Source organism: Alteromonas antoniana, from assembly GCF_019249295.1.
GTDB lineage: Bacteria > Pseudomonadota > Gammaproteobacteria > Enterobacterales > Alteromonadaceae > Alteromonas > Alteromonas antoniana.
This window is the reverse complement of sequence record NZ_JAESDH010000020.1, coordinates 57,672-103,073: the sequence shown is the minus strand read 5'-3', so window position 1 is coordinate 103,073 and position 45,402 is coordinate 57,672. Positions and strand designations below refer to the sequence as shown.

The following is a 45,402-nucleotide window of genomic DNA, read 5'->3' as shown; positions in this document are numbered from 1 at the left end:
GCCATGTCCGCACGATTACCGCCGACAACGGGGCGGAATTCTGTGCTCATACACAGGTCGCGGATAAGCTGAAAACGGATATCTACTTCGCTAACCCATACTCATCATGGGAGCGCGGACTGAACGAAAACTTCAACGGACTGCTGAGACAGTACATCCGAAAAGGGACAGACCTGCGGACGGTGACGGACAAACAGGTTGCTGATGTTGAGCGTGCGCTGAATGCGAGACCGAGAAAATGCCTTGGGTTTAAACAACCATCGGTGGTCTTCAATGAATTACGAAGAACAGCTTAATTTAGCGAGTGGTGCACTTCGGAGTTGAATCCGCGGCTTCATCTGTTGCCAGTGTTGAAAAAAGAGATTCGTATTTTTCAAAAGAGTCCAAGAAGAATTCAAGAATTTCCTGGCGTTTTAACTCAACGGTGCCCTCCCTTAGCAATGGGCTGTGCGGCTGCGACATTGTTTACTCCTGAGGGGAACGTTACTGATTTCGTCTGTCACATAACATATTGCCGGCTCGTGGCTGGTCGATTTATTCAAGTGATAATACAAAGACGATGTTGTTTCTTTTTACACTGACTTTTTGTAGCGAGATCACCATAAAGCGCCCTATGCGTTCTCTCAAGCATAGTAATAAAGCGCGACAAACAGACTAAACCAGACGTTTTCTAAGGTGAGCAAAACGGCCTTTGATATTTTTACTTCTGCTTCTTAACCAACGTAACAAGGGTTTCTCTACATAATAGTATATTGCGATCCCCGTCATTATGCTTATAACAAGCGCAATAATGAGCTTTCCGCCAAACTGCAGCCAGCCAGTAATTGGGACTTTTGACCATACAACATTAGAAATAACCAAAGCGATGCCATGTGTAAGATATATAGAGTAGCTTGCATTCCCTATCTCATGGAAAAGTTTACTGAAACCCAGACGGCTTCCGACACTAACAGTCCCAAACACAATTAACGCGCTGGAAACGATTCGCCCGGCCATTACCACTGTAGCATCCTCTGAGTAGCCAAATGCAGGCAAACTCATCAAACCTGCAAAACCAACAAGTGCCAAGCCCCCAAGCTTTGGGCTCAGCGTTTTAGCTACATACAAGCTTGCGATAAGCATACCCGCAATGAATTCTAGGATTATGGGCTGTGTGTAGGCGGTAAGGAGCGCGCTGTCAGAAGTTAACCATACGCCTGCAAATGCAAGACAGATTATAGACACTAACGAGACAGCTAACGTTTGTCGAAACAGTAATCCTAAAGCAAATATGCAGTAAAACAGCATTTCGTAGTTCAATGTCCAGCCAAGTATTAAGAAAGGCCATATACGGTCCGGCACGGTTGGGCTGTAATGTGGGATAAAGAATAAGGATTGCAACACATGTATGAGGGTGTTCTGGTCAAGCGTCCAAATTTTAAATTGGACACTTAATAGTAAGAGAAACAATGTCGTTGCCCAATAGAGAGGTACGATTCGGATTATTCTTTTTTCCAAAAAAGTGAGAGGGTTATCGTTTCTGGCTACCAGATACATAATAAAGCCGCTGATAACAAAGAATATATCTACCCCCCACGCGAACGCCTGATAGTGTTCTAAAGGGTTGTACAACCAGGGTTTGGGGTTTCGAGCGTGGTGCACTACTACCATAAGTGCAGCTATTCCACGTAAATACTGTATAGCGATAATTTGAGAACGGTCAGGTTGCATATCCATTTGCTAGGTCTCCGACATGGTTACTTTTTATACTACGCACCTCGTAAATTAAATAAAGTAAAATTAAAAATAGAAGACTAACTGTTTAGCGTTGGTAATTATTAGCAGGGTTAAGCAGCTAAAATTTATACTTAATTAGCAACTTTGATTGTCAAGACTAAGCTTTCACTACTAGTGAAGGATGGGTATTATTAAGAAAACCTTAATAGTGTGTATAAAATTAATATTCAAAACACTTACCGGGATCAGCTGGAAGGAAAATAAGCAAGTGGTAATAATTGAGAGACTTCATTTCCCTTGTCCTTCGGACGCATGGCGTGCAAACCAGCTATGCTGCTGGTTTGTCGAACCTGCGGTTTCTCACCCTCACGGTAAAATAACTCAGTTTTCTTCAGACATTAAAAAACCCGCAACAGGTGCGGGCTTTTTTGGAATATGGCGGAGAGTGAGGGATTCGCTCGGGGCATCCCTTCCCCTCACCCTTCGGGCGCACATGCGTGCAAACCGGCTGTCCTGCCGGTTTGTCGAACCTACGGGGCTTCTTACCCTCACAGGAAAGTGAGTCAGTTTTCTTCAGGTATTAAAAAACCCGCAACAAGTGCGGGCTTTTTTGGGATATGGCGGAGAGTGAGGGATTCACTCGGGGCATCCCTGCCCCTCGCCCTTCGGGCGCACAAGCGTGCAAACCGGCTATCCTGCCGGTTTGTCGAACCTGCGGGGCTTCTCACCCTCACAGGAAAGTGAGTCAGTTTTCTTCAGGTATTAAAAAACCCGCAACAAGTGCGGGCTTTTTTGGAATATGGCGGAGAGTGAGGGATTCGAACCCCCGGAAGGTTTGACCCTTCGCCTGATTTCAAGTCAGGTGCATTCAACCGGACTCTGCCAACTCTCCGAGAAGTGCTGCGTATCTTAATGAAATTTTTTTGGCTGTAAAGCAATAATTTTCAATACGGATTTAAATGATGAATTGATAAACAAAATAGCTTTAAAAGCTCACTTTTTGCCCGTTTGTTACGTTTTTTCAGAAGGGATAAATAAGGTAGGAAGCATTTCTGTTAGTTGATTCAGGAGTGAAATCAGAAAAGTATTCAGTCTGGTGCGAGCGTATCCCATAGTTTTTCAAGGAATGATTCGAAGGATAGTAATCTCGTGAGCCAGCTACGGATTCATTTTGTTGAACCAGCGGAGGGCTCACGTTCACCGGAAAATAAGTCAGTTTTCTTCAGGCATTAAAAAACCCGCAACAAGTGCGGGCTTTTTTGGAATATGGCGGAGAGTGAGCGATTCACTCGGGGCATCCCTGCCCCTCGCCCTTCGGGCGCACATGCGTGCAAACCGGCTATCCTGCCGGTTTGTCGAACCTGCGGGGTTTCTCACCCTCACGGTAAAATAACTCAGTTTCTTTCAGGTAATAAAAAACCCGCAACAAGTGCGGGCTTTTTGGAATGTGGCGGAGAGTGAGGGATTCACTCGGGGCATCCCTGCCCCTCGCCCTTCGGGCGCACATGCGTGCAAACCGGCTGTCCTGCCGGTTTGTCGAGCCTGCGGGGCTTCTCACCCTCACAGGAAAGTGAGTCAGTTTTCTTCAGGCAATAAAAAACCCGCAACAAGTGCGGGCTTTTTTGGAATGTGGCGGAGAGTGAGGGATTCGAACCCCCGGAAGGTTTGACCCTTCGCCTGATTTCAAGTCAGGTGCATTCAACCGGACTCTGCCAACTCTCCGAGAAGTGCTGCGTATCTTAATGAATTTTTTATGACTGTAAAGCCTTAATTAAAAAAACACTGGCTAAGTGCTTGCCAAATAAACAAAAGGCGATGAAACCGTCATACTCGTCTATGAATTGCACGCTTGATGATTATTTTGATCGAAACCGCTTGAAATTGGGAACTAAAACCCATACAAAGACACTAAATAATAGTTTACCATTTTGGTCAATTACTAAGTCCTGTTGGAGGAAATAATGGAACAGCGTTCGGTGTATTCTAGTGCATCTCAATCGTCTGTGCTGCAAACAAACAAGGTGTTACGTAACACCTACATGTTGCTGGCAATGACACTGGCATTTAGTGCCGTGTGTGCGGGCATCGCAATGGCAGTAGGTATCTCGCCTATCATGTCGTTGGTGATGACTATCGGCGCATTTATTACTCTTTTCGTCATTCAACGTAAGGCAGAAACAGCGTCTGGAATTTACTGGGTATTCCTTTTCACGGGTCTGATGGGCGCGTCACTTGGCTACACCCTTAATTTTTATCTCGGCGTTGCTGGTCCGGGCCTTATTATGGAAGCGCTGGGTGCGACTGCACTGGTATTCTTTGCACTATCAGGTTATGCGCTGACAACCAAGAAAGATTTCTCTTTCATGGGAGGCTTCCTGGTCGTTGGTCTTGTTGTGGTACTGGTTGCAGCTATCGCAAACATATTCTTTGCGGTTCCGGCGGTAAGTCTGGCAATAAGTGCAGCCATCGTGTTCATCATGTCTGGTTTCATCCTGTATGATACCAGCCGAATCATCCACGGTGGTGAAACCAACTATATCCGCGCTACTGTGTCGCTGTACCTGAACATCTACAACCTGTTCACCGCTATCCTGCATCTGCTGGGTGCGTTTGGCGGCGACGATTAATCGCGAAAGTTAAGGAAAAACACCCCGGATTCGGGGTGTTTTTGTTTTTATGGCATCGTATTCAATTCTTATCACCTCTGCCCCGTCTACTTCTGACAGTGCTTATCAGGCTACGGAGTTTTGCCGTGAACTTATTCAGACGAATCACACTGTCGATCAAATCTTCTTTTATCAGGATGGTGTTTATCATGCGAACTGCCTGATGACATCACCATCTGATGAACGCAATTCATATCAGGCCTGGACAAAGCTCGCAGAAGATTTTGCGGTACCGCTAATTGTCTGCGCTACTGCAGCAATCCGCAGAGGAATATTAAGTAAGCAGGAGGCGGCGTCGTTGGATGAAAGCAGTTATAACTTAAAAGCGCCCTTTACTGACACAGGACTTGGTGAATTTTTCACGTTGCTTCATCAAAGCGATAATTTGGTGCAGTTCTGATGGCCAAAATAACCGTATGTATGACAACTGCCCCCTATAATGGCGTACTAGCCCAGGATGCGCTGGATTTCGCGATGGGGGCAACAAACTATGGACACGATGTCAGCTTGCTGTTTATGGAAGACGGAGTTTTTCAGCTATTGGCAAAGCAGCAACCGGTTGAAGGCATAAAAAATCACGAAAAGCGGCTTAAATCGCTGCCTTTTTTTGATATAGAAACGTTACTCTGCTGCAAATCGAGCCTTGTTAAACGTAACATTAGCCCGGCTGAAATCGAACACGACATTACACTGTGTGATACGGATACAATGTCCGACATGCTTTGTCAAAGCGATCACGTTGTGAGGTTTTAATGAATATCGTGTTAACCCAGTCTCACTACGGTGAAAACATGTGGGCGCTGTTATCCAATATGCCTGACACTACCCGGTTTCTGTTACGTGGTAATGGCCTTTACCTGACTCAGACAGAAGCAGAAAAACTGGCATTGCTGAATAATGTATACGTTGTTGTTACCGAATCTCAGCAGCTTGGCGTGACGCTGGGCTCTCTTGTTACTCCCTGCTCGCTTTCAGACTGGATAGAGGGCGCTACAAATTCAACATGGGCGACGTTTTAATGGAAGAGGCTAATTACAGCTTTACTTTTGAAGGGCAATCTATCGCTACAGATAAGGCCGGGTATCTGCTGGATCATAAGCAATGGTCTGAGGCGATGGTACCGGTACTGGCTGACGCGGAAAATATCGAACTAACCGACGCGCATTGGGAAGTGATTCGTTTCGTGCGGGAATTTTATCTGGAATACGACACCAGCCCCGCCATCCGCGCATTAGTGAAAGCCATGGCGGCGAAATACGGGCCGGAAAAAGGCAATAGCCGCTACCTACATCGCTTGTTTAAGAAGGGCCCAGCGAAACAGGCAACCAAGCTGGCAGGGCTTCCCAAACCAGCCAAGTGCCTGTAATAACATAATATTTGGTCCTCAACCTTTCCATTAGGTCTGAATCTTCCCAACGTGAGTTTTGCCAGACTCTTTTGTGAATTCTACGTAATCATTTCTGTTAAACAAAAAAAGAGGCGTCAATCGCCTCTTTTTATACTTCCTTGGTATCCTTATAACCTACGCAGGCCGGATAACATCAACTCCGCCCATATACGGACGCAACACTTCAGGAATAATCACACTACCATCAGCCTGCTGGAAGTTTTCAAGCACGGCAACTAATGTTCTGCCCACTGCCAGGCCGGAACCGTTAAGCGTATGCAGTAACTCAGGTTTGTTGGTTTCCGGATTGCGATAACGCGCCTGCATTCTGCGAGCCTGGAAGTCCAGCATGTTTGAGCATGATGAAATTTCCCGATATGTATTCTGGGCCGGCAGCCAGACTTCCAGATCGTAGGTTTTCGCGGCACCGAATCCCATATCGCCAGTGCACAGCAGCACTTTTCGATATGGCAGATTCAGCTTCTGCAAAATACTTTCGGCATGCGATGTCATTTCTTCTAACGCATTAAAGCTATCTTCCGGCTTCACTAGCTGTACCATTTCGACTTTATCAAACTGATGCTGGCGGATTAAGCCTCGGGTGTCGCGCCCATACGAGCCCGCTTCTGAACGAAAACACGGAGTATGCGCCGTCATCTTAAGTGGCAACAGTTTCTCGTCCAGAATTTCATCTCTGGCAATATTTGTCAGTGGTACTTCAGACGTCGGTATCAGAGACAGCCCCTGGCCTTCTTCTGTGGCCGGTTTGGTGTGGAAAAGATCTTCACCAAACTTCGGTAGTTGTCCGGTACCGTACAAGCTGTCGTGATTTACCAAGTAAGGAACATACATTTCCTGATAACCATTTTCACCGGTCTGAACGTCCAGCATAAATTGAGCAATAGCTCGATTAAGACGGGCGACGTGCCCGCGCATCACAACAAAGCGACTACCGGTAAGCTTGGTCGCAACTTCAAAATCCAGACCTTTGTTCAGTCCCTCACCAAGATCCACATGGTCTTTGATTTCAAAATCAAATTCTCTTGGCGAGCCCCAGCGGCTTACTTCGACATTATCTTCTTCGTCTTTTCCTGCTGGTACAGAGGGGTCCGGTAAATTAGGGATCCCTTGTGTGAAGCTGGTGATTTCTTCAAGAACAATCTGAAGCTCAGACTTTGCAGCATCCAGTTCATCACCCAGTTTGCCCACTTCAGCAAGTAACGGAGCAATATCTTCACCCTGTGCTTTTGCTTTACCAATGGATTTACTTCTTACATTACGCTCATTCTGCAGATCCTGCGTTTTAATCTGCAAAGACTTGCGTTTCTCTTCCATCTTATTGAACGCATCAACATCCAGAGTAAAGCCCCGGCTCGCCAATCGCTCTGCAGTGGTATCAATATCGGTACGTAAACACTTCGGATCTAACATGTGTTTCTTCTTATCCTTTCATTAATTCAATGGCCAGCCAGCCTGCCAGGAGGCAAGCGCTGACGTTCAGAAAAATATTGGCAATGGCTTTTATCCAGAGCCCGTTTTCCAGTAACGTGAGGGTTTCGATGGAAAACGTTGAAAACGTTGTAAAAGCTCCCAGCAGACCAACGCCAAGCAGTGCCCGAAACGGTGAGTCAGCCAGTTCGTGACGTTCAATAAACCCATACAACAAAGCCAGGCTGAATGAGCCAAGCACGTTGACGGTAAGTGTACCAAAGGGGATATGTTTTCCAAACCACGAATCGATACCAGTAGTGATGAAATATCGAAGACAGGCCCCTATCGCCCCCCCGATGGCAATATAGCAATACACTAAAACACCCTGTGACATGTCCTTATCGTTTCCTGTTGCTATGTTGATTCAGTGAGTCGAGGTAATCGCGCTTGGCTTTAAGTGCTTTTTCCAGTCCCCTTTCATTCGGCTCGTAAAACCGCGTGCCAGACAGACTTTCAGGGAAATAACACTCGCCAGCAGCAAATGCGTTAGGTTCATTGTGCGCATAACGATAATCTTCGCCGTGCCCCATTTCCTTCATGAGTTTCGTCGGTGCATTACGAAGGTGATTAGGAACACCAAGATCGCCTGTTTGTTTTGCCAGCGCCTTTGCGGCACTAAACGCGCTGTATACTGCATTGCTTTTCGCGGCCAGCGCGCAATAAACGGTCGCTTGCGCAATCGCGCGCTCGCCTTCAGCAGGGCCAACCCGATGAAATGTATCCCAGGCGTTTATTGCCAGTTGCATTGCGCGCGGATCCGCATTACCAATGTCTTCTGACACGATAGCCAGCAATCGCCGGGCAACATAAAGCGCGTCGCCTCCGCCGTGCAAAATCCGCGCATACCAATAGAGTGCAGCGTCCGGATCAGACCCTCTGACAGACTTATGAAATGCGGAAATCAAATCGTAAAAGGTATCACCTTTATTGTCATAGGCGGCAATCTTTTCACCCACGGCCTGCTCGATGTCTTTCAGGGTGATGGTATTTTCGGAAGTAAAATCCGATGCCAGCTCCAGATAGGTCAGCAGACGTCTTGCATCACCTGCGCATAGGTCAAGCAATGCTGCTCTGGCATCGGATTCAATAGACAGGTTTCTGTCACCAAGGCCCCGCTCATTGTCTGCCAGCGCACGTTCCAGTACCCCGTTCAGCGCTTCCGTATCCAAAGCCTGCAGAACATAAACGCGTACACGGCTTAACAAGGCATTATTCAGCTCAAAGGAAGGGTTTTCCGTGGTCGCGCCAACAAACGTGACCGTGCCGGATTCTACAAACGGCAGGAAGGCGTCCTGCTGGCTTTTATTAAAACGATGGACCTCATCAATAAATAATAGTGTTCGCTGCTGATACCGCGCATCGGCTTCGGCCTTCTCCATGGCAGCGCGAACCTCTTTTACCCCCGAGGTTACTGCTGATAACCGGATAACATTGGCATCGGTGTAATGCGCAATTAGTTCGGCTAGTGTGGTCTTGCCAGTTCCGGGCGGCCCCCACAGAACCATTGAATGGCAGTGACCGGACTCAAGCATTTTGCGAAGCGGCTTTCCCTCTCCCAGTAAATGCTGTTGTCCGGCATAGTCATCAATGGCAGTCGGCCGCATGCGCGCTGCCAGCGGTGCATAGAGATCGTTCTGCGCCATTACCGCTGATCGTCAATCATGTAGGTATCAGGTATTGAGACAGTAAATAATGAACTGTCAGGCTCATCGGTTACGTTAACAGAGGAAAACACCAGATTGCTGGTCTGTGACTGCGCATCGAGCATTGTCAGCGAGGCCAGCGTCTGGTTGTCAAAGTGCATGGTCAGTGACTGGATCTGACCATCATCTTTCTTTGGCCTCACCGTGTATTTACCCTCAGCACCTTCGGTGACAGTAAAATCATCCCAGATTGCCGGGTCATTGCTGGTCAGTAAGATTACCGGGTTGTCAGCAATTGCCTGTGACTGATCGATAATAGTCACCTGCTCAACGAAGGTATCAATATTCCAGACCACATCGCCGTCAGCAATAAGTAAGGTCTCATCGGGAAACGCCGTTTCCCAGCGCAGTTTATCCGGGCGTGTCATCGTCAGTGTGCCAGTGGCTTCATGAACAACGTCGCCGGCCTCATCAGATACGGTTTGCTGAAAACTCGCGGCGTAATGTGTCATGTCAGATAACAGGCGCTTCAATGCCACTTCTGACTGTTCATCAGCCTGTATACTTACTGAGCTCAGCAGCAGTGGGCTGAGCATGACAAAAATCGCTTTTTTCATAGTAATTAATCTCTTGGTGCAGGGGGCGCTAAAACTTCCCGGTTACCGTTGTGTCCTTGTGGACTTACGACACCACTGGCTTCCATTTGTTCGACCAGTCTGGCTGCACGGTTATAACCGATACGGAATTTACGCTGAACGCTGGAGACGCTGGCCCGGCGACTTTCTGTAACAAACGCAACAGCTTCGTCGTAGAACGCATCTAATTCCTGATCGCCGCCTTCAGGTTGTTCACCCGGCAGAAGGACTTCTGCTGTGGCTTCACCATTGAGGATCTCATCAATATATTCAGGCTCACCACGCTTTTTCCAGTCAGCGACGACGGCATGCACTTCATGGTCATCTACAAACGCGCCATGAACACGCGTAGGTACCGGACTACCCGGTGGCAAATACAACATGTCACCCATTCCCAGCAATGCCTCAGCGCCCTGCTGGTCAAGAATGGTACGGGAATCCACTTTACTCGACACCTGAAATGCAATCCGTGTGGGTATATTCGCCTTTATCAGGCCGGTAATAACATCCACTGAAGGACGCTGTGTTGCCAGAACCAGGTGTATACCGGCAGCTCGGGCTTTTTGCGCGATCCGGGCAATCAGTTCTTCAACCTTTTTGCCAACAATCATCATCATGTCAGCAAATTCGTCAACCACCACTACGATACTGGGCAATTTACCAAGATCAGGTGCTTCAGGATCCATACTCTCTTCAGACTTCCAGAGTGGATCTTTAATCGGCTCACCGTCCTGAATCGCTTTCATGACTTTGGTGTTGTAGCCCTTAAGGTTTCGCACACCCAGGGCACTCATCAAGCGGTAACGTCGCTCCATTTCGCCAACACACCAGCGCAGTGCATTAGCCGCTTCTTTCATATCAGTAACCACTTCTGCAAGCAGATGGGGTATTCCCTCATAGACCGACAACTCAAGCATTTTCGGGTCAATCATGATCATGCGCACATCTTCCGGCGTGCTTTTGTAAAGCAGGCTTAAGATCATGACATTAACGCCTACTGACTTACCCGAACCGGTAGTACCGGCAACCAACAAATGCGGCATCTTCGCAAGATCAACCACAACCGGCTTTCCGGAGATATCAGAGCCAAGCACCATGGTCAGTGCTGATGGATTCGACTGGAAGGTATCGCAACTGATGACTTCACTTAGCCTTACCATTTCACGTTTTTTATTCGGCAGCTCCAATCCGATAACAGATTTACCCGGAATAACCTCAACAACACGTACTGAGATCGCTGACATGGCACGCGCCAGATCCTTAGACAGGCTTGTAATTTTGCTCACCTTCACGCCGGGAGCAAGGTCAAGTTCGAAACGGGTGATTACCGGGCCAGGATAAACGCCCACAACCGTTGCTTCGATATTGAAGTCAGCCAGTTTCTCTTCAACCAAGCGTGAGACGATATCCAGCTCTTCCTGCGAAATCGGATTTTCATGTTTATCTGCGCGCTCTAACAAATCAAAAGATGGCATAGGGCCATCCGGCGCCTCTTCCGTCACAGCTGTAGGTTTGGACGGTGGCGGTGTCTTGGTAGCCGGTGTTGGCTGAGATTCCGTTGCCGGAGCACTACTTGCCGCCCGCATCTTTTCTTTGACGCCAGAAAACAGTGACGATTTTTCTTTTGGTGCAGGTTTATCGTCTTCGACGACAAACGGTGGCTCATCGCCATCATCGAATATTTCATCAGGAATACCAAAGCTGGGTTCTTCCCTCTGTGGCTGCGGCCTGGGTACTTTTGTCTCTTCGGAAGGGGGCTCTGCGCGCATACTGGTGATATCAATATCTGACTCGTTCTCACTTCCCTGCTCTCGTGAAGGTAGCGCCAGCCGGGGCATTTCTATGCCCATTAATTGCTGAGGTATCCCTACGGCCTTTCGCCCGGTCCACAGTGTCGCACTTCCAATACTGTCGATGATGGTCAGCCAGCTGATACCTGTCAGCAGGGTAAAGCCGGTACAGAAAAAACAGAGCAGCAACAGGATAGTGCCAGCAGTATTAAAATAAGGGATCAGCGCAGAGCTGATGACATCACCTACGAAACCGCCAGCTGAGAAGTTATAGATATCGTTGAAGTTGATACTGGCAATGCCGGTAGCGCCGAGAGCCAGCAACAGCCCGCCAATGATTCGAAGCCCGATTGTCAGATAATCAAACTCGTCCAGTTGTTTGATGTGCTGAAACAAAAACCAACCTAAAAATGCACAGCAAAAAGGTAGCGCCCACGCCAGATAACCAAAGCTGAACAGCAGAAGATCCGCTATCCACGCGCCACTCGCGCCCACCCAATTGTGAACGTCCAATTGTAAACCCGCCTGACTCCAGCCTGGGTCACCGGGATGAAAAGATGCTAATGCCAGCAACAGAAAAAATGCAAAAACGCAGGCTATCATCATGCCTGCTTCCCACAAACGCTGGATTCCGGAAAGTCGCGCCATACCTAAATAAATCACTATATTTTAGTACTACAGTAAGCAATTCATACACCAGTCTGTATCAGACAGCCTGAATGCAACCTGAAACATTGCTTCTGCTACTTCATTTTTTATTGTCAAAGCCTACCACAAAGGGGGTTGGCAAGCCTATGCCAAATTACTTCAGATTAATACGAAGTGCAGTTGTGCTTTTGACCTCTTCCATGACCACATAGGTGCGTGATTCGCTCACACCTGGCAATCGTAGTAAGGTATCACCAAGCAGTCGACGATAACTCGACATATCAGCCACGCGGGCTTTAAGTAAAAAATCAAAGTCACCGGACACCAGGTGGCACTCCTGAATATCGTCATGTTGTTTCACTGCAGCAGAAAATTCTGCAAAGATATCAACCGACGTTTTGGTCAGTGTGATTTCCACAAAAACCAGCATGGCCGCGCCTAGTTTTTCAGGATTGACGACTGCGTGGTATCCCGTAATGTAGCCTTGTGCCTCCAGACGCTTAACCCTTTCCAGACAAGGGCTTGCACTTAATCCAACCTCTTTTGCCAGATCAACATTGGAGATACGTCCATCTTTCTGCAACACTGTAAGTATGTTGCGATCGATGCGGTCAAGGTGTTTGGGTGTTTTCACCAACATACAAAAACCCGTAAATTTTTCTGAATGCCAAATAATACACTGCACTTTCCCAACTTTCAGCAGATACTTTGGTTTTTGTTTCAGTATACTGCGCAGCTTATTCGCATATCATCCTACACTTTTAAGAGGGCAATCTATGCTAGTCGGTGTACCAAAAGAAATAAAAAACCACGAATACCGTATCGGTCTGACGCCTGCCGCAGTGAAAGAATTCGTTAGCCATGGCCATCAGGTAATGGTGGAAAGCAACGCAGGTGAAGCCATAGGGTTTACCAATGAGATGTACACCGAAGCCGGTGCGTCAATTGCCTCTTCTGCAGAAAAAGTGTTTGCCGAAGCAGAAATGATTGTCAAAGTGAAAGAGCCTCAGCCTGACGAATGTAAGCAGCTAAGCAAAGGACAGACCCTGTACACATACCTGCACCTTGCGCCGGACCCGTTGCAGACTGAGTTGTTGGTCGCCTCAGGCGCAACCTGTATTGCTTATGAGACCGTGACAGATGAACGTGGTGGCCTGCCACTGCTCGCACCAATGAGTGAAGTGGCCGGCCGCATGTCAGTGCAGGCTGGTGCGCACTACCTGGAAAAGGCGCATGGCGGTAGCGGTACGTTGCTGGGCGGTGTGCCAGGCGTAGCGCCAGGTAAAGTGCTGGTGATTGGCGGCGGTGTTGTGGGTACAAATGCAGCAAAAATGGCACTGGGACTGGGTGCTGATGTCACCATCCTTGACCGTTCGCTTCCACGCCTTCGTCAAATTGATGATATTTTCAATGGTCAGGTTAAGACCGTATATTCTACTGTTGATGCCATTGAGCATTACTCTTCAAAAGCGGATCTGGTTGTCGGCGCTGTACTCATCCCTGGCGCGGCGGCACCGAAACTCTTAAACCGTGAACACATCCGTGCCATGAAGCCCGGTTCTGTTCTGGTCGATGTTGCTATCGATCAGGGTGGCTGTTTTGAAACTTCAAGAGCCACTACGCATCAGGACCCTGTCTATGTCATAGATGACGTCGTACATTATTGCGTAGCCAACATGCCTGGCGGCGTGGCGCGGACCTCAACGATGGCGCTTAACAACGCTACACTGCCATTTGGTCTGGCACTCGCCAACAAAGGGCCAGCGCAGGCAATGCTGGATGATCGTCACTTACTGGCCGGTCTTAACGTGCATGAAGGCAAAGTCACTTATAAAGCGGTTGTGGATGCACTTGGTAAGCAACTGGGGCTGACTTACACCCCTGCTGAAGAAGCCTTGCGTTAATATTTGACAGCATGTAATGAACTCGAAAGCCCCGTAAGGGGCTTTTTTATTGCCTGAAGACAGGGCATGATAGATGTAGCTTTGCTGTAATCTGTCTTGCGAAAATGAATAAGACTGTCAGCACTGCTCATTTTGTTACTGCTTTAAAAGGAATTTAAAATGAAGTCCGTTAAATGGCTTACCAGTAGCGTTTTTGTATTAATTTTATCCGCCTGTGCCAGCACTCCCCAGCTCACTCAAAAGCCTGTCGATATCCCTCTTCATGACATTGCGAAGTACTGGCTTCCGGAAGTATCCGGCTTTTCATATGGCAGTCCGCCCAAGCAGCCGGGCACTGTCATCGTCAGCTATCTGGTAGATTCTGAGGGTGATATTTACGACGTAGAAATTATAAAGTCTACGCCAGAGGGATTATGGGACGGTGTCGTCAAAAAATCATTGAGAAATACCACATTCACACCATCCCCTTACAATAAGGCCCGGGTGCCAGTGAGAGTGACCGCACAATATGATTTCTCAGGATAGCCGTAGTGTGAACATTAACGGTTGCCAAAGTAACACATGTTATCAGTGACAATTGACAGTGAGGTAACAGGTCCCTCACTGTCGCAGTAACCGTTACAAGCCTTTGATACTGTCGTTGACCGATTGCAGCACCTGTTGTGGAGAGCTTGCCTGGGTAATTGGACGCCCCATCACCAGATAACTCACACCATGGCGAACGGCATCTTCTGGCGTCATAACACGCTTCTGATCACCAGCGTCGCTTCCTGCCGGACGGATACCCGGTGTAACCAGCAAAAAGTCATCAGCCATATGCTCTCGTAACGCCGTTGCTTCTCTGGCAGAGCAAACAATGCCGTCAAGCCCGGCGCGAGCAGTCAGTCTGGCAAGTTTCAGAACCTGCTGTTCAGGCGTTACTCCAGAGACAACATCAGCAAGCTGCGCGTCATCCATACTGGTTAACACAGTAACCGCAATCAGTTTAGTCTGTGGATGTGAACTACCGGCGATGGCAGCCTTTGCTGCTTCCATCATTGGCAAGCCGCCAGAGGCGTGGACATTTACCATCCAGACACCAAGCTCAGCAGCAGCTTTACACGCTTTCGCTACCGTATTGGGAATGTCATGAAATTTTAGGTCGAGAAAAACATCGAACCCTTTCTCTACCAGCGACTTCACAAAATCCGGTCCGAATAAAGTGAACATCTCTTTGCCCACTTTTAACTTACATTGGGTAGGATCCAATCCATCAACAAATGCCAGGGCTTTCGCTTTGTCATCGTAATCCAGTGCGATAATCACGCGCGCTTCTTGTTGCATTACCTTATTCCCCATCAAGACCTTTAATTGGTTTCACCACTCCCCACTTTTTGCAGGAGGGACACAACCAATACAGCTTTCTACCGGAAAAACCACAGCTCTGGCAGCGGTATTTGGGACGCTGCATCATTTGCTTTTCAACTAACTCTTCAAGCAACTCGAGGCTTTCCGTAGAGGCTTTGTCTTCAATTTGATCGATATACAACCCCATCAGGGTTTTGAAACCACGCATTGTAGGGCGATTTCGCAGTTGTTCAAGCAGATATTCCGCCGCTTTATTATGCTCACCCTGTGCCAGCAGTACATCTACCATCGCCAGATAGGAGGTAGCACATTGTTGCCAGTGAGCTTCCAGGTTCTCAGCAAACTCGCTCCAGTTACCCGTTTTTTCAGCGATGGACTCCAGTAACGGTACCGCTTCGCTAAACCAACTAATATCTCGTTCTGCGACCTGCAGCAGGTAGGAAGATGCATCCGTAAACCGCTCCTGCTCCAAAGCGATTTCACCAAGCATCAACCAGGGACGAACTGCGTGCTCATCGGCGTTAACCGCCTTTTGCAGTAAGGTCAATGCTTTACCCTGCTCACCGGCTTTCAGTTCAAGGCTGGCCTGCTCACAATAGAAGTGCGCCAGACGTCCGCTGACATCGTCATTGTCGCCGTGACAATCAACCATCCGCTCTGCCAGTTCGATGGCCCGACCCCATTCTTTGGTAGTCTGATAAATGCTGAATAGTTGTTGCTGAGCAACCAGATAGTGTTTTTCACTGTTCAACAGTTGAAGAAAGGCGTTTTCAGCACGTTCAAGAAATCCGGCCTGTGTGTAGTCCTTCCCCAGCTCCTTGAGTGCATTTTCGCGCTGACTTGGCTGAATTTCGTCACGGCTTACCAGGTTTTGATGTACTCTGATTGCGCGATCGATTTCTCCGCGGTGGCGGAAGAAATTTCCCATGGCGATATGCGTCTCAACCGTGTCTGAGTTGAGATTTATCATTTTGATAAGTGTGTCTACAGCCTTATCTGGCTGGTCGGAGAGGAGGAAGTTCAGGCCTTTATAATAATGTCTGGAAAGTATGCTTGATTGTTTACGCTGTGCCTGACGAACGCTGTTGCGACCCATTATCCAGCCATATCCAGCCGCAACCGGCAGGAGAAGAAACAACAATTCAAGCATATTAGTGGTCTTTGTTTAACTTTCGAAGCTTACTGCGCGAAGCGATCAGTTTTACTCTTAAGCTCAGCCAGCTTGCCATCATTATCAATATGCCAATAACCACCCCTACCGACAACGTAACAGCAATAAGCGTAGACACTCTGAGTTCTGCGCGAGCAATCAGGTAGTTCACAGATATCAACGCATCATTTTGCGAACCAATTGCAAATGCCAGTGACAGCAGTACCAAAACCACAATGATGAAGAGGATCCCTTTCAACGCCAAAGCCCTTGTTACTCAATAATTTGAAGAGCATAGCAAATTGCGGGGAAACATAACATCGTAATGTGGCGATTAGCGATCAAAGATTGAATCAGGCTGCACCTGACTCTGTAAGCGCTTCGTCAGCAGGCGGAATGGGCCGTAGCCTTGCTGAGACGAGGTCGTTTTGCAGCATGGAAAGGTTCGTCAGATAAATAACGTGGGTATACCCCTCCTGCATTTTCAACAGTTGGTCATACGCTCCCTTATCGACTTTGGAAAGCTGTGCAAGACGCTTACGGGTCAACGGGGTTGAATGGCTTTGAGAACGAATGCAGCAAATATCGGTAACGCATAACTGGATTTTCTGATCCTGCAATTTTTGCGCTATCTGCTGTCGCATACTGCCGTAAAGGAAATCATCATTTTTGATGAAAACCAGTTTGCTGTCTGATTTGCGAACACAGTGCACCACAGTGGTAGTCTGACATGTGCCCTGAAACAACGACTCCAGCATCTTGGACTTTGGTTTTGTGGCATTTCTGTCAGCAAAGAAACCATGCAGCGGCGTAATATTTTTTGCCTGAGAGAACGGATAAATATCATCACAGGTATCACCCTGATAAACCGTTTTCAGTCTGTCTAAAAGGTGCCTGTTCAGTACACACAGAACTGCCAGAGACGGCATATGTCGGATTGCCAGTTCCCAGATAAACCGGTGTGTGGCGCGCTGCAGTCTCGCGACGTCACGCATTTTATAAAATGCGGTATTATCTTCCACCATTGCATCCACACTGGCACCGGTTTTACTGGATTTTGCCAAATCCAGCAGACAAAGTCGCAACACGCCGCTTTCGGGGTCAAAATGCACCACACGATACCGTTCATTCTTTATTTTAAGATCGGGAACCGTAACCCTTACCTCTTCGCCAATGGCCTGCGATTTGTCACTGATAGTCAGTTGCAGGCCCTTTGAAGACAGGTCATTAACTTTTGCCTCGACACTGGATAGTAAGCCGGTTTTTATACTTGCCGGTTTGTCTACCACGTACCGGGTTTCAGAACGCCGATCGAGGTCTTCTTCCATCACATAGTCGATACGCCAGCAGTCATCGGTGACCAGAAAGGATTTTGGAATGGGTTTAAAGTCACAGCGAGTACCAAGGGTCAGCTTGCTGACTTTATCAGTGACGTCACGGCAAAAAATAATCCGGTTTAATGAGGATAAAGATGTAAATTGCTTCGGATCGATATCATGGATAGAAAAGCTTTTATGTTTATCCTCATCGGAAATCTCTTCTATACGGCAATGTGTACACGACAGGTCGCCAGACTTGGATAACAGATAAACATAAGCGCTTAACTGATCAATCTCCAACAATTGGCGATGTGTCATCGCTACCTCAACCATGCCTCGCTTCGTTTTTATACTACCGTGGAACACAAAGGCTTCACCATACTTACTCACTTCCCGGCCAAGGTGGCTGAAAAGTGCCTGGCCGGAAAGTTTTTTAAGGACCGAAAAAGCATTGCTGTGCTTTATATTGGATTTAGTAAGTAAGGCGATGACGGGGCTGATTTCACGTTTGGTCACTGAAACAAATATGGGAACCCAGGGACTACTTTCCAGGATCCTGTCGCGCTCTAAATCCTGCATCGCTCTTTCGATTTCAAGATCGCGCTTAAGAGGCTGATTATAAGCCGTCGCCTGAATATATTTTTTTATTGCTTCGTAAACATAGGGCTCAACGTCATCATGAAGACTAAAATTGGACTCGTACTTTCCGGAATGCTTATTAAACTTTACTGAGTCAAGAACGAATTTGACCTCTTGGTCGGGCAAGTGGAGCCCCATCACGTCAGGGAACGTAAACGTAATTTCATCGCCGGTCTTACTGTTGGGTGGCCGTTTCGTTTCTACGGCCATCGTATCGAAAGCCAGCGAACTGACGTTGCAGTGCCTGCCCTTTTCAAACTCCAGCGAGGACACCGGGAAATTTGGAGATAGCGCGATGTCATCGCCAAAATCGATGTCGTTGAGTGACTGCGTTTCAACCGCAAAGGCATCTACAATTTTCTTGTACTGGTCTTTTTTTATCTGCGCCTGATAGACGTCAGAATTCATTACCGATTCAAAGACACCAACCGTATAGCGGTTCTGGTAAAGTGACGTTTCGTCTTTGAGGATCCTGGCACCGACTTTGTCCAGACGCATCTGGACACCAAAGTGCTTAAATTTCATGACGGGGAATTGGGCAAATGCTGAATTGTCGGCAGGGGCGTCCGTCAGAGAGGTGAGTCTGATTACTTCTTCTTTTACTACCCTTCGTACGCTACTGGGTAACCGCTTGGAAAATTTATTGAGGCCTTCCAGCAGACGGTTATCTTGCTCGTATGGAATTAATGCGCGTATGAGTGGCTGATACTGCTTTATAATTTTTTCTTCTTCGCCCACTGACATGTCTGTCTAGCATAATTATGTCATCATCAGCCCTACTATAAAGGGCGTGCAAAGAGAATTGCAACTAATTATTTTTTGAACAACACAATTTAATGAAGCGACCAGTGGTTTGCCTTTCGCGATAGATAACACGAAGGATAAAGAATTATGTTTATTGGTAGTAGAAAACTGTGCAATTTTTCATAAAGGCTAACGGGCTCACTCGTTCGGACACAAAAAAGGCCGCAAAATGCGACCTTTTATATTACTGAATTGACGCGTTCACGCGTTCCCGTAATTCCTTGCCCGGTTTGAAGTGAGGGACGTACTTTCCGTCTAGTTTCACTGTCTCACCCGTTTTAGGATTTCTCCCAACGCGGGGGGCACGGTAATGCAATGAGAAACTACCAAAACCCCTGATTTCAATGCGCTCGCCCTTCTGTAGGGTTTGCGCCATCTGCTCAAGGATTTCTTTAATTGCAAGCTCGAGTTCCTTCGCAGGAATGTGGCGCGCCTGATCCGCGAGCTGCTCAATTAGTTCTGACTTGGTCATGAAAACCTCATTGTCACAAATTAATCCAAACAGCTACTGCGGAATGGGAGCATAATATTACGCCCCCATTAAAGCATTACTCGCCTTTAGCTGCTTTAAATGCTTCAGCCATTGCGTTAGCAAAGCCACCGTCGTCTTGCTGGTTAACTTTATCGATAGCTTCTTTCTCGTCTGCCTGATCTTTCGCTTTAACAGACAAGTTCACAGTGCGGTTCTTACGATCCACGCCCATGAATTTCGCTTCGATGCTGTCACCCACGCTAGCTTCTTCAGAAGCGTCTTCTATACGGTCAACAGACAAGTCTGCAACGCGGATATAGCCGTCAACTTCTTCAGCCAGGTTCACAGTAACGCCTTTGGCATCAACTGCAGTAACTGTACCTGTAACGATAGCACCTTTCTTGTTCTCTGTCAGATACTTATTGAAAGGATCTTCTTCGATTTGCTTCACGCCAAGAGAGATACGCTCACGCTCTGGGTCGACTTGCAGTACAACAGCAGAGATTTCGTCGCCTTTCTTATAGTCGCGAACCGCGTCTTCACCAGATTTGTTCCAGCTGATGTCAGAAAGGTGAACCAGACCGTCGATGCCGCCGTCAAGGCCGATGAAGATACCAAAGTCAGTGATTGACTTGATCTTACCAGACACTTTGTCACCTTTTTCGTGTGACTTAGCGAACTCTTCCCATGGGTTAGCAATGCACTGCTTAAGACCCAGAGAAATACGACGACGCTCTTCGTCAATTTCAAGAACCATAACTTCAACAGTATCACCCAGGTTAACAACCTTAGACGGGTGGATGTTTTTGTTAGTCCAATCCATTTCAGAAACGTGTACCAGACCTTCAACGCCATCTTCGATTTCTACGAAGCAGCCGTAATCAGTCAGGTTAGTTACCTGACCAGAGATCTTAGTACCTTCTGGGTAACGCTGTGCAATTTCTTGCCATGGATCGTTGCCCATCTGCTTCATACCAAGAGAAACACGCTGCTTCTCTTTGTCGAACTTCAGAACTTTAACATTGATTTCGTCACCAACATTCACGATTTCACTTGGGTGCTTAACGCGCTTCCAAGCCATGTCAGTGATGTGCAGAAGGCCGTCAACACCGCCTAAGTCTACGAATGCACCGTAGTCAGTCAGGTTCTTAACGATACCTTTGATTTCGTGGCCTTCTTCCAGGTTCGCCAGAAGTTGCTCACGTTCTGCACTGTTTTCAGCTTCAATAACAGCACGACGAGAAACCACAACGTTGTTGCGCTTCGCGTCCAGTTTGATAACTTTGAATTCAAGCTCTTTGCCTTCCAGGTGAGTGGTGTCGCGTACTGGACGTACGTCAACCAGAGAACCTGGCAGGAATGCGCGTACACTGTTAACTTCAACAGTGAAACCGCCTTTCACTTTACCGTTGATAACGCCTTTGATTGTGGCTTTATCATCGTAAGCTTTTTCCAGCTCAACCCACGCTTCGTGACGCTTCGCTTTTTCGCGAGACAGAATAGTTTCACCGAAGCCGTCTTCTACTGCATCAAGGGCTACGTCTACTTCGTCACCAATAGCGATTTCTAGTTCGCCTTCGGCGTTTTTGAATTGGTCAGCTGGGATAGCACTTTCTGATTTCAGGCCTGCGTCAACAAGAACGATGTCTTTGTCGATAGAAACTACGGTACCTTTAACAATTGAACCAGGGCGAGTTTCTAGTTCCTGTAGGCTTTCTTCAAAAAGTTGTGCAAAATTTTCAGTCATAAGGTTTAAAATTCAGTTTAAGTTTAATCCACGCTACAATCCGGTTACCGTGGGGTTATTAATAAAAGCCGCTACATCCTGTTGCAGCATTGGCGATGATTTATCTCACCTCATTCAAGCGTGAGTTAATAACATCTATTGCTTTTTCAAAGACTTGGTTGATATCCAGGTCTGTTGAATCGATAATTACAGCATCTTCTGCCGGTACCAGTGGAGCTACCGCGCGCTGTGTATCGCGCTCGTCTCTGGCCTGGATATCGGTTAAAAGGCGCGCAATATTAACATCCATGCCCTTCTCTTTCAACTGGCCGTAACGACGCTCTGCCCTAGCTTGGGCGCTGGCTGTAAGGAATATTTTTACCACGGCATCGGGGAAAACCACTGTGCCCATATCACGGCCATCAGCGACGAGGCCAGGTTCGTGCTGAAACGCACGTTGACGACGCAGCAGCGCTTCTCTAACGCGAGGGAGTGCAGCAACCTTTGATGCTACGGCCCCAACCTGCTCGGTACGGATGTCGTCGGTGACATCTTCACCTTCAAGGATAATGCGAGTGCCCTCTCCCTCTGTTTCAAAGCTGACGTCCAGGCCAGTGGCAAGAGGCACGATCGATTCTTCGTCATCACAAGGCAAATCGTGATGAAGTGTAGCAACTGCCAGCACGCGGTAAATTGCGCCGCTATCGAGAAAATGCCAACCTAACTTTGATGCCAGTAAGCTACTTAACGTACCTTTACCAGCGCCACTTGGACCGTCAACCGTGACGACGGGTGATGGATGCATACCTGCTCCAGAATATTATAAAAAGGTTAAAAAAACGCGCGCAATTATACGCGTTCAGAAACGATTGGCAATGCTGTAGCCCGAACTACAGCATTAACCTTTCGACAGTAGCAGGAAATGATCAACCTGGTTGGCAGATAGTTTTGAAACGTTCAAAGTAGTCTGGAAACGTTTTCGCAGTGCAGCCCGGATCGTTAATAGTGACGGGGGTATCACTCAATGCTATCAGGGAAAAGCACATCGCAATACGATGATCATTGTAAGTATCGATCTCAGCGTGCTGCAACATGTCCGTTGGCCACACTGTAATATAATCGTTACCCTCTTCAACGCTTGCCCCCAGCTTTTTCAGTTCTGTTGCCATGGCGTGCAGGCGATCGGTCTCTTTAACCCGCCAGTTGTAGATGTTACGAATACTTGTTGGTCCTTCAGCGAACAAGGCTGTGGTGGCGATAGTCATGGCCGCGTCGGGGATATGGTTCATGTCCATATCCACGCCTTTAAGCGGCGCACCTGTCACACTGACCGACTCATCTTCCCAGTGAACCGTAGCGCCCATGGCTTCCAATACGTCGGCAAATCGCACATCGCCCTGGATGCTTTTTTTACCAATGCCGGTGACTTTCACCGTACCACCTTTGATTGCGCCGGCGGCAAGGAAATAAGAAGCTGACGACGCGTCCCCTTCAACCAGAAACCGACCGGGTGAACGGTACTTCTGCCCGGACGCGATGACAAATGAGCGGTAGGCGTTATTCGTAACAGATACGCCAAACTTCGCCATGGTATCCAGGGTAATATCAATATACGGCTTGGAAACCAGTTCCCCTTTTATGGTGATAGTAAGATCACCTGTAAATAACGGGGCGGCCATCAGCACTGCGGTTAAAAACTGGCTTGAAACACTGCCGTCAACTTCAACGGTACCGCCCTCAAGCGAGCGTCCGGCAATTTTCAGCGGCGGGTAGCCATCATTTTTCAGATAGGTAATGTCTGCACCGGCCTGACGCAACGTATCAACTAAATCGCCAATAGGTCGCTCTTCCATACGGGGCTCGCCGGTAAGCGTTACATTCACATCGCTGGCGGCAAGAGCCGCGCACAATGGACGCATCGCCGTACCGGCATTACCCAGAAATAACTCCAGCGCCTCAGGTTGTTCGAAACGGCCACCTATTCCTTTAACTTCGCATCGCGTATTACTATTGCTGAGCGAATACTCAACGCCTAATGCAGTGAGTGCATTGAGCATATGTCTGATATCGTCGCTATCCAGCAAGTTAGTTAAAACGGTAGTGCCTTCAGCCAACGCAGCAAGAAGTAATGCCCGGTTTGAGAGGCTTTTAGAGCCTGGTACGTTAACTTCACCGGAGACGCTACTGATAGGCTCCAGCGTCAGTTGTGTTTCTATCATCCGTGGGTCCTCTCAAATTCCTGCATGAATTCTACCAATGCCACCACGCCTTCAACTGGCATGGCGTTGTAGATACTTGCACGCATGCCACCCACCGAGCGGTGTCCTTTCAGTGCGACCAGGCCTGCGTCGTCAGCTTTTTTCAGAAATTCAGCATCCAGCTCCGGCATGGCTAACTGGAACGGCACATTCATTCTTGAGCGATTATCCGGGTGTACCTGTGACTGATAAAAGTCGGAGTTGTCGATTTCTGCATACAGCAGGTTAGCTTTCTCGTCATTTCGTTTGTCAATAACCTCAAGCCCCCCCTGCGCTTTCAGCCATTTAAACACCAGTCCGGCTAAGTACCAGGAAAAGGTCGGTGGCGTGTTGTACATAGAGTCCGAGCCCGCCAGCAAGTCATAATCAAAAATGGACGGCGTGGCCTGACGCGCATTTCCTACCAGATCTTTTCTGACTATCACCACGGATAAACCGGAGGGGCCGATATTTTTCTGTGCGCCCGCATAAATCACACCGTATTTAGACACATCCAGCGGGCGAGACAGTATCGTTGAGGACATATCCGCAACCAGCGGGACATCGCCAGATTCAGGCAACCAGCTAAACTCAATCCCATCTACGGTTTCATTTGGGCAAAAATGATAATACGCAGCGTCTGACCAGGACGAATCGAACACAGGTTTTTCAACGTAATGTTTACCGTCTTTCTGGCTGACATTTCCAACCACTACCGGCTGATTATATTTTTGCGCTTCGCTGACTGCCCCCTTAGACCAGGAGCCACTCACCAGATGTAAACTTGTCTGCTGTTCTGTTGACAAATTTAACGGTACCGCCGCGAATTGACCGCGACCACCGCCGTGGGTAAACAGTACGTGATAGTTATCAGGCACATTCAGCAAATCGCGAAGATCTTGCTCAGCCTGAGCCGCGACATCAATAAAATCTTTACCGCGATGGCTTACCTCCATGACAGAGCAGCCGGAGTCACGCCAGTTCACAAATTCATCTTTAGCCTGTGCCATGACTTCATAGGGGAGCATGGCCGGGCCAGCACTAAAATTAAACACGTTTTTCATTGCGCTTTTTCAACACCTGTAAACACAACAAGCGGCATATGCCGCTTGTTACCAAAGAACCTGCATGAAGCCGATACCTAAACGGTACCGGCACACTCATGCGCTACTCTTCTGTCGCTGGCTTATCTTCACCGTTATCGGTGTCAGCAGATTCAGCCACCGCGGCGTTTTCTTCACCGTCTTCTAATAGTGCTTCGTCTAATACATCTTCAACTTCTTCAATTCGCTGAAGACCAACAACATGCTCGTTTTCACCGGTACGGATAAGTCGAACACCCTGCGTATTACGGCCGACAACAGACACTTCGGATACGCGAGTACGAACCAGCGTTCCCATGTCACTAATCAGCATAATCTCATTGTTATCATCAACCTGAACAGCGCCAATCACTTTCCCGTTTCTCTCGGAAACTTTGATCGATACAACGCCCTGGGTTGCGCGGCTCTTCGCCGGATAGTCGTCCAACGGCGTGCGCTTACCAAATCCGTTCACGGTGGTAGTCAGAATCGCGCCATCACCGCGCGGAACAATCAGTGATACCACTTTCTGATCATCCTGCAATTTGATACCGCGTACACCTGTTGCCGTACGGCCCATTGGGCGCAGCGCCATCATCTCTTCGCCCGTTTCAGGATCCAGCTTCACTGCGCCGGTTTCTGCATCGCGAAGCTTCTCGTTAAAGCGAACCACTTTACCGGCGTCAGAGAACAACATGATGTCATCATCACCATGGGTAATTGCTACACCAATCAGCTCATCACCGTCATTCAGATTCACCGCGATAATACCGCTTGAACGTGGACGCGAGTAAAGACTCAGGTCAGTCTTCTTAACTACGCCGTTAGCTGTCGCCATAAGTACGAACTTACCTTCTTCGAATTCTTTAATCGGAAGAATAGCGGTAATGCGCTCGTCCTGTTCCAGCGGCAGAATATTTACAATTGGACGTCCTCGGGCATTTCGGCTTGCGAACGGCAATTGATATACCTTCAGCCAGTATAAGCGGCCACGGGTTGAGAAGCAGAGAATATGATCGTGCGTGTTGGCGACCAGCAAGCGCTCGATGATATCTTCATCTTTCATCTTCGTGGCCGATTTGCCTTTACCACCACGGCGCTGTGCTTCGTAATCAGACAGTTTCTGATACTTCACATAGCCCTCACGTGAAAGCGTGACAACAACGTCTTCCTGTTCAATCAGATCTTCAATATCAATATCGTGGCTTGCCGCAGTGATTTCAGTACGACGTTCGTCACCAAATTCATCACGGATCAGCTCCAGCTCTTCTCTGATCACTTCCATCAGACGCTCAGGGCTGTTCAGAATATGCAGCAGCTCAGCAATTTGCTCAAGCAACGCTTTATATTCATCAAGGATCTTTTCATGCTCCAGACCGGTCAGCTTGTGCAGACGTAAGTCCAGGATAGCCTGAGCCTGTTGCTCAGTCAGATAATACTTGCCATCACGAATACCAAATTCAGGCATCAGCCAGTCTGGACGGGCAGCATCATTTCCGGCACGCTCCAGCATTTCTGAGACGTCGCCCAGGTTCCAGCCCTGACCGACCAGCGATTTCTTCGCATCTGCCGGACTCTGTGACGCTTTAATCACTTCGATAATCGGATCGATGTTTGCCAGCGCAATTGCCAGGCCTTCAAGAATGTGTGCACGGTCGCGCGCTTTACGCAGTTCAAATACGGTGCGGCGTGTCACTACCTCGCGGCGATGCAGAATAAAGCATTCAAGCGTTTCTTTCAGGTTAAATACTTTGGGCTGGCCATTATCCAGCGCCACCATATTAATACCGAATACTGTTTGCAGCTGTGTATTGGCATACAGGTGATTAAGCAGAACTTCTGCGGACTCTGACCGCTTCACTTCGATTACAATCCGCATACCTTCTTTATCGGATTCATCGCGAAGTGCAGAAATACCTTCAATGCGCTTCTCTTTAACCAGCTCAGCAATCTTTTCGATAAGTCGCGCTTTGTTAACCTGATACGGAATTTCATTAACGATAATGGTTTCTTTACCGTTATCTTCCGTCTCTATTTCAGCTTTCGCGCGCAGATAGATTTTGCCCCGACCTGTGCGATAAGCATCTTCTATTCCTTTACGTCCACTGATCATCGCCGCTGTCGGGAAGTCAGGGCCTGGAATATGAGTCATCAAATCATCGATAGTAATGCTGGGATCTTCGATCAAAGCAATACAGCCGTTGATGACTTCAGTCAGGTTATGCGGCGGAATGTTTGTGGCCATACCAACTGCAATACCTGATGAACCATTTACCAGCAGGTTCGGGACTTTAGTTGGCAGCACTTCAGGAATAAATTCGGTACCGTCATAGTTCGGTACGAAATCCACTGTCTCTTTATCCAGATCAGCCAGCAATTCGTGGGCGATTTTCGCCATACGTACTTCGGTATAACGCATTGCAGCAGCAGAGTCGCCGTCTACAGAACCGAAGTTACCCTGTCCGTCTACCAGCATATAGCGCAATGAGAAAGGCTGTGCCATACGGACAATGGTGTCATATACCGCTGAGTCACCATGGGGGTGATATTTACCGATAACGTCACCCACTACACGGGCAGACTTTTTATACGGTTTGTTGAAGTCGTTTTTGAGTTCGTTCATGGCGAAAAGTACGCGGCGGTGTACCGGCTTCAGGCCATCTCTTACATCGGGCAATGCACGCCCAACAATAACGCTCATCGCGTAATCAAGGTAGGAGTTCTTCAACTCTTCCTCAATATTTACGGGGAGGATTTCTTTAGCGTTATCAGTCATAAACTGCTTAGTCCCTTGTTATCGGTTCATTTGCGCTACCGGCAGGTCATCTGAGCTTCCCCTCTGATACCCGGCGCACAATTTATTATGGGGGTGTTAATTCATACCGAGTGTACCACCGGTAAGTCAAATAATGTAGCGCTGAATGATCGCTTAATCAGCCTCAGCGCACTGACCGTTTATTTTTCATTCAACCAGCAATGTCGCCGCATATTTTCAATCCCATTATTTACCAATTTACGCTATGTTAGCCCGATAACTCAAACAGACCTTACGTTGGTCTGCTTATTTCTACTGGATTTCGATATGGCGAACGTTGATCAACAGGAAATTGATAAATTTGGGGAACTGGCTTCCCGCTGGTGGGACCCTGAAGGTGAATTTAAACCTCTGCACGCGATTAATCCTCTCAGGCTGGATTTTATTCAGCAACATACAGACGGGCTGTTTGGTAAAACGGTGGTTGATGTTGGCTGCGGTGGCGGCATTCTCGCGGAGAGCATGGCCCGGGCCGGTGCTACAGTAACCGGCATTGATATGGCTGAAGCTTCGTTAGAGGTGGCAAAGCTTCACGGTCTGGAATCGGGTATCAGTGTCACTTACAAAAAGATTACTGCGGAAGAGTTTGCTGCTGACAATGCCGGCACGTTTGACGTTGTCACTTGTATGGAGATGCTGGAGCACGTGCCGGAACCCGCTTCGGTAGTTGCAGCATGCGCGAAACTGGTGAAACCGGGCGGCCATGTCTTCTTTTCCACACTTAACCGGAATATCAAGTCGTATCTGCTTGGCATTGTTGGCGCAGAGTATGTGTTAAACCTGGTGCCAAAAGGAACGCATCAGCATGGTCGGTTTATCAAACCATCAGAGCTGATGGCGATGACCGATCATGCGTCGCTGTTTAATCGTCATATCACTGGCTTACACATGGATCCGCTCACGCAGTCTTTTTATTTGTCGGATCGCAATGTGGATGTGAATTACCTACTACATACTGTGGCTGACCAATAGGTCAAATACTATATCTTGTGCTCACATTTTGGGCACATCACTATATATCGTGTTTTTATAAAAAAAACGATTTAGGAATAATTTGTTTTAATAAAAAAATATGATCAGTAAAATGCTTGCATTTGCGATAATTAACGCTTGTTCAACGCTTTTAGGTGAGTCACTACTAACCTGAAAATCACTTGTGCCTGACTGCTGGAATAACCACCAGATATTGGGTTGCATTAAAACCAAAACCTCACTATCTTGTGTTTAATCCAAAGCGAACGCGTAAGCGAAGAAGAATTAAAAACAGCAACGCTGCCGCTTGGGATCGTGTCAGATCATTCTTTCGCAGTATATTGATCGCACGAGATCCGGGGTTGAGTCCCGGATGCTCAGAAACAATAAAAATCGGGTGCAAAAACCTTCGCTTCACGCGCTAACAAATAAACGGCCAGTACCAATGAACAATAATCTATACGTCACCAAACGAAACGGTGAAAAAGAGCCCATCGATCTGGAAAAAATTCACAAGGTCATCACATGGGCAGCCAAAGGGCTAAACAATGTTTCTGTCTCCCAGGTAGAGATCAAAGCACAAATTCAGTTTTATGACGGTATTAATACCAGCGAAATTCATGAAACGTTGATCAAATCTGCAGCAGATTTAATTTCAACCGATGCACCAGACTATCAGTATCTGGCAGCGCGCCTGGCCATTTTCCATCTGCGCAAAAAAGCGTACGGTGAATTCGAGCCACCTGCCCTGTTTGACCACGTCGCCAAGATGGTAGACATGGGCAAATATGATGAGCACTTGCTAAAAGACTACACTGCTGAAGAGTTTGCCGAAATGGACAGCTATATTGACCATTGGCGCGATATGAACTTCAGTTATGCCGCGGTCAAACAGCTTGAAGGTAAATACCTGGTACAAAACCGTGTTACCGGTGAAATTTACGAAAGTGCACAGTTCCTTTATATCTTGGTAGCCGCCTGCCTGTTTGCTAATTATCCTAAAGACACACGGTTGAGCTATATTCGTCGCTTTTATGATGCGGCGTCTACTTTCAAGCTGTCTTTGCCTACACCAATTATGTCTGGTGTGCGTACGCCGACACGGCAGTTCAGCTCATGTGTTCTGATTGAGACAGGTGATAGTCTGGACTCTATTAACGCTACAGCCAGTGCTATCGTTAAGTATGTCAGTCAGCGTGCTGGCATTGGCGTAAATGCCGGTCGCATTCGCGCACTGGGCAGTCCTATTCGTGGTGGTGAAGCCTTCCACACTGGTTGTATTCCGTTTTATAAATACTTCCAGACAGCAGTTAAAAGCTGTTCTCAGGGCGGCGTTCGCGGCGGTGCGGCTACGTTGTTCTATCCACTTTGGCACATGGAAGTCGAATCGCTGCTGGTTCTGAAAAATAACCGTGGTGTAGAAGAAAACCGTGTTCGTCATCTTGATTATGGTGTGCAGTTTAACAAGCTGATGTATCAGCGCATGATGAAAGATGGCTATATCACGCTGTTCAGTCCGTCAGACGTTCCTGGACTGTACGATGCTTTCTTTGCTGATCAAGCCAAGTTTGAAGAGCTATACGTCAAATACGAGAACGATGACAGCATTCGCAAGAAGCAAATTAAAGCAATGGAGCTGTTCAGCTTGTTTATGCAGGAGCGTGCAAGCACTGGCCGTATTTACCTGCAAAACGTTGACCACTGTAATACGCATAGCCCGTTTAATCCGGAAGTAGCGCCGGTACGTCAAAGTAACCTGTGCCTTGAAATTGCGCTGCCGACGAAGCCCCTTGAACATGTTAACGACGAAAACGGTGAAATTGCACTGTGTACACTATCGGCGTTTAACTTAGGTGCTATTAAGTCGCTGGATGAGTTTGAAGAGTTGTCAGATTTGGCGGTACGTGCGCTGGACAGTTTGCTGGACTATCAGGATTATCCGGTCCCGGCAGCCTATAACGCCACGATGGGCCGTCGCACACTGGGTATTGGCGTAATCAATTTCGCTTACTACCTTGCTAAAAATGGCGTGAAATATTCAGATTTCAGCGCTAACGGTCTTGTGCATCGTACGTTTGAAGCCATGCAGTATCATCTGCTTAAAGCATCAAACAACCTGGCAAAAGAAAAAGGGGCTTGCCCGAAATTTAACGAGACAACCTACTCGCAAGGTATTCTTCCAATCGATTCTTACAAGAAAGATCTGGACAGTGTGTGTAAAGAGCCTCTGCAAATGGACTGGGAGACCCTACGCGCCGACATTAAGGAGCATGGCTTACGCAACTCTACGTTGTCTGCGCTGATGCCGTCAGAAACGTCTTCACAGATTTCTAACGCCACCAATGGTATTGAACCACCACGTGGCCACATCAGCATTAAGTCCAGTAAAGATGGTGTGCTGAAGCAGGTCGTGCCCGATTACGAAAACCTTAAAGATCAATACGAGTTATTATGGGATATTCCCTCTAACGATGGCTATCTGCAACTCGTTGGTATCATGCAGAAGTTTATCGATCAGACTATCTCAGCAAATACCAATTACGACCCGGGTAAGTATGATGGTGGCAAGGTACCGATGAAGCTGTTGCTGAAAGACCTGCTTACCACTTATAAACTGGGCGTGAAAACATTGTACTATCACAACACCCGTGACGGTGCCTCCGACTCCAGCTCTCTGGAAGTCAAAGAGCAACAGCAGAAGCCAAATGCTCAGGAAGCCGTGATGGTAGAAGATGATGATTGTGCGGGCGGTGCGTGCAAGATATAGCGCGCCCCCCATTCAAAACAGCAAGAACACCGATAATAAACGCGTTTGTTTTAACTTTATTAGGCCACTATGAAATACACCACGTTTAATCAGCAAAGTATCAACCCGTTGGTTGAGCCAATGTTTTTTGGTAATCCGGTCAACGTCGCCCGTTATGACCAGCAAAAACATGCTATTTTCGAGAAGCTCATCGAGAAGCAGATCAGCTTTTTCTGGCGTCCGGAAGAAGTTGACGTAACACGTGATCGTGTAGATTTTCAGAAGCTGACCGAACCGGAAAAGCACATCTTTATTTCTAACCTGAAATACCAGACGTTGCTTGATTCCGTGCAGGGCCGCAGTCCGAACATCGCGTTTCTGCCAATTGTGTCATTGCCCGAGCTTGAGACATGGGTAGAAACCTGGTCGTTCTTCGAAACGATCCACTCCCGTTCGTACACCCACATTTTGCGTAACCTGTTCTCAGATCCCAGCGATATCTTTGAAGACATCGTGGTAAATGAAGAAATTAAGCGTCGTGCCTCGGATATCTCTAAATATTACGATGACCTGATCTTCGCAACACAACTGTGGCAGACACAGGGTGAAGGCGATCATTCCGTCGATGGCGAGGTTCATACGATTAATCAGTACGAGCTTAAGAAAAAATTGTTCCTGTGTATGAATTCGGTTAATGCACTGGAAGCCATCCGCTTCTATGTCTCGTTTGCCTGCACCTTTGCGTTTGCTGAACGTAAACTGATGGAAGGGAATTCGAAAATTATCCGTCTCATTGCACGCGATGAGAATCTGCACCTTTCTTCAACACAGCATATTTTAAATCTGTGGGCGAAAGGCAAAGACGATCCCCAAATGGCACAAATAGCGGAAGAGTGCCGTGAAGAAGCCCGTGCTATCTTTATGAATGCTGTTGAACAGGAAAAGCAATGGGCTGACTATCTGTTCCAGAACGGCTCTATGATTGGTCTGAATAAAGATATTCTGTGCCAGTACGTCGAATACATTGCCAATCAGCGCATGTCTGCCATTGGTTTCGATATGCCGTTTGATGTGAAAAGCAATCCCCTGCCCTGGATGAACAACTACCTTAACTCAGACAATGTGCAGGTAGCGCCTCAGGAGTCAGAAATCAGTTCTTACCTGGTGGGTCAAATCGATTCAGCGGTCAGTGAAGACGATTTCGCGGATTTCGAGCTGTAATCCCCGCGTGAATGAAAAAAAGCGATGATACATTCCACATCGATGTTGTCGATGTGGGATGCCTTACCTCACGTCCTTCGAAAACGCTTTTAGAATCGCTGGAAGCTGCAAATATCCCCGTCCATTACCATTGCCGTGAAGGGTTTTGTGGTGCCTGTCGCACCAAGCTGCTCGACGGCGAAGTCGATTATACTACCGATCCCCTTGCATTCATCGATGATGACGAAATTCTTCCGTGTTGCTGTATACCGCTTAGTGCGCTGAAAATTAAAGTACAGCTTTAATACCTGACATCGTTCTGCATTTATACCAATCCGCATAGGAGTTTACCCTCTCAGAGTGATCCCTGAGGGCTAGTCGAAAACGACTTAGATCACGACGCGTTCTCTGAGGCATAGTCACTCTATGTCCAGAGGACGCAACACAGATGTAAGTCGTTTTGGCCACTCCCTTCGGGCAACTCCCTAAGGGCGAGCTGTCAGACTTTCGGGCGTTGTTATGCTTACTTGATTTGGAACCATCAAACCTGTGCAACCAAGCCTAGCCAAAAGCCTGACAGTCTTGCTGAGTGGGCAAACCCCTATGCGGATTGGTATTAGGTACAGTTAACGGCTCGGCATATCTCTGGCACACTTATCCGTGTGCAATGTTGCACAGATATCAAAGGACCTGATAAGTGAAAACTTTAACTCAACATGAGGTTGCGCAGCTGCCAGGTGCAGGCTTCACAACAACTATCACCTGTTGCGAGTGGAATATCTTTGGCCTCGGCATAACCATGGACGTCTTTTCCTACAACGTAAATTGGGCCGGTGCTATTGGTCAGCACTATGGTGAAAACAGGATGTCAGCTTACAACAGGCTGTAACTCTCTTGTTGGCCCATTTAGCAGTAATAACCCTAAGCCTGGCGATGATATCGACCGGACTTTACAGCTGCTGGGCCACTTTTTGCCATAACAGGCAGGGATACAGTGCTACGTTTCTGAGCGTAGCGTTTGTGACGGTTATGATGGTACTTGTCAGCGCATTTGATACCGATCCTCAAAACCTGATGCACGATGAGCGGTATGGCATAACATTGCTGCGGGGCGCTATTGAAGAACTGATTAAGGTGTGCAGCCTGCTGCTATTTGCTGCTGTCCCGTTGTCAGACAAGGGAAAGTTAGCCACATCACTGGGCAACCCGATATGGATACTCGCCATCCTTATTGCCAGTTACGAAAACATACTGCTTTGGGCGGAGCCGGTAGCCACATCAGTGCAGGTGTTGTTAGTCACCGATGGTACAGCGCCTGATCAGTTTCCTGCAGTGATGTACTACGGGTCTGGTGGCTTATTCGGTCTAGCCGTAATGGGGGGCGTCAGAGTCTTTGTACACTTTTATCTTACCGCACTGGCTTTAATTTACTGGCAGCGCCAGAAGTATTTTTTGTTTTCAGTCATGTTGGCCGCGCACGGCATCATTAATGTTATCGCCCTGTCTGTGGCCGTATACTCCTCTTCCCCCCAAAACTATGTGCTTTTCAGCACATTACTGTTTATGGCTGGCGCATCGATGTTGCATTTTCACGGAAAAAGCGCACTGAGCAGGCAATCTCTACCCTTTGCTGCGGCTTTTGATGACAATCCAGATACCACCAAGAATTGCAAGTGAAGCCAGGACTATCTGTAAGGTAATTGCCTCTGAGAGAAATAACCAGCCGGCGATTACTGCCAGCACCGGCACACTAAGCTGGATGGTGGCCGCGTGGGTTGATTTGATGTGTGGAAGCACCTGATACCAGAGCGTGTAACCGATGCCTGATGCCAGAGCGCCAGAAGCAATGCCCAGCACCATGCCCGAAAAATCAGCTGTCAGTTCGCTTTCCATTGCCGCAGATACACCAAGTAGTGCTATCACGAAAACCACCGCGTAAATGAAGTTACCAGAGGTAACCGCTATACCCGATACGGCACCGCGCCCCATAATTGAATACAAACCCCAGGCAAAACCAGCACAAAGCATAAGTGCAGCAGCCCCGAATGGCGGCGCTGACAGTCCAGGCATTAGCAATACAATAAGTCCGGCTATTGCCAGTAAAAAGCCTAAAACCTGCCAGCGATGAAACCGTTCTCCGGCCAGCAAACCCGCACAAATCATTGTGATCTGTACTGAGCCAAACAGCAGTAACGCGCCGGTCCCAGTACTCATGCTCACATAAGCAAAAGAAAACGCAGCGGCATAGGTAAATAACGCCAGCGCCCCTCTCCAACTGCCGGCTTTTACAGAAGGCACGCGTAGCAGGCGTGTGATAACAAATAAGGTGATTGCGCCGCTAAGTAGCCTGACGGCTGTAAACATACCCGGGGAGATCTCCGTCTCAACCAACGCCATCCGGCACAGCAATGAGTTTGCGGCAAACGCGATCATAGCCATCAGAGTGTAAAAACTAATGCGTAATGACGAAGGCAAAGCGGACTCTCTGTTTAATAAAGGTGTCACAATATCATAGCGTTATACAGCAGCCCGATACATAACACGACACCTGAATGCTGACGTCAGCCAGTGTGTGACCGTCACTCTGGTGTGTTAACACCGAGCTCAGGAAGACCTGGCGCTGTAACCAGGGTTGCGCAGATCAAAAAAGGGCCTGAAAAGGCCCTTTTAAATACGAAGAACGTGATTACAGTTTCAGGCCCAGGCGTTCGGCCACTTCGATGTAAGTCTCAACGACTGATCCGAGTCCCTGGCGGAAACGGTCTTTGTCCATTTTTTTACGGGTTGCTTTGTCCCATAAACGACAGCCGTCTGGTGTAAACTCATCACCTAAAACAATGTTTCCAGCGTCGTCTAAACCAAACTCAAGCTTGTAGTCCACCAGGATCATGCCGGCGTCATCGAACAAACGCTTCAAAACGCTGTTCACTTCAAAGGTCAGCGCTTTCATCTTTTCAATTTGATCTGCCGTTGCCCAGCCAAATGAAATGATGTGATAGTCATTGACCATCGGGTCGTGTAACGCGTCATTTTTGAGGAAGAATTCAAACAGTGGAGGTGTCAGTTCCTTGCCCTCTTCTACCCCTAAACGGCGTACCAGAGAGCCAGCAGCAACATTACGAACCACACATTCAACAGGGATCATATCCAGCTTTTTAACCAGTGATTCTGTATCAGATACCAATGATTCTACCTGCGTAGCGATACCCGCGTCTTCCAGCTTTGTCATAATAAAGTGGTTGAACTTATTGTTCACCTCACCCTTACGCTCGAGCTGTTCAATTTTTTCGCCATCAAAAGCCGAGGTATCGTTCCTGAAGTGCAGAATCAGTTTGTTGCTGTCATCAGTTGTGTACACTGTTTTTGCTTTACCGCGGTAAAGCTCTTCACGTTTTTGCATTATGACTCTCAATTAAATATCAAGGTTATCTTCTGACATTACCCTGGAGAAAGACTCGAAAAGATCCGAAACCTGATTTGCTTCAAACGGCTCACTTTCATCATTCATAAAGGTAATTGAGGTTTTCTCAGCAGAAAGCTTATTTACTTTAAGACGGTAATCACCCTCTTCAAGCAATGCCTCCTCACTGCTAAACAGATTTCCCCACCACCCGTCGTCGTCACCTGTGTAGGAAACGAATAGCAGGCCGGTAGACTTATCCAGATCTTTTACATCGAATCCCAGCTTTCGCAAAACCAGCAAGGTTCTCGGCCAGGCGACGTCATACTGAGCGTTGACTACATACGCTGGCTCGCCGTCGGGATTAAATCCCATCTCTGCGTCCAGACCCTGACGAATGCGGGCGATCCTTCGGCTGTCTTCCAATTGAATTTGATATTCGTAATGGTTAATGACCTGATTGAGAATATCAATCTCCTCACGTCGTTCCTGAATATCATTCACACTGGCAACCACATCGTTACCTGTTGTCGCCATGTAATCTTTTAGCTCAACCATGAGGGCAGCTGTACGACCATGGGGCTTTTTCTCCAGCAAAAATTCAAAACGGCGACCAATCTGACTTTCCGTTGTTGTCCAGTCATACCAGCTACTGTCTTCTTCTTTGTTGATGATCATCCAGTCAGTAACCAGCACGCCTTCATCAGGCTCAAAGCGGTCTACGCCGATCCCCTGCTGATCAAGAAAACTTAGCAGCGAATTCCAGATGGCTTTTTCCAATGGTTGCGAATCGTCAACCTGATCAAACCAGACCACTGCTTTTTTCGTGCCCTCTTCAACGTGTGAACCGGTCACAACCGGCATCACTACCGACGGTGACATGACGACAAGGTTTTTGCCAACCAGATCACGGTCGGCTTCTTCACCCACTTCTGGTAATTCAAAATCATCAGAAAACTCAGGTTTATCAAGTTCGTCAGGTATCTTAAGAGGTTGTTTTTCAGCCGTTTCGACATAATCGTAACTGCCTGAAGCGGTTTTTCTGTCCAGTTGGCTTGAACATCCCGCAAGGGCCAGTACAGTCAGGCCACTTACTAAAGCCAGGGTTTTATTCATCGGTGATCCTTATTAACCAGAAATCAAAGCGTATTTTTTTAATATTTCTTCGATATGATTTTTGCTTGCAAGTTCCGGTAAAACCATCGGTAATCGCAATTGAGCACTATTCATCATGCCCATTTTATACAATGCCCACTTTGGCATCACGGGATTTGGCTCGATAAAGAGGCCAGTATGAAGCGCGTCAATCGTGCGGTCTATCTCGCGACAACGGGTATAATCTCCTGCTAACGCCGCTTCACACATTTGTGCCATGGCTTTAGGGACAATATTTGCAGTAACGGAAATCACTCCATGCCCACCTTCACACAAAAATTCACAGCTCGTTGCGTCATCGCCGCTTAACAGAATGAAACTGTCATCGACAACCGCCTGTGTCGCCTTAAGACGTGAAATATCGCCGGTAGCATCCTTTAACCCAACGATATTTTTATGCTGTGCTAATTCTGCTACCGTTTCTGGCAACATGTCTGCCACCGTACGGCCTGGAACGTTGTAAAGTATAATGGGAACATCAGAGGCGTCTGCAATCGCGTTGAAATGCGCGACCATGCCTTTCTGCTGGGGCTTATTGTAATAAGGCACGACACTTAAGAAGCCGTCCACGCCCAAATCACTCATTTGTTCAGTCAGAAAAATCGCTTCTGCAGTAGAGTTTGCCCCGCTACCGGCAATTACCGAAATTTTACCGTCAGCCATTCGAACCGTCTCCTTCACCACATTGACATGCCCGTCAAAGGGCAAAGTCGCAGACTCGCCAGTCGTTCCTACAGAAACGATACCGTGAGTACCTTGGTCAATATGAAACTGCACCAGCTTTTCCAGCGCCGGGTAGTCAATATCACCGTGGTCATCCATTGGCGTTACCAATGCTACATAACTGCCAGTAAACATAATCTCTCCGCAATTTGTGAGCGCACATGGTAATTATCTCAGACCGCAAAAACAAGCAGATAGCGCGGCAATCGAGTAATTAAATTGTAATCATCATCAATAAGCGCAACAGAAGGTCTGGCGGAGGCTGTCCGATTGATAAATTACAATGTCAAACTCATTGAAATCGGGTCCGGATTGTATCTGGTTTGTCATAGCGCTGCCACGAACAACCAGAGAAGTAGTTACAGGCAGTGGCACTTAAAAATGTCTCTGTGCTACCATCTGCTTCTGAATCAATCTGACACAGAAATCATGGCAAAGCATCAACTTATCGTGACTATCCTGGGAACAGACAGCAGTGGTATTCTCAGTGAAATTGCGTCCACCGTGTCTGAGGCACAATGTAATATTCTCGACAGCCGACAGGCTATTTATGGTCAGGAGTTTTCGCTTACAATGATTCTGGAAGGGTCGCAGCCGGCTATTACTAAGGCCGAGTGTACTATTCCTCCCCTGTGTCAGCGGCTTGATCTGCTCTCAATGATGAAGCGTACCAGCCACCACGCAAAACAAAATCTGGCGCACCTGATAGATGTGGAGTTCAGTGGCAAAGATACTACCGGCCAGATAAAAGCTGTTACCGGCTTTTTTGCTGAACGTCAGGGCTCTATCAGCGCATTTCGACAACGGACCTTCACTGATAAGGTGACAGGTGAGGAAATGATGCGGTGCAAATTTGTGGTTAATATCCCTGACAGCATCGATTTCGCCGAGCTCGAAACATCTCTCAGTACGCTTTTCGACACATTACAGGTTACCGGTAAGGTAGTTGATAAACACAATAAGGATCCGAATGAAAACGTTACAAGCTGGTGATAAAGCCCCCGAATTCACGTTACCCGACCAAAATGGTGATGACGTTTCACTGCAGAGCCTTCAGGGTAAAAAAGTCCTGGTTTATTTTTACCCTAAAGCCATGACCCCGGGGTGCACGGTACAGGCTCAGGGACTCCGTGATATTAACAAAGAACTGGAAAAGCAAAATGTTGTGGTGCTGGGAGTCAGCCCGGACGCCGTAAAACGATTGCCAAAATTTATTGAGAAAGAAAACCTGAACTTTACGTTATTGTCAGACGAAGATCATGCCGTGGCGGACGCGTTCGGTGTGTGGGGCCCGAAAAAATTCATGGGCAAAGAGTATGATGGTATTCACCGGATCAGCTTTTTGATTGATGAACAAGGTAACGTCGAGCACGTTTTCAATAAATTTAAAACAAAAGAGCATCACATCGTAGTGCTGGATTATTTGTCACAGAACGCATAATCGATTCCTATAATGAAAAGCCCGGTTTGTTACCGGGCTTTTTTGTCTGTTCAGACTTTCGGGCAGTGCGCGCCTGTATCTACCCAGGCTTTAAATAACTTGCCGAAAGCTGCTTGTGTGCCCGGCGCAGGCTCTCTGCCGTCACCCGGCTCCCAGCCCCAGCCAACCAGCGTATCTTCAGCCATGTGGTGAATCATTTCCGGCATGGTTTTATTGCCATTACGCTCTTTGTCTTTCAGCTGCAGACAAATTTCTCCCAGTGACTTTCCGACCCAGGCCATCTCTGGTGGGGCAAGATGCCATTTCGGATGACCAGGTATGCTTTTGACATCTTCAGACTGCCCGGTCACTTTCACGTTCATCGCCTGGTGACAGGTATTGCACTCCATTCCGGCCACACCAAAATTACCCGGCCCGCGCTGCACCGGGGGATTGTGTAAAACCATGTCCTCGCCCTGCAATGGCTGGTTACCCACCGGATGACAATTTAAACATCGTGGATGCTGTAATACTTTCCCAACTTCCTCAAACATCGCTACTGAACGGGCTTTTTCGTCTTTCACATTATCAAACTCGTCTACTGACTTTAATGATTCTGCGATGGCGGGCGAACTTGCTGACGCAACAAGACACACAGCAATACAAAATACTCTTTTCGCTGACATTTTCATTATTGCGCCTCCTACGCTTGCGCTGCTTTAACCATGGGTAATCGATAGGTACTTTCGCCTGTAAGCCTGCGCCATGCATTCGCCACCGCGGGACCGATGGGGGGAACGCCAGGTTCGCCGACCCCGGTTGGTGACGCATCGGACTGAATAACAGTAACTTCTACATGCGGCATTTCACTCATACGTAAGGAACGGTAGTCGTGAAAATTAGACTGCTCGACAGTGCCGCCTTCACTTAGCACCACCTCATCATACAAAATTGCACCTACACCAAATCCAACGCCACCTTCCATCTGCGCCTTGATGTGATTCGGATTGACGGCTACACCACAATCGACTGCGACCCATACTCGCGTAACTTTAGGTTCGCCATTTTGGTTACGCGTGACCTCGGCAATCTGAGCCACATAGGTGCTGAAGCTTTTATGAACCGCAACGCCCCTTGCTGCATTACTGGCAACAGGACCCGCTTCATCGGCCATCTTCGCGACAGTGCGTAACACGCCTGCATCCCGGGAATCCGGCTGCATCAGTGCCAGCCGGCCTTCAATTGGATCTTTACCGCCTTTCTCCAGAAGTTCATCAATAAAGGTTTCTACCGTATAACCGGTATGGGTGTGACCCACTGAGCGCCACCAGAGTACAGGCACTTTTGAGCTTGTGTTATACGACATACAGCGATGATGCTTAAACTGATAAGGCACTTCCCTGGCACCTTCTACGCTGGTCTCATCAAGCTCATCCTGTTTACCCATCAACGACTGACATGCAACGTGTTGGTCCCACGCGACAATGTTACCCTCGCTATCCAGCGCCGCCTTTAGTTTGTGTATTGTTAATGGCCGATAAAACCCTCCCTTGATGTCATCTTCCCGGGTCATAATATGTTTTACCGGCCGGTCCATACCGGACGCTTTGAATACTTCAGCGGCTTCGGTCATATAAGGCGACCCGAATTGCGCACGACGGCCGAAGCTACCCCCGGCAAGCTGCACATGCACTGTTACCTGCTCCCGGTTAACACCACAAACCTTCGCGATAGCATCGGCATCACTACCGGGAAACTGCGCCCCGGCATAGCATTCTATTCCACCTTCTTTATTTTTTAACAACACAGCATCCAGCGGCTCCATGGGCGCATGCGCAAGGAAGGGAAAGACATACTCCTGCTCGACGACGGTTACGTTCTGCTTCGCCAGTGCCGCTTCTACGTCCCCGGTGGCCGATGCCTCAAAACCCCCTGATGACATCGCCTGTCGGAAATCATTTTCAATTTGTTTACTGGAACGGGTTTCTGCCTTTGACTCACTCCAGGTGACAGACAACTTGTCACGGCCCTTAAGCGCTGCATACGTGCTTGTTGCATACACCGCAACCCCCTGAGGGATGGCTTTGACCATAGTCACACCAGCCACTTTGAGTGCGTCTTTATCAACGACACTGTCAACACTGGCCCCAAATTTCGGGGGATGTGCAACCACGGCGTACAGCATCTCATCGGCTATGACATCCATCGTAAACACGGCCGAACCATTGGTTTTAGCCGGCGTATCCAGACGCTGCTTATGTGTTCCTATAATCGTAAACTGATCGCGCGATTTCAGTGACACGTTCTGGGGTGGAGAAAACGCAGCGGCATCTTCAGCAAGTTCTCCGAAATTAGCTGACTTCCCGGAGGCCTTGTGACTGATAACGCCTTTACTGACCGTCAACGTGTTCTGAGGCACGCCCCATCTTGCGGCAGCCGCCATAACCAACATGGCTTTGGCTGTCGCCCCGGCTTTTCGAAACTGCTCGTACGAATTCGCGATGGACGTCGAGCCGCCGGTTAACTGCATACCAAGTGCAAAGTTTTTATACACCTCATCATCAACCGGCGACGCTTCAACGTGCATTTTTTCCCAGTCAGCGTCCAGTTCCTCGGCGACCAGCTGGGTTAGTCCGGTGTAAGGTCCCTGCCCCATTTCAAGGTGTTTCGAAAGTACTGTAACCTGATTGTCCGGCGCGACGCGTACAAACGCATTCATGGACTGACTGACGCCCTCTACGCCTTGTGGGTTACCTTGCGTAACAGAGGCAGCAGCCGTCTTCGGTAGGATGGTTAACCCGATGATTAATCCGGTTCCCTGCATAAAGTGTCGGCGGGATACGTCAGCAACATGTGCATCATTCATGCAGAAGCCTCCATCTCTTTCGCCGCATCATGTATCGCCTTGCGAATACGTTGATATGTGGCACAACGACAAATATTGCCGTCCATTGCATTATCAATATCTTCGTCGCTTGGCGATGGTTTTTGCTTTAACAAGGCGACAGCGCTCATGATTTGTCCTGACTGGCAATATCCACATTGCGGTACATCAAGTGATTTCCAGGCAGCTTGTACGGCTTTCGCTTCGCGTCCGTCGACAGACTCAATGGTAGTAATCTGACTGCCTTCGCAAGTAGATATCGGCGTAACACAAGCGCGTTTACTCATGCCGTTGACGTGGACGGTGCATGCACCGCACTGGGCAATACCGCATCCATATTTGGTGCCGGTTAAGTGATTGGCATCGCGAATTACCCACAGTAAGGGGGTGTCCGGGTCGCCATCGAAAGTGGTCTTTTCGCCATTCAGGGTAAATGAAAGCACGGTTTGCTCCTTGGTGTAGATCCTGGTCAATGCCTCAAGCAACAAACATCTATGCTAATTTGACGTCAGGGTTGGCCTGTTATTAAGGAAAATTTGAATACGTTTTTATACTGACAGGCAGACACGAAAGATTAACCAAAAGTAATAATTGTTAAATACAGTGAGAATTAGGGCGAGAAAGGAACAGAGGTATCGGAAAGAAAGCCGGCAGCCCGCAAGCTGCCGGTAAACCGCAATTATTCGGAGAGTGGCGGGTCTGACGGGAGATCAGGCCCACCTGACCAGGCAGTAATCACCGCTTTTACTAACGTCGCCAGCGGAATGGCAAAAAACACACCCCAGAAGCCCCACAGGCCACCAAAGAAAAGTACCGCAATGATGATATAAAGTGGATGCAGGCTTACCGCTTCAGAAAACAGTAGCGGCACCAGCAAATTGCCGTCCAGGGCCTGGATTATCCCGTAGGCGATCATCAGGTACCAGAATTCCGGAGAAATGCCCCACTGAAACATGGCAACAATAGCAACAGGGATGGTCACAACTGCAGCCCCGATATAAGGAATCAATACTGAAAGTCCAACCAGCACACCTAGTAACATAGCGTAGCGCAGGTCCATCAATACAAAAGTCACGCAGGACGCCGAACCCACGATAAGAATTTCAATTACCTTTCCACGGATATAGTTAGCTACCTGTGCATTCATTTCATGGCCGACCTGTGAAATCAGTCGCCGCTCCTTAGGTAACAACTTTGAAATGCTGGCGAGGAAAAACAGTTTGTCCTTCAACATAAAAAATACCATTAACGGCACCAATATCAGATAAACCAGCAAAGCTGCTACGTTGGCAATATTACTAAAAGACGCGGAGATAATAGTTTCCCCGACATCAACCAGCTTTTCATTCAGTCCTTCCATCATCTGATGGATCTGATAGACCTGAACATAGTTCGGATATTTATCTGGTAATGTCAGGATCCAGTCCTGCGCCTGTTGCCAGATAACCGGCGTTTCCTGGATCAGGTTGATACTTTGTTTGGTGATAATGGGTACCAGCCCGACAAACAGCATAATAGTGACGGCGATAAAACACAGAAGCACCAACGTACACGCAATCGAACGACTAAGTCCCAGATTTACGAGACGACAAACCGGCCAATCTAGTAAATAGGCTATCACCGCCGCCACCAGGACTGGCATAATTAACTCACCCCACAGTAACAACATCGCTGTGGTCAGTAATAAGAGGATCAGCAGCATGGCTGAATCCGGATCAGAGAACTTGCGTCGGTACCATCGCCCAAACACACTTAGCATAGATAGCGTCCCGCTAAAGAATCGATTTCAGGAGTCGCATCATAGAGTAAAGCGCCCTGTCTGAGCAACTGACAAAGGCTCTGAATACGCTCTGGTACCGACAATATGCTGGTATTGCACAAAGTGCTGCGGCACAATGGCGAAAATTTACGATAAATTTTTGAAACTGTTTACGGTTCAATACGTTCTAACAGCAAAGGCTTTGCAGTACTCAAAAGAAAGGTGTAATGAGATTAATCGCGCGTAAAGGACTCACCGCTTGCCTGTTTGTTCTCACATGTAGTCTGGCGGCCGTGGCCCAGGATTCAGCGTATTCCAACAAAAACGCCCTGCCTGAGATCGGTGTGGTAGCGTCTGATGCCATTTCTCTGGACAAAGAAATGATCGTCGGCGATGCCGTTATGCGGCAGATGCGCGGACAGGCGCCGCTTGTTGGCGATCCGGTGCTGGATGAATATCTTCAGGACCTGGGCAATCGTCTCGTGGTACACGCTGACAATGCAAAATTTCCTTTTACCTTTTTCTGGGTAAATAATGACGCCATCAACGCCTTTGCATTTTTTGGTGGTCATATTGGCGTGCATACCGGACTGATTCGGCGAGCCAAAAACGAAAGTGAACTGGCTTCGGTACTGGCGCACGAAATCTCCCACGTCACTCAGCGCCATATTGCCCGGCGCATGCAGGCACAACAACGGGCTACACCGCTGGCGATAGCGTCTATGATAGGCGGCGTTCTGCTGGCCATAGCGAATCCTCAGGCAGGTATTGCAGCCATGCAGGCCGGACAAGCCGCATCTGCTCAGCTGCAAATTGATTATACGCGCTCCAACGAGCAGGAAGCCGATCGCATCGGGATTTCAATGCTGGCAAGAGCGGGGTTCGATCCTGACGCCTCAGCCAGCTTTTTCTCTACCATGGCAGAAGAATACCGCATGGTATCGCGTCCACCTGCCCGCCTGTTGTCTCACCCGTTAACAGAGACCCGTATTGCCGATGCCCGGGCTCGTGCCGGCGATTACCCCTCTGTCCGACTGTTACCGGTGCTCGCCTTCCATCTGGCCAAGGCGCGTATCGTGTCGCGTTATTCATTCGATAAAGAATACAGTCTTGAGCATTTTCAGGCGATGGTGGATAAAAAAGATTATTTAGTGGAAGAAGCCGCATTATACGGGTTAGGGCTGGCCCATATGCGTAATGAAAATATGGACGAGGCGCGGGAAATCATCATCGACCGCCTGCTTAAAAACGATCCTTCAAACCTGTTTTATCTTGATGCTGCAACCGATATTTCCATTGCGCAGGAAAAGTTTGATGAAGCAGTAACACGTCTGGAACCGCATATATCAAACACACCGCGAAATACGGTACTGGCACTAAACTACGCGAACGCACTGGTATATGCTGATCGGTTTGCCCCCGCCATTCAGATCTTAAAAGACTATCTGCTGGTCAATCCGGATTACGAACTGGCGTATCAGTTACTGTCTGAAGCTTACCGCAAAGCAAAACAGTTCGGTGACATGCATCAAAGTAAGGCAGAAGTGTATGCCCTTTACGGAGCCTATGCCCGTGCGGTGGATGAATTACAGTACGCGTATAATTTTGCTGGTGAAGATCATCTTATTAAACAGCGTATCAGGGCGCGGATTAAGCAATTACGTGAAGAAGA

At 48.0% G+C, this 45,402-nt stretch carries 43 protein-coding genes and 2 tRNA genes (1 of these 45 cut by a window edge); 17 read left to right on the top strand and 28 right to left on the bottom strand.

What is annotated here, in order from left to right; all coding sequences use genetic code 11:
• Window positions 1–296, top strand: a 296-nt coding sequence (locus tag JKP77_RS16390) for an IS30 family transposase (RefSeq protein WP_218312237.1), incomplete at its 5' end; no start/stop codon positions are given.
• Between the two features lies 1 nt (window position 297).
• Here JKP77_RS16390 and JKP77_RS16385 read toward each other — a convergent pair.
• From JKP77_RS16385 to JKP77_RS16370, 4 genes are all read right to left on the bottom strand, one after another.
• Window positions 298–462 carry a hypothetical protein gene (locus JKP77_RS16385; RefSeq protein WP_218312246.1) on the bottom strand — a complete coding sequence of 55 codons (165 nt, stop codon included), beginning with the start codon at window positions 460–462 and terminating at the stop codon, window positions 298–300.
• 192 nt (window positions 463–654) lie between these two features.
• The gene (locus JKP77_RS16380; RefSeq protein WP_218312236.1) at window positions 655–1,716 is read right to left on the bottom strand and encodes an acyltransferase family protein; all 1,062 of its coding nucleotides are present in this window, start codon (window positions 1,714–1,716) and stop codon (window positions 655–657) included.
• An 800-nt stretch (window positions 1,717–2,516) separates the two neighbouring features.
• Window positions 2,517–2,608 (bottom strand) — tRNA-Ser (locus JKP77_RS16375).
• Window positions 2,609–3,346: 738 nt separating this feature from the next.
• Window positions 3,347–3,438, bottom strand: a tRNA-Ser gene (locus JKP77_RS16370).
• A gap of 239 nt (window positions 3,439–3,677) precedes the next feature.
• On the opposite strand from JKP77_RS16370, the gene JKP77_RS16365 reads away from it, so the two are divergent.
• Genes JKP77_RS16365 through JKP77_RS16345 form a run of 5 tightly spaced genes read left to right on the top strand, consistent with a single transcriptional unit; the run spans window position 3,678 to window position 5,748 of the window.
• Window positions 3,678–4,343 carry a Bax inhibitor-1/YccA family protein gene (locus JKP77_RS16365; RefSeq protein ID WP_218312235.1) on the top strand — a complete coding sequence of 222 codons (666 nt, stop codon included), beginning with the start codon at window positions 3,678–3,680 and terminating at the stop codon, window positions 4,341–4,343.
• A 49-nt stretch (window positions 4,344–4,392) separates the two neighbouring features.
• A complete protein-coding gene (gene tusD / locus JKP77_RS16360; RefSeq protein WP_218312234.1) occupies window positions 4,393–4,782 on the top strand; it encodes a sulfurtransferase complex subunit TusD in 390 nt (129 codons plus the stop codon).
• Window positions 4,782–5,135: a sulfurtransferase complex subunit TusC gene (gene tusC, locus JKP77_RS16355; RefSeq protein WP_218312233.1), complete on the top strand. Its 354-nt coding sequence runs from the start codon at window positions 4,782–4,784 to the stop codon at window positions 5,133–5,135. Before tusD ends, tusC begins: the two co-directional genes overlap by 1 nt.
• Complete coding sequence (locus JKP77_RS16350) at window positions 5,135–5,401, top strand: hypothetical protein (RefSeq protein WP_218312232.1); 267 nt, start codon at window positions 5,135–5,137, stop codon at window positions 5,399–5,401. The genes tusC and JKP77_RS16350 overlap by 1 nt, the downstream gene beginning before the upstream one ends.
• Window positions 5,401–5,748 carry a TusE/DsrC/DsvC family sulfur relay protein gene (locus JKP77_RS16345; RefSeq protein ID WP_218312245.1) on the top strand — a complete coding sequence of 116 codons (348 nt, stop codon included), beginning with the start codon at window positions 5,401–5,403 and terminating at the stop codon, window positions 5,746–5,748. Before JKP77_RS16350 ends, JKP77_RS16345 begins: the two co-directional genes overlap by 1 nt.
• Before the next feature lie 156 nt (window positions 5,749–5,904).
• On the opposite strand, the gene serS is transcribed toward JKP77_RS16345, so the two are convergent.
• From serS to lrp, 6 genes are all read right to left on the bottom strand, one after another.
• Window positions 5,905–7,200: a serine--tRNA ligase gene (serS, locus tag JKP77_RS16340; protein WP_218312231.1), complete on the bottom strand. Its 1,296-nt coding sequence runs from the start codon at window positions 7,198–7,200 to the stop codon at window positions 5,905–5,907.
• A gap of 10 nt (window positions 7,201–7,210) precedes the next feature.
• The gene (gene crcB, locus JKP77_RS16335) at window positions 7,211–7,594 is read right to left on the bottom strand and encodes a fluoride efflux transporter CrcB (protein WP_218312230.1); all 384 of its coding nucleotides are present in this window, start codon (window positions 7,592–7,594) and stop codon (window positions 7,211–7,213) included.
• Between the two features lie 4 nt (window positions 7,595–7,598).
• Window positions 7,599–8,903: a replication-associated recombination protein A gene (locus tag JKP77_RS16330; RefSeq protein WP_218312229.1), complete on the bottom strand. Its 1,305-nt coding sequence runs from the start codon at window positions 8,901–8,903 to the stop codon at window positions 7,599–7,601.
• On the bottom strand, window positions 8,903–9,520 hold the full coding sequence (gene lolA, locus JKP77_RS16325; RefSeq protein WP_218312228.1) for an outer membrane lipoprotein periplasmic chaperone LolA: 618 nt from the start codon (window positions 9,518–9,520) through the stop codon (window positions 8,903–8,905). The genes JKP77_RS16330 and lolA overlap by 1 nt, the downstream gene beginning before the upstream one ends.
• Before the next feature lie 5 nt (window positions 9,521–9,525).
• Entirely contained in the window at window positions 9,526–11,976 is a 2,451-nt protein-coding gene (locus JKP77_RS16320; protein WP_218312227.1) for a DNA translocase FtsK, read from the bottom strand.
• 154 nt (window positions 11,977–12,130) lie between these two features.
• Entirely contained in the window at window positions 12,131–12,616 is a 486-nt protein-coding gene (lrp, locus tag JKP77_RS16315; RefSeq protein ID WP_218312226.1) for a leucine-responsive transcriptional regulator Lrp, read from the bottom strand.
• 136 nt (window positions 12,617–12,752) lie between these two features.
• Between lrp and ald the strand changes: the two genes are divergently transcribed.
• On the top strand, window positions 12,753–13,880 hold the full coding sequence (gene ald / locus JKP77_RS16310; RefSeq protein WP_218312225.1) for an alanine dehydrogenase: 1,128 nt from the start codon (window positions 12,753–12,755) through the stop codon (window positions 13,878–13,880).
• Window positions 13,881–14,039: 159 nt separating this feature from the next.
• A complete protein-coding gene (locus tag JKP77_RS16305; protein ID WP_218312224.1) occupies window positions 14,040–14,405 on the top strand; it encodes a TonB family protein in 366 nt (121 codons plus the stop codon).
• A 93-nt stretch (window positions 14,406–14,498) separates the two neighbouring features.
• Here JKP77_RS16305 and pyrF read toward each other — a convergent pair whose 3' ends face one another.
• The 10 genes from pyrF to gyrA all read right to left on the bottom strand — a co-directional run bounded on the left by pyrF (window position 14,499) and on the right by gyrA (window position 27,432).
• A complete protein-coding gene (gene pyrF / locus JKP77_RS16300; RefSeq protein ID WP_218312223.1) occupies window positions 14,499–15,203 on the bottom strand; it encodes an orotidine-5'-phosphate decarboxylase in 705 nt (234 codons plus the stop codon).
• Between the two features lie 4 nt (window positions 15,204–15,207).
• The gene (lapB, locus tag JKP77_RS16295; protein ID WP_218312222.1) at window positions 15,208–16,377 is read right to left on the bottom strand and encodes a lipopolysaccharide assembly protein LapB; all 1,170 of its coding nucleotides are present in this window, start codon (window positions 16,375–16,377) and stop codon (window positions 15,208–15,210) included.
• 1 nt (window position 16,378) lies between these two features.
• Window positions 16,379–16,636, bottom strand: coding sequence for a LapA family protein (locus JKP77_RS16290; protein WP_218312221.1), 258 nt, complete (start codon window positions 16,634–16,636; stop codon window positions 16,379–16,381).
• A gap of 94 nt (window positions 16,637–16,730) precedes the next feature.
• Window positions 16,731–19,079: a PilZ domain-containing protein gene (locus JKP77_RS16285; RefSeq protein ID WP_218312220.1), complete on the bottom strand. Its 2,349-nt coding sequence runs from the start codon at window positions 19,077–19,079 to the stop codon at window positions 16,731–16,733.
• A 244-nt stretch (window positions 19,080–19,323) separates the two neighbouring features.
• Window positions 19,324–19,611, bottom strand: a complete 288-nt coding sequence (ihfB, locus tag JKP77_RS16280; protein ID WP_218312219.1) for an integration host factor subunit beta — start codon at window positions 19,609–19,611, stop codon at window positions 19,324–19,326.
• A gap of 76 nt (window positions 19,612–19,687) precedes the next feature.
• Window positions 19,688–21,358: a 30S ribosomal protein S1 gene (gene rpsA / locus JKP77_RS16275; RefSeq protein ID WP_218312218.1), complete on the bottom strand. Its 1,671-nt coding sequence runs from the start codon at window positions 21,356–21,358 to the stop codon at window positions 19,688–19,690.
• Window positions 21,359–21,458: 100 nt separating this feature from the next.
• Window positions 21,459–22,142 carry a (d)CMP kinase gene (cmk, locus tag JKP77_RS16270; protein ID WP_218312217.1) on the bottom strand — a complete coding sequence of 228 codons (684 nt, stop codon included), beginning with the start codon at window positions 22,140–22,142 and terminating at the stop codon, window positions 21,459–21,461.
• A gap of 121 nt (window positions 22,143–22,263) precedes the next feature.
• On the bottom strand, window positions 22,264–23,556 hold the full coding sequence (gene aroA, locus JKP77_RS16265; RefSeq protein ID WP_218312216.1) for a 3-phosphoshikimate 1-carboxyvinyltransferase: 1,293 nt from the start codon (window positions 23,554–23,556) through the stop codon (window positions 22,264–22,266).
• Window positions 23,553–24,638 carry a 3-phosphoserine/phosphohydroxythreonine transaminase gene (serC, locus tag JKP77_RS16260; protein WP_218312215.1) on the bottom strand — a complete coding sequence of 362 codons (1,086 nt, stop codon included), beginning with the start codon at window positions 24,636–24,638 and terminating at the stop codon, window positions 23,553–23,555. The genes aroA and serC overlap by 4 nt, the downstream gene beginning before the upstream one ends.
• A 103-nt stretch (window positions 24,639–24,741) precedes the next feature.
• The gene (gene gyrA / locus JKP77_RS16255) at window positions 24,742–27,432 is read right to left on the bottom strand and encodes a DNA topoisomerase (ATP-hydrolyzing) subunit A (protein WP_218312214.1); all 2,691 of its coding nucleotides are present in this window, start codon (window positions 27,430–27,432) and stop codon (window positions 24,742–24,744) included.
• A gap of 306 nt (window positions 27,433–27,738) precedes the next feature.
• Here gyrA and ubiG point away from each other — a divergent pair, with 306 nt between their 5' ends.
• From ubiG to JKP77_RS16225, 6 genes are all read left to right on the top strand, one after another.
• Complete coding sequence (gene ubiG, locus JKP77_RS16250; protein WP_218312213.1) at window positions 27,739–28,443, top strand: bifunctional 2-polyprenyl-6-hydroxyphenol methylase/3-demethylubiquinol 3-O-methyltransferase UbiG; 705 nt, start codon at window positions 27,739–27,741, stop codon at window positions 28,441–28,443.
• 445 nt (window positions 28,444–28,888) lie between these two features.
• A complete protein-coding gene (gene nrdA, locus JKP77_RS16245) occupies window positions 28,889–31,210 on the top strand; it encodes a class 1a ribonucleoside-diphosphate reductase subunit alpha (RefSeq protein WP_218312212.1) in 2,322 nt (773 codons plus the stop codon).
• 69 nt (window positions 31,211–31,279) lie between these two features.
• Entirely contained in the window at window positions 31,280–32,410 is a 1,131-nt protein-coding gene (gene nrdB, locus JKP77_RS16240) for a class Ia ribonucleoside-diphosphate reductase subunit beta (RefSeq protein WP_218312211.1), read from the top strand.
• Window positions 32,411–32,421: 11 nt separating this feature from the next.
• Window positions 32,422–32,694, top strand: coding sequence for a class I ribonucleotide reductase maintenance protein YfaE (yfaE, locus tag JKP77_RS16235; RefSeq protein WP_218312210.1), 273 nt, complete (start codon window positions 32,422–32,424; stop codon window positions 32,692–32,694).
• Window positions 32,695–33,086: 392 nt separating this feature from the next.
• Window positions 33,087–33,278: a hypothetical protein gene (locus JKP77_RS16230; RefSeq protein ID WP_218312209.1), complete on the top strand. Its 192-nt coding sequence runs from the start codon at window positions 33,087–33,089 to the stop codon at window positions 33,276–33,278.
• A gap of 140 nt (window positions 33,279–33,418) precedes the next feature.
• Window positions 33,419–34,066, top strand: a complete 648-nt coding sequence (locus JKP77_RS16225; protein WP_218312208.1) for a hypothetical protein — start codon at window positions 33,419–33,421, stop codon at window positions 34,064–34,066.
• On the opposite strand, the gene JKP77_RS16220 is transcribed toward JKP77_RS16225, so the two are convergent.
• The 4 genes from JKP77_RS16220 to dapA form a co-directional block, all read right to left on the bottom strand.
• A complete protein-coding gene (locus JKP77_RS16220) occupies window positions 34,010–34,828 on the bottom strand; it encodes a DMT family transporter (protein WP_218312244.1) in 819 nt (272 codons plus the stop codon). The two genes, JKP77_RS16225 and JKP77_RS16220, sit on opposite strands and share 57 nt — an antisense overlap.
• Before the next feature lie 247 nt (window positions 34,829–35,075).
• On the bottom strand, window positions 35,076–35,789 hold the full coding sequence (purC, locus tag JKP77_RS16215; RefSeq protein ID WP_218312207.1) for a phosphoribosylaminoimidazolesuccinocarboxamide synthase: 714 nt from the start codon (window positions 35,787–35,789) through the stop codon (window positions 35,076–35,078).
• Window positions 35,790–35,801: 12 nt separating this feature from the next.
• The gene (bamC, locus tag JKP77_RS16210; protein WP_218312206.1) at window positions 35,802–36,905 is read right to left on the bottom strand and encodes an outer membrane protein assembly factor BamC; all 1,104 of its coding nucleotides are present in this window, start codon (window positions 36,903–36,905) and stop codon (window positions 35,802–35,804) included.
• 12 nt (window positions 36,906–36,917) lie between these two features.
• Window positions 36,918–37,802: a 4-hydroxy-tetrahydrodipicolinate synthase gene (dapA, locus tag JKP77_RS16205; protein ID WP_218312205.1), complete on the bottom strand. Its 885-nt coding sequence runs from the start codon at window positions 37,800–37,802 to the stop codon at window positions 36,918–36,920.
• Between the two features lie 294 nt (window positions 37,803–38,096).
• On the opposite strand from dapA, the gene JKP77_RS16200 reads away from it, so the two are divergent.
• Together JKP77_RS16200 and bcp are read left to right on the top strand one after the other, a co-directional pair.
• Window positions 38,097–38,660, top strand: coding sequence for a glycine cleavage system transcriptional repressor (locus JKP77_RS16200; protein ID WP_218312243.1), 564 nt, complete (start codon window positions 38,097–38,099; stop codon window positions 38,658–38,660).
• Complete coding sequence (gene bcp, locus JKP77_RS16195) at window positions 38,638–39,108, top strand: thioredoxin-dependent thiol peroxidase (protein ID WP_218312204.1); 471 nt, start codon at window positions 38,638–38,640, stop codon at window positions 39,106–39,108. Before JKP77_RS16200 ends, bcp begins: the two co-directional genes overlap by 23 nt.
• Before the next feature lie 50 nt (window positions 39,109–39,158).
• On the opposite strand, the gene JKP77_RS16190 is transcribed toward bcp, so the two are convergent.
• The 4 genes from JKP77_RS16190 to JKP77_RS16175 form a co-directional block, all read right to left on the bottom strand.
• Window positions 39,159–39,779, bottom strand: coding sequence for an Isoquinoline 1-oxidoreductase subunit (locus JKP77_RS16190; RefSeq protein WP_218312203.1), 621 nt, complete (start codon window positions 39,777–39,779; stop codon window positions 39,159–39,161).
• A gap of 11 nt (window positions 39,780–39,790) precedes the next feature.
• Window positions 39,791–41,953, bottom strand: coding sequence for a xanthine dehydrogenase family protein molybdopterin-binding subunit (locus JKP77_RS16185; protein WP_218312202.1), 2,163 nt, complete (start codon window positions 41,951–41,953; stop codon window positions 39,791–39,793).
• On the bottom strand, window positions 41,950–42,414 hold the full coding sequence (locus JKP77_RS16180) for a (2Fe-2S)-binding protein (protein ID WP_218312201.1): 465 nt from the start codon (window positions 42,412–42,414) through the stop codon (window positions 41,950–41,952). The genes JKP77_RS16185 and JKP77_RS16180 overlap by 4 nt, the downstream gene beginning before the upstream one ends.
• Window positions 42,415–42,650: 236 nt before the next feature.
• Entirely contained in the window at window positions 42,651–43,730 is a 1,080-nt protein-coding gene (locus JKP77_RS16175; RefSeq protein ID WP_218312200.1) for an AI-2E family transporter, read from the bottom strand.
• A 227-nt stretch (window positions 43,731–43,957) separates the two neighbouring features.
• Here JKP77_RS16175 and bepA point away from each other — a divergent pair, with 227 nt between their 5' ends.
• Window positions 43,958–45,402, top strand: partial view of a beta-barrel assembly-enhancing protease gene (gene bepA, locus JKP77_RS16170; protein WP_218312199.1) — the 5' portion only. The gene runs 22 nt beyond the window's last position; 1,445 of the gene's 1,467 nt are visible here — the first part of the coding sequence; the start codon lies at window positions 43,958–43,960; the stop codon falls past the right edge of the window.

Coding starts and splice junctions, on each gene's coding strand:
- JKP77_RS16385 (WP_218312246.1), bottom strand. CDS start 462: ATGTCGCAGCCGCACAGCCCATTGCTAAGGGAGGGCACCGTTGAGTTA.
- JKP77_RS16380 (WP_218312236.1), bottom strand. CDS start 1,716: ATGGATATGCAACCTGACCGTTCTCAAATTATCGCTATACAGTATTTA.
- JKP77_RS16365 (WP_218312235.1), top strand. CDS start 3,678: ATGGAACAGCGTTCGGTGTATTCTAGTGCATCTCAATCGTCTGTGCTG.
- tusD (WP_218312234.1), top strand. CDS start 4,393: ATGGCATCGTATTCAATTCTTATCACCTCTGCCCCGTCTACTTCTGAC.
- tusC (WP_218312233.1), top strand. CDS start 4,782: ATGGCCAAAATAACCGTATGTATGACAACTGCCCCCTATAATGGCGTA.
- JKP77_RS16350 (WP_218312232.1), top strand. CDS start 5,135: ATGAATATCGTGTTAACCCAGTCTCACTACGGTGAAAACATGTGGGCG.
- JKP77_RS16345 (WP_218312245.1), top strand. CDS start 5,401: ATGGAAGAGGCTAATTACAGCTTTACTTTTGAAGGGCAATCTATCGCT.
- serS (WP_218312231.1), bottom strand. CDS start 7,200: ATGTTAGATCCGAAGTGTTTACGTACCGATATTGATACCACTGCAGAG.
- crcB (WP_218312230.1), bottom strand. CDS start 7,594: ATGTCACAGGGTGTTTTAGTGTATTGCTATATTGCCATCGGGGGGGCG.
- JKP77_RS16330 (WP_218312229.1), bottom strand. CDS start 8,903: ATGGCGCAGAACGATCTCTATGCACCGCTGGCAGCGCGCATGCGGCCG.
- lolA (WP_218312228.1), bottom strand. CDS start 9,520: ATGAAAAAAGCGATTTTTGTCATGCTCAGCCCACTGCTGCTGAGCTCA.
- JKP77_RS16320 (WP_218312227.1), bottom strand. CDS start 11,976: ATGGCGCGACTTTCCGGAATCCAGCGTTTGTGGGAAGCAGGCATGATG.
- lrp (WP_218312226.1), bottom strand. CDS start 12,616: ATGTTGGTGAAAACACCCAAACACCTTGACCGCATCGATCGCAACATA.
- ald (WP_218312225.1), top strand. CDS start 12,753: ATGCTAGTCGGTGTACCAAAAGAAATAAAAAACCACGAATACCGTATC.
- JKP77_RS16305 (WP_218312224.1), top strand. CDS start 14,040: ATGAAGTCCGTTAAATGGCTTACCAGTAGCGTTTTTGTATTAATTTTA.
- pyrF (WP_218312223.1), bottom strand. CDS start 15,203: ATGCAACAAGAAGCGCGCGTGATTATCGCACTGGATTACGATGACAAA.
- lapB (WP_218312222.1), bottom strand. CDS start 16,377: ATGCTTGAATTGTTGTTTCTTCTCCTGCCGGTTGCGGCTGGATATGGC.
- JKP77_RS16285 (WP_218312220.1), bottom strand. CDS start 19,079: ATGTCAGTGGGCGAAGAAGAAAAAATTATAAAGCAGTATCAGCCACTC.
- ihfB (WP_218312219.1), bottom strand. CDS start 19,611: ATGACCAAGTCAGAACTAATTGAGCAGCTCGCGGATCAGGCGCGCCAC.
- rpsA (WP_218312218.1), bottom strand. CDS start 21,358: ATGACTGAAAATTTTGCACAACTTTTTGAAGAAAGCCTACAGGAACTA.
- cmk (WP_218312217.1), bottom strand. CDS start 22,142: ATGCATCCATCACCCGTCGTCACGGTTGACGGTCCAAGTGGCGCTGGT.
- aroA (WP_218312216.1), bottom strand. CDS start 23,556: ATGATAGAAACACAACTGACGCTGGAGCCTATCAGTAGCGTCTCCGGT.
- serC (WP_218312215.1), bottom strand. CDS start 24,638: ATGAAAAACGTGTTTAATTTTAGTGCTGGCCCGGCCATGCTCCCCTAT.
- gyrA (WP_218312214.1), bottom strand. CDS start 27,432: ATGACTGATAACGCTAAAGAAATCCTCCCCGTAAATATTGAGGAAGAG.
- ubiG (WP_218312213.1), top strand. CDS start 27,739: ATGGCGAACGTTGATCAACAGGAAATTGATAAATTTGGGGAACTGGCT.
- nrdA (WP_218312212.1), top strand. CDS start 28,889: ATGAACAATAATCTATACGTCACCAAACGAAACGGTGAAAAAGAGCCC.
- nrdB (WP_218312211.1), top strand. CDS start 31,280: ATGAAATACACCACGTTTAATCAGCAAAGTATCAACCCGTTGGTTGAG.
- yfaE (WP_218312210.1), top strand. CDS start 32,422: ATGAAAAAAAGCGATGATACATTCCACATCGATGTTGTCGATGTGGGA.
- JKP77_RS16225 (WP_218312208.1), top strand. CDS start 33,419: ATGATGGTACTTGTCAGCGCATTTGATACCGATCCTCAAAACCTGATG.
- JKP77_RS16220 (WP_218312244.1), bottom strand. CDS start 34,828: ATGGCTATGATCGCGTTTGCCGCAAACTCATTGCTGTGCCGGATGGCG.
- purC (WP_218312207.1), bottom strand. CDS start 35,789: ATGCAAAAACGTGAAGAGCTTTACCGCGGTAAAGCAAAAACAGTGTAC.
- bamC (WP_218312206.1), bottom strand. CDS start 36,905: ATGAATAAAACCCTGGCTTTAGTAAGTGGCCTGACTGTACTGGCCCTT.
- dapA (WP_218312205.1), bottom strand. CDS start 37,802: ATGTTTACTGGCAGTTATGTAGCATTGGTAACGCCAATGGATGACCAC.
- JKP77_RS16200 (WP_218312243.1), top strand. CDS start 38,097: ATGGCAAAGCATCAACTTATCGTGACTATCCTGGGAACAGACAGCAGT.
- bcp (WP_218312204.1), top strand. CDS start 38,638: ATGAAAACGTTACAAGCTGGTGATAAAGCCCCCGAATTCACGTTACCC.
- JKP77_RS16190 (WP_218312203.1), bottom strand. CDS start 39,779: ATGAAAATGTCAGCGAAAAGAGTATTTTGTATTGCTGTGTGTCTTGTT.
- JKP77_RS16185 (WP_218312202.1), bottom strand. CDS start 41,953: ATGAATGATGCACATGTTGCTGACGTATCCCGCCGACACTTTATGCAG.
- JKP77_RS16175 (WP_218312200.1), bottom strand. CDS start 43,730: ATGCTAAGTGTGTTTGGGCGATGGTACCGACGCAAGTTCTCTGATCCG.